Here is a 55303-nt window from a genome sequence, read left to right on the forward strand (position 1 = left end):
CCGGATGTGATGGCCATCTCTCGAAGAGCCGATTAATAATTTATCATAAATCAACCTAGCGAGTCAACACCTTTTTAAAAAAGTTCTTCTCTTTGTTTTTCGACCCCAAACGAAGCTTCCATGCCAAAAGCGGCCGGAAAACCTCCGACCGCTTTTGCGCGCTATATCGAGCCGATTTACGCCTTATCTTTCGCCGCTGTGGCGCTTATCGCGCACATACTTGGACAGCTCCTTAGGAGGCGCAACTCTCGCATACATTTGGAAAATTGTCTGGTATCGTTTAGAAATGGCCTGCCGCATATCTTTATCCAAGCGCTTGTCGCTGAGATCGAACAGCATCTCGTCCAGCTCTTTGCGCAGTACATAGGCAAATTCTTTGCACTCCATCTCATTGAACATCATGCCGAGCATTACAGTCCCTCCTTCCTTCCGGATCGGTATCAATGTTGAATTGCTATTTCAACTTTGATTTAACCCAAAACGAAGCAAGGGTAACCTTTCGATGCGTAAAAGTTTACAAAACCCGCATGTCAGGCACCTCATGGCTCTCTCCCTACTTTAACGCAGCAGGTGATAAGTCAGGGTACTTTCGATTATGGCCGCGACAAACAGGAGAATCACAATCCATACGGCAGCCCCGAGCATCTCCTTCATCCCCTGCTCCCAGCGCGCCGACAACCGCTCCCTTTTTCCTTCTCCAAGGTTAAACAAACTGCTCACTACAAGGCCGCCGAATTTCAGCCCATAGCCGCACACAATTACGATTGCCGGCAGTTCGATAATGCCGTGAGGCAGCAGCCCTTTGAAGATTAACACCGCCAGATCCTGTCCTTGTCTATGCGAAACCTCTACTACAAAGCCCAGTACCATACCGTTAAGAAGCAGGAAGCCCAGCGGAGCCAAACCGAAGAATGCACCTAAAAGCATGACTATTACCGCTTTGATCGCATTATTCAGGAAAATGAAAGTAAAAAAGCTAAGTTCTACGTTGTCCGACTCTTCAAGCGACTGGGATACCGCCTTAAGCCCGTCCAATTGGGAGAGCAGCAGCCGCTGCAGGTCATCTGCCCAGAGAGCTCCTGCGCCGATCCCGACGATAAACAGTAGAGCCGCGCTCAGCATATATCCTTTGTTTCGACCCAATCCCTTGATAAACTGTCTGAACGACAGGATCTTCATTATGCGCCTCCCTTTATTCCGTCTCTGAGCTCTTGCTTGTTTTTCTTACGATGGCCTGAGCCATCTCGTCGTACATGCCTCCGGTCGGCGTTTCCGCTTTATAAACGGAAGGCGAAAAGTCAGGTTCCGAAATATGATTATCCGGTACGCCAAGCGGGATCTGCGCAAGCAGCTCGGTGTGCAGCGTTTCAGCCAAACGACCGCCGCCTCCTCGGCCGAATACATAGTCGCGTTCTCCGTTCTTCTCGTAATACGCCATATTTTCGACTACCCCGAGAATCTCGTGCCCGGTCTGCAGCGCCATGGCGCCCGCTCTGGCCGCGACAAAGGCCGCCGTGCCGTGCGGGGTCGTTACGATCACCTGCTTGCTCTGGGGGAGCATCTGATGGACGTCCAGCGCGATATCGCCGGTTCCCGGAGGGAGATCGAGCAGCATGTAATCGATCTCTCCCCATTCCGTTTCCTCGAAAAACTGCCTCAGCATTCGGCCCAACAGCGGACCGCGCCATACGACAGGATTATTTTCCCGAATGAAGAAGCCCATCGACATCACTTTGACTCCGAAGCGCTCTACCGGTTGAAGCATTCCGTCTACGACTTCGGGACCTTCCTCGATTCCCATCATATCCGGCACGCTGAATCCGTAGATATCCGCGTCGATCAGTCCCACCTTCTTGCCCATACGAGCCAGAGCAACGGCCAGGTTGACCGCTACCGTCGACTTTCCGACCCCGCCTTTGCCGCTGGCCACGGAAATGAATACGGTCGGCGAATCGGGACTCAGAATGGGAAGGTTCTCGAGCCCGGCCGCATGTCCTTTAACCAAAACGGGATCTTCTTCCTCCGCCGTATCGTCACCGCGATCGATCCGACTGTCTTCGATGATCGCGCGGCTGCGTTCTTTTTCCAACTCCGTCGCTTCCTTGAAGCGGATATGCACGTCCTCTACCGCCAGCGACTGCAGAATGGAACGGATTTGCGTCTCCAGTCCCTGCCGGGTTTCCTCGCCGCTATCCAGGCATACGACGCTCATCGATACTTTGGCATCGCGGATCACGACGTCGCGGATCAGCCGCAGGTCGGATAAACGCACGCGATATACCGGATCCATTACCGCTTCAAGCGCTTCCACAACTTCCTCTCTCGTTACCATGCTGTTCATCCTCTCTCCCTCTGTAAGGGGGAATCTCCTCCTCATTATACATGAAACAAAAACACCGGGCCGCCTCCCTGAAGGAAAACGATCCGGTGCTCTATGGACTTGATGTTTCTGACGGTCGGCGTTCCGTTTATACCCGCTCGGCCGTACGATCCCGCATGCCTTCAATCAGCACTTCCGCCACTTCCGGTCGGGTAAACTCCGGCGGCGGGCATTCTCCGTTTCGAAGCAGCGCTCGTACTTTGGTTCCCGACAGGGTGAGATGCTTCTCTTTTCCGTGCGGGCATGTTTTGCTTGTCGCCATATTGCCGCAGTGCGTGCAGAAGAAGCTGTGCTCGAAAAAGAGCGGAGTGATCTCCAATTCTTCCGGTTCAAAGTTGGAGAAGATCTCCTGCGCTTCGTACGTGCCGTAATAATCGCCTACCCCCGCATGATCCCGTCCGACGATAAAATGGGTACAGCCGTAGTTTTTGCGCACGATGGCATGGAAAATCGCTTCTCTAGGCCCCGCATAACGCATAGCGGCCGGGAATACGCCCAAAAACGTCCGCGCGGCAGGATAATAGTTCTCCAGCAGGACCAGGTAGCTTCTCATGCGGATGTCCGCGGGCACGTCGTCCGACTTGGTCTCGCCTACGAGCGGATTGAGAAACAGGGCATCCACGGTCTCGAGCGCCGATTTCTGAATGTATTCGTGCGCACGGTGAACCGGGTTGCGGGTCTGGAAACCGACGACCGTTTTCCAGCCATTTTCCGCAAACTGCTTTCTTGTCTCCGACGGATCAAAGTAAAATTCGTTAAAGCGTTCCGGCTGCGGACGATTGAGCACCTGCACGGAACCGCCGATTCGCTCTACGGGACGCTCGAACAGCTTTTTCACGCCGGGATGCTCCGAATCGTCCGTTTTGAAGACGTTAACCGCTTCTTTGCCTCGGTCGACGGAATAGATGCTCTCGACTTGCAGAATCGCATAGACGACGCCGTCGCTTTCTCCCACTAAGGCTACGCGTTCGCCTTTTAAGGATTGATCCGCTCCTTCGAGCGGCAGCGTGATCGGAATGCTCCATACCGTACCGTCCGCCAAACGCATCCGTTCGACCACGCTGTTATAATCCTCTTCGTTCATGAATCCGGTCAGCGGGGAAAAGGCGCCTACGGCAATCAGGTCGAGGTCGGACAGCGTCCAGGCATTGATCGGGATGTGACGCAGCCCTTTCGCTTCTTCCAGAAGGCGTGTCCGTTCTTCGCCCTCGGCGAGACGGTTGATCAAAGTGCCGCCGTGCGGCTTGATGGAAGTCATAATCGGCAGTCGCTCCTTTATCGGGGTGTGATCGGTAGTTACGCTGATCTTATTTATGCAATCCGCATTCCGTCTTGTCGTTGCCCGACCAGCGTCCGGCACGGGGATCTTCGCCCGGCATGACTGCGCGGGTGCACTGTTCGCAGCCGATACTCGGGAAATTGCGGTCGTGCAGCGGATTGTAAATGACGTCGTTGTCGCGAATGTATTTCCATACGTCCTCACTCGTCCAATCGGCAAGCGGGTTGAACTTCATCAAGCCGAACTTGTAGTCGTATTCGACCTTCTTCGAATTGGCGCGGGTCGGCGCCTGATCGCGGCGAATGCCGGTGATCCAGGCGTCGTACCGCGACAGGTTGCGCGTCAGCGGCTCGACCTTGCGGATATTGCAGCACAGATTCGGATCGGAAGTCCAAAGCTGCGGCGCGTGCTGCTCGTCCTGCTCTTCCGGCGTGATCAGCGGGGATACGCGAACGAAATTCAGGTTATAGCGGTCGACCATTCGGTCGCGCGTCTCGTAGGTTTCTTTGAAATGAAAATCGGTATCGAGATAAAAAATATCCGTCTCCGGACTAATATGCTGAAGCATATCGACGATGACTACGTCTTCCGCTCCGAAGCTGCAAGCGAATGTAAGGCTCGAATACTGCTGTACTGCAAACCGAATGACTTCCTCTGCGCTCAAATGCTCCAATTCCTCGGCTTTAATACGGGCGAACTCTTCTTTTTCCAGCAAATTCATTGTTAAAAACCCTCCATCTCTGAATGGTGAATGGAATGAAATTCAAGTTCCCGTACGGCAGCTGCGAATAAAAGAGAGCCGACAGGGACGCGGTTATCGCTTCCTATAACGCTTTATTGAATTAAACCAACTATTCTAATCCGAATTATTATTAGTATAAAACTTCCCGCTTCAACAATCAATCTTTATTTCAAACTGAGAAAAACATTTTGAGCTTTCCGACTGTCTGTTGCAGAAACAAAAAACAGCCAGTCTCCGAATAAATCGGAAACAGGCTGTTTCGATATTCCAAAAGGAATTAACGCTTCGAGAACTGTGGAGCGCGACGTGCGGCTTTGAGGCCGTACTTTTTACGTTCTTTCATACGTGGATCACGAGTCAGGAAGCCCGCTTTTTTCAGCGAACCGCGCAGCTCAGGATCAGCTTTCAGCAGCGCGCGAGCGATGCCGTGACGGATGGCGCCGGCTTGGCCCGAAGTGCCGCCGCCGTGTGCCAGTACGATTACGTCGTACTTGCCAACCGTTTCAGTCAGGTTCAGCGGCTGGTTGACGATCAGTTTGAGCGTCTCCAGACCGAAGTATTCGTCGATTTCACGTTTGTTGATGACGATGCGTCCTTCACCCGGTACAAGGCGAACACGAGCTACCGAATGTTTACGACGACCAGTCCCATAGTATTGTACAGTTGCCATGAAAGGGTCCTCCTTTTATTTAGCCGCGAAGTTCGTAAACTTCCGGTTTTTGTGCTGCATGTGGATGCTCTGCTCCGGCATACGCTTTGAGTCTCAGTTTCATTCTGTCGCCCATACGAGTCTTAGGAAGCATGCCGGCTACGGCCAGTTCCAGAAGACGTTCAGGCTTGTTTTTGATCATTTCGCCGGCGCTTGTTACTTTCAGACCGCCCGGGTGCATCGAGTGACGATAGTATTTCTTGTCCTGCAGCTTGTTGCCTGTCAGGTGGATTTTCTCCGCGTTGATAACGATAACGAAGTCGCCGCCGTCAACGTGTGGAGTGAATTGTGGTTTGTGCTTGCCGCGGATGAGGGCAGCAGCTTCGCTGGCCAGACGGCCCAGCGTTTTGCCTTCGGCGTCGATGATGTGCCAGTTGCGCTCAACTTCGCTCGGCTTAGCCATGTAGGTAGTACGCATGAATAAGTTCCTCCTTCTAATCTTTGCAATAATAGTTCGTTTTCGGTGTCAGACGTTCCATGCCGCCGGGCTAAGATCCGGGGCTGCCGGAACGATTTATGTTTGCGATCATGGATAGTTAAAGTTAAATCAAATGATTCTATGCGTTATTCTTGATTGGGGGCCGTGGGAAGCCTTCAAGAAAACACAACTTTTATTCTACATGATCAACGGGTAAACCGCAATACATTTTCAAGCAATTCCGCAAAGAAGTTTTGGCTACTCGGGCAGCAGATCGCCGTAGTCGACGTTCCACAGCGCAAGGCCTTTCCCTACCGCGGTCGGTCCTGCCGCTGCACGGTCGCAGGCCAGCAGAATGGTCTTCATATCCTCCGGCTTGCGCTTGCCTTCCCCCACTTGGAGCAGCGTGCCGGTAATGATGCGGACCATATGCTGCAGGAACCCCGTGCCCGTCAAAAAGATATGAATGAATCCCTGATCGGCCGTCCCCGGCCGGCAGGTCGTTCGATCCACTTCGATTCGAGCTTCGAGCAGCGTACGTACGTGATTGGTTTTCTGGGAGTGTCTGGAGGCGAACGAAGTAAAGTCATAGGTTCCGACCAGATGCTGCAGGCCCTCACTCATCGCTTCCACATCAAGTGTCGGCGCCGGATGATGGAACTGCATATGCCGCTGAAACACGTCCGGATAGCGGTTAGCGTTGATCGTATAGCGATACGTCTTCCGTTTGGCCGCATGACGGGAGTTGAACTCCAGCGGTACGTCCCAGGAACGCGTCACGACGATATCCTGAGGCAGACGGGCATTAAGCGCCAGCGGCCAGCGATCCGCAGGGATCTGTGAAGGCGTATGGAAGTTGAACACCTGAGCGTAAGCATGCACGCCCGCGTCCGTGCGGCCCGAAGCAATGATCTTGGGTTTGTCGCCCGTCAGAGCCAGAATGGATGCTTCCAGCTCGTCCTGGACGGTCTTCCCCATCGGCTGCGTTTGGAAGCCGTTGTAATTCGTTCCGTCGTAAGCGACGGTCATGCACAGATTGCGCAAAGGGTCACCTCCATCTCTTCGCAGTTCAAAAAAAAAGAAACGGCTCTGCCGCCTTGGACAGGCGGCATACGTTTCTCGGGAATCCACTGGCGGGGTTACCCCCGGCCCGAACGGTTACGCCGGCAATTAAGCGCGGTCAACCAGTTCCAGGTAAACCATAGGTGCTGCGTCGCCGCGGCGAGGTCCCAGCTTCAGGATACGTGTGTATCCGCCCGGACGGTCCGCGTAGCGCGGTGCCAGATCGGCGAACAATTTTTGGATTGCATCCTGCTCACCGTCAACCGTTTCGCGACGAACGTATGCAGCCACTTGACGGCGTGCATGCAGGTCTCCGCGTTTGGAAAGGGTGATCAGTTTTTCAGCGATGGAGCGAGCTTCTTTCGCTTTCGCTTCCGTCGTTTCGATGCGCTCGTACAGGAACAGGTCGGTTACCAGGTCGCGAAGCAGAGCTTTACGCGCGCTGGCGTTACGTCCCAACTTTTGGTATGCCATCGTTTTCCCTCCTTCTACATCATGCTCTTCGTTCTTAGTCTTCCTGACGAAGACCGAGGCCAAGCTCTTCGAGCTTCTCTTGAACTTCTTCCAAAGACTTGCGGCCCAGATTGCGGACCTTCATCATGTCTTCTTCCGATTTCGTGGTCAGCTCTTGTACCGTGTTGATGCCGGCACGTTTCAGACAGTTATAGGAACGCACGGAAAGGTCGAGTTCTTCGATCGTCATTTCCAGCACTTTTTCCTTTTTGTCTTCTTCTTTTTCGACCATGATTTCCGCGTCGCGAGCTTCGTCGGTCAGACCTACGAAGAGCATGACGTGCTCGGTCAAAATTTTGGCGCCAAGACTTACCGCTTCTTCCGGACGGATGCTGCCATCGGTCCAGACTTCAAGCGTCAGCTTGTCGTAGTTGGTGACTTGACCCACCCGAGTGTTTTCCACGGCGTAGTTTACGCGGGAAATCGGAGTGTAGATCGAATCGATCGGAATGACGCCGATCGGCTGATCGTCACGTTTGTTTTTGACGGACTGTACATATCCGCGGCCGCGGCCGGCGAAAATACGCACATGCAGTCTCGATCCCGGTGCAAGAGTGGCGATATGCAGATCCGGGTTAAGGATCTCCACATCGCTATCGGCGCGGATGTCTCCAGCCGTTACAAGGCCTTCGCCTTCCGCGTCGATTTCCAGTACCTTTTCTTCATCGGAATGAATCTTCAGCGAAAGAGCCTTCAGATTCAGAATGATTTCCGTTACGTCTTCCGTAACGCCGGGGATCGTCGAGAATTCGTGCAGAACGCCGTCGATTTGGACCGAAGTGACCGCTGCGCCTGGAAGCGACGACAGCAGGATGCGGCGAAGCGAGTTTCCAAGCGTCGTACCGTATCCACGTTCCAAAGGCTCAACGACAAATTTACCGTACGTGCCTCCGTCGTTGATCTCTACGGTCTCGATTTTCGGCTTTTCGATTTCTATCACTACAATACCCCTCCTTCAAAACGTCGCTTCCGTGAAACCAAGCATACTGAATGCACAATGCTTATGAATACTATACGCGGCGACGCTTAGGAGGACGGCATCCGTTGTGAGGAACCGGTGTTACGTCCTTGATCAGGTTGATTTCCAGACCTGTTGCCTGCAGGGAGCGGATAGCCGCTTCACGGCCTGCACCAGGACCTTTAACCATAACTTCAACGGTTTTCAGACCGTGCTCCATTGCGGCTTTAGCTGCTGTTTCAGCGGCGAGCTGAGCGGCAAACGGAGTCGATTTACGGGAACCTCTGAAACCGAGACCGCCCGAGCTTGCCCAGGAGATCGCGTTTCCGTGCGGATCCGTAATGGTAACAATCGTATTGTTAAACGTGGAACGGATGTGTGCCACGCCGGATTCGATATTTTTACGGTCGCGACGTTTCGTACGTACGACTTTTTTCGGTTTAGCCATTGTCAGTTATCCCCCTTTCTTACTTCTTCTTGTTCGCTACAGTACGACGAGGACCTTTACGAGTACGAGCATTCGTTTTCGTACGTTGTCCGCGTACCGGCAATCCACGACGATGACGGATACCGCGATAAGATCCGATCTCGATCAGACGTTTGATGTTCAGAGACACTTCGCGACGCAGGTCGCCCTCTACCTTCACATTAGCGTCGATCGTTTCACGCAGCTTGCTTACCTCATCCTCAGTCAGATCGCGAACACGAGTGTCCGGGCTGATTCCTGTTTGGCTCAGGAGTTTTTGGGAAGTTGTTTTACCAATCCCGAAGATATAAGTCAAGGCGATCTCAACGCGTTTGTCACGTGGCAAATCCACACCAGCAATACGAGCCATTACGCTACACCCCCTTCTAATTTATCCTTGTTTTTGTTTGTGTTTCGGATTTTCGCAGATTACCATGACATTCCCTTTGCGACGAATGACTTTGCATTTTTCGCAGATTGGTTTGACCGACGGTCTAACCTTCATGATTATTACCTCCTCAAAAGCATTCGGTTTGATCGTGCATGAACATTCCGGCCGGACCGGAATCGTTCCAAGCACCAGAACGTTGTATATCCAAAAAGCGACGTATCCTTACTTGCGGTAAGTAATACGGCCGCGAGTCAGATCGTAAGGCGATAACTGTACGACCACTTTATCTCCCGTCAGAATACGGATAAAGTGCATGCGCAGCTTCCCGGAAACGTGAGCGAGAATTTGATGACCGTTCTCGAGTTCCACCTTGAACATCGCATTCGGCAGCGGTTCGATAACCACGCCTTCGATTTCAATGACATCTTCCTTGGCCACAATCATTCTCCTTTCTGCTTAGCATTCTGTGCGTCGGATTCCATAAATACGTTCACTGCATGACGCAGCTTCGCATTCGTAACCCTGCCGCTCTCCTGCAAACTGTTTACGACTTCGCTGCTGATCGTCGTCTGGGGCTCGAGGTGCAGCGGATTTTTTTTCTTCGGACGATCAAACTTGCGCTTGTGTCCGTCCGCGATCCAAATACCCTGATCCTCGTCAAGCCTTACGACCACCGCTGCCTGACCGGCATCGCGGCCTTTCCGGATCTTCACGAGTTGACCGATCTGCAGGGGATGTTCCTTTTTCAAGTGTATCACCTACGCGCCCAATTTTGTGAAAATTTCCAGTCCGTCTTTCGTCACCGCCACCGTATGCTCGAAGTGAGCGCACAGCGAACCGTCCACCGTAACGACGGTCCAGTTATCTTCCAGCGTCCGAACTTGTCTTCCGCCGAAGTTAACCATCGGTTCGATGGCCAGCACCATACCGGGTTTGAGCAGCGGACCGCGGTCTTCGATGCCGTAATTCGGTATGTTCGGTTCTTCATGCAGGTTCCGGCCGATGCCGTGACCGACGAATTCGCGAACGACCGACATTCCCGACTCTTCGATATATCGCTGAATCGCATGCGAAATGGTAAACAGACGCACATCCGGCTTTACATGTGCCAGTCCTGCGTACAGGGAGCCTTCCGTAACGTCCAGCAGCCGCTGGGCTTCATCGGAAATGCGCCCTACCGGGTACGTCCAAGCGGAATCGCCATGGTAACCGCGGTACTGCGCGCCGATATCGATTGAGACGATATCGCCTTCCCGAAGCTTGCGCTCGCTGGGGAATCCGTGAACCAGCTGGTCGTTGACCGACGCACATATGCTGGCCGGAAAACCATTATAGCCTTTGAAAGACGGCACCGCATCCTGGCTGCGGATGGTTGCGTCGGCAAGCCGGTCGAGTTCGGCCGTCGTAACGCCCGGCTCGATCGCTTTAGCCAACACACGGTGAGTCTCAGCCACAATCCGTCCCGCTTCTCTCATAAAGCCGAGCTCCGTTTCGGACTTGCAAATGATCATTACAGTTAACCTCGCAGTACGGACAGGATTCCTTCCGATACCGTACCGATCTCCTGGTCTCCGTCGATCTGCCGCAGCAAGCCTTTGTTTGCATAGTAATCGATCAGAGGCGCCGTTTTGCTTGCATATTCCTCAAGCCGCGTGCGTACGCTCTCTTCATTGTCGTCCGGACGTTGGTAAAGTTCACCGCCGTCTTTGTCACACACGCCTTCCTGCTTCGGCGGGTTGAAGATCACATGATAAGTCGTACCGCAGGTTTTGCAGATCCGACGACCCGTAATGCGGACAAGCAGCTTTTCCGGATCGACGTTCAGATTGATAACATGATCAAGCTTACGGCCAGACTCGAGCAAAAGTACATCCAATGCTTCGGCCTGCAGCAGAGTTCTCGGAAATCCGTCGAGCAAGAAACCTTTATCGCAATCCGGCTGGCTCAGCCGTTCGCGGACGATACCGTTCGTTACGTCATCCGGTACGAGCAGACCCTGGTCGATGTATTCTTTGGCTTTGACCCCGATCGGGGTTCCCTCTTTGATCGCCAGGCGAAATGCATCGCCCGTCGAAATATGAGGAATGCCGAACGCATCGACAATGACCTGCGCCTGTGTTCCTTTACCTGCCCCGGGAGGCCCCATGAATAGAATGTTCACGTCATGTCCACTCCTTACGTCTTACCCATGCCTAACAGCACAAAAGGCGCCGGGCGAGCGCATGGAGTCGGACCCGTCCGGAACCTGAGCTATTTATTGATAAAACCTTTATAGTGCCGTTTAATCAGCTGGCTTTCAATCGTCTTCATCGTATCCAGCGCAACCCCGACGACGATCAGCAGCGAAGTGCCGCCGATTTGAACCGACTGCGGAAGACCGGATAACGAACCGAATGCGATTGGAAGCAGAGAAATTACGGTGAGGAATAACGCGCCGGTAACGGTGAGACGCGACATCACGCGAGTGATGTACTTCTCGGTCGCCTTACCCGGGCGAACTCCAGGAATGTAACCGCCGTTTTTCTTCATGTTCTCCGCCATCTGCTGCGGATTGATCTGCACGAAGGTGTAGAAGAACGTGAAGCCGATAATCATGATCGCGTACAGGACCATGCCGAGCGGCTGACTGTAGTTCAGGTTTTGCTGCACCCATTCCGCCCACGCGTACGTCGACCAGAAGTTTGCAAGAATAACCGGGAACTGCAGCAGAGATACGGCAAAGATAACCGGGATGACACCCGCAGCGTTGACTTTCAACGGAATGTGAGTGTTTTGACCGCCGTACATTTTATTGCCGACGACCCGCTTCGCATATTGGACCGGAACTTTCCGGATCCCCTGCTGAATAAAGATAACACCGACAATGATCAGGATCAAGACAAGAACGATAATCACGGTTTTCATCACGTTCAGGAACGTTTGACCGTCCACGATGAAATCGGATTGAGCCGTTGTCGAGATATAGCCTGGAATGTTTGCGACGATCCCGGCAAAGATCAGAATCGAAATCCCGTTGCCGATGCCTTTTTCCGTGATCTGCTCGCCCATCCACATCAGGAGGGACGTACCGGCAGTCAGGACAATGGCAATCAGGATGTAGTCGACGGTCGTAGCGTTCGGGATCATTTCCGCATTATAAATGCGGTTGAAGCCGATCGCCGTGGCGAACGCCTGGATCAAACCCAGAACAATGGTGCCGTATCGAGTGACCTGCGCCAGCTTTTTCTTTCCGTGTTCGCCTTGTTTGGACCACTCGGTGAATTTCGGAATGACATCCATCGACAGCAGCTGTACGATGATCGATGCCGTTACGTACGGATAGATGCTGAGTGCGAAGATCGAGAACTGCATGAGCGCCCCTCCGGAGAAGGTGTTCAGCAGCCCCATCAACTGGCTGCCGGCCTCGTTGGCCGACTGGAGTACGTCCGTGTTGACTCCCGGAACCGGGATGAACGTACCGATACGGTAGATAACCAGAACCATCAACGTAAACAGAATCCGTTTACGGAGGTCTTCGACCCGCCATATATTCTTCAGGGTGTTGAACATTAGATCACCTCGGTTTTACCGCCGGCAGCCTCGATTTTCTCCACCGCAGATTGAGAGAACTTGCTTGCTTTAACAGTCAGTTTCACCGTCACGTTACCGTTGCCGAGGATTTTGATGCCGCTCTTCGTATCTTTTACGATACCTTGTTCCTTCAGCAGCTCAGGAGTAACTTCCGTGTTTTCTGCAAAGTTGTTCAGCTCTTCGATGTTCACGATGGCATATTCTTTACGGGTCGGATTAACAAATCCGCGTTTAGGCAAGCGACGATACAGCGGGTTCTGGCCGCCTTCGAAGCCTGGACGAACACCGCCGCCGGAACGAGCGTTTTGGCCTTTATGACCGCGTCCGGCTGTTTTACCCGTACCGCTACTCGTACCGCGACCGATGCGTTTGCGCTCTTTAGTCGAACCCGGAGCTGGAGAAAGCTCATGTAACTTCATCGTTCGTTGCACCTCCTTGATTCATTCTATTGATTCGCTTCTGACGAAGCGATTGGATTTAAGCTTCGATTTCTTTTACGGAAACCAGGTGCTTGACTTGGTTTACCATACCGCGGATCGCAGCGTTGTCGTTTTGTACAACGACCTGGTTCGTTTTACGCAGTCCCAGCGTGTTGACGGTCGTGCGTTGGTTTTTCGGACGTCCGATCAGGCTGCGTACGAGGGTGATTTCCAATTTAGCCATTGCTTTTCCCTCCTTAGCCTCTCAGTTCTTCGACGGATTTACCGCGAAGCTTCGCCACATCTTCGGCACGCTTCAAGCGGGACAATCCTTCCAAAGTCGCGTTGACCATGTTCATGGAGTTCGAAGAACCCAGGGATTTTGTCAAGATGTCGCCTACGCCTGCAAGCTCCAGTACTGCACGTACCGGACCGCCGGCGATAACGCCTGTACCTTCGGATGCCGGTTTCAGCAGTACGCTGCCCGCTCCGAATTTACCTGTAATCGGGTGAGTGATCGTCGTTCCGACGAGAGGAACGTGGATCATGTTTTTCTTGGCATCTTCGATACCTTTACGGATCGCGTCCGGAACTTCTCCGGCTTTACCGATTCCGGCTCCAACGTTGCCTTGACCGTCGCCCACGACAACCAGTGCGCTGAAGCTGAAACGGCGTCCGCCCTTTACAACCTTCGCTACGCGGTTGATGTGTACAACGCGTTCCGTCAGTTCTCCTACAGTGCTCATATCTACACGCAAGTCGTTAACCTCCTTTTGTCTCGGTTTAGAATTCCAGTCCGGCTTCGCGGGCTGCGTCGGCCAGTGCTTGAATCCGTCCATGGTAGAGGTATCCTCCGCGGTCGAAAACGACTACGGTGTGACCTTTTTCCTTAGCGCGGTTCGCGACCAGGGTGCCGACTTTACGGGCAGCTTCAACGTTGCCGCCGTTTGTGATTTCGCTTTTCAGCTCTTTGTCCATTGTCGAGGCGGAAACGATGGTTACACCGTTCACGTCATCGATCAGCTGGGCATAGATGTGTTTCTCCGAACGGTATACGTTCAGACGAGGACGCTCAACCGTACCTTGAATTTTCTTGCGCACGCGCAAGTGTCTTTTCAAGCGAGCTTTATTTTTATCACCTTTGGTAATCATGACTACTTTCACTCCTTCCCATCTGCTTATTAAGCAGCTTCACATGAGCAAGCTAAGGGTAATGCGAAGGAAAGCGGCTTATTTCTTCTTGCCGGCTTTACCTTCCTTACGGATAATGCGTTCGCCTTCGTACTTGATCCCTTTGCCTTTATACGGCTCAGGTTCACGTACCGAACGGATTTGAGCAGCATAAGCGCCTACGCGCTCTTTATCGATTCCGCGAACGATGATCTTCGTGTTCGAAGGAACTTCGAACTCGATGCCCGATTCCGGCGTGATTTCGACCGGATGGGAGTAACCTACGTTCAGGACGATTTTCTCTCCGGACTTGCTGGCACGGTATCCGACCCCGACCAGTTCAAGCGACTTCGAGAAGCCCTCCGTTACACCACTTACCATGTTGTTGACAACGCTGCGGGTCGTGCCGTGAAGGGAACGATGCTCTTTGTTGTCGGAAGGACGTTCTACCGTAATTGTGTTGCCTTCCACCGTTACTTTCATATCTCTATGAAGTTCACGAGTGAGGGTACCTTTAGGGCCTTTGACCGTAATCACCGTGTTGTTCAGTGTTACTTCAACGCCGCCCGGTACTTCGATTGGTTTGCGACCAATACGCGACATGTGTGTTGCACCTCCTTGTGTTCTGACGTAATTACCAAACGTAGCAGATTACTTCGCCGCCGGCTTTCGCCTGACGAGCTTCTTTATCGGTCATAACTCCCTTGGACGTGGAGATGATCGCGATACCCAGACCGCCCAGTACGCGAGGAACTTCGTTGCTCTTCGTGTACACGCGCAGACCCGGCTTACTGATTCTTTTCAGACCAGTGATAACGCGCTCGTTGTTTTGTCCGTATTTCAGGAAGATACGGATGATGCCCTGCTTGTTATCCTGTACGAATTCCGCGTCACGGATAAAACCTTCGCGTTTCAGGATCTCAGCAATTTGCTTTTTCATCGCGGAAGCCGGCATTTCGACTTTCTCGTGACGAACCACGTTCGCGTTGCGAATACGTGTAAGCATATCTGCAATCGGATCGGACATAGTCATAATGTGTGAACCTCCTTCCTTCTTATGCGGTAATTACCAGCTTGCTTTTTTCACGCCAGGGATCTGGCCTTTATAAGCCAATTCGCGGAAGCAAATACGGCAGATTTTGAACTTTTGCAATACCGAGTGTGGACGACCGCAACGCTCGCAGCGCGTGTATGCACGCACTTTGAATTTAGGTGTACGTTGCTGTTTAACTTTCATCGAAGTTTTTGCCACTTTAGCCTGACACCTCCTGGATAGTTTCGGAAGAACAGGGTCATGGATCATGGCCCTAGATACTGGCCGATATTATTTTGCGAAAGGCATTCCGAGACCGGCGAGAAGTTCGCGGCCCTCTTCGTCTGTTTTCGCAGTCGTAACGATAACGATATCCATACCGCGGACTTTGTCCACTTGATCGTATTGGATTTCTGGGAAGATAAGCTGTTCTTTCAGACCCAGTGTGTAGTTGCCGCGGCCGTCGAAGGCTTTGTTGGATACACCCTGGAAGTCACGTACGCGCGGAAGCGCAACGTTGAACAGTTTGTCGAGGAACTGGTACATGCGCTCGCCGCGCAGCGTTACCTTCGTTCCGATCGGCATGTTCTCACGCAGTTTAAAACCTGCGATCGATTTTTTAGCGCGAGTGATGACCGGTTTTTGGCCGGCGATTTGCTCGAGCTCGGCTACTGCGGTGTCGAGAACTTTGGAGTTGGATACGGCTTCGCCGACACCCATGTTGATGACAACCTTCTCCAGTTTCGGAACCTGCATTACCGTTGTATAGTTGAACTTCTGCATCAGAGCAGGAGTGCTTTCGTTCAAATAACGTTCTTTCAGTCTTGTTACCATGAAAGATGAACCTCCTTTCCAAAAAAATGATATTATTCGATGATTTCTCCGGAACGTTTCGCAACGCGCACTTTTTTGCCGTTGTCCAGCGTCTTGTAACCTACACGGGTTACTTTGCCGCCGTCTTTCGGGTCAACGTGCATTACGTTGGACACGTGGATCGAAGCTTCCTGCTCCACGATTCCGCCTTGCGGGTTCGCTTGGCTAGGCTTCTGGTGTTTTTTCACCATGTTCACGCCTTCGACCAGCACGCGGTTCTCACGCGGATAAGCTGCAATGACACGGCCTTTTTTGCCTTTGTCTTTACCGCTGATCACGATTACGACATCGTCTTTTTTCACGTGAAGTTTGTTGTTGTGGGATTCCAGAACTTTTTTCACTCTTGCCATTAGGTACACCTCCTATGACTTACCGGCCGGGCCGACAAGAAAATCGTGCATGTCTATTAGATAACTTCCGGTGCCAAGGAAACGATTTTCATGAAGTCCTTGTCGCGAAGTTCACGGGCAACTGGTCCGAAGATACGCGTACCGCGAGGGCCGCGATCGTCTCTTACTACAACCGCTGCGTTTTCGTCGAATGCGATGTAAGATCCGTCTTTACGACGTACCGAACGCTTCGTACGAACGACTACCGCTTTAACTACGTCGCCTTTTTTGACAACGCCCCCTGGTGTTGCTTGTTTTACCGAGCACACGATCAGGTCGCCGATGTTAGCTGTGCGACGTCCCGTACCACCGAGTACGCGGATGCACATCAGTTCCTTCGCACCGGAGTTATCGGCTACAGCCAAACGAGTAAATGGTTGAATCATTCTGAATGTCCTCCTTTCGGACGAGCTTTATCGTTCAATTAGATGATGATCGCTTTTTCAGTGACTGCTGCCAGTCTCCAGCGCTTGTCTTTGGACAGCGGGCGAGTTTCAACGATTCTTACCGTATCGCCGATTTTCGCTTCGTTGTTTTCGTCATGCGCTTTGAATTTCTTCGTCGACTTGATGCGTTTATGGTACAGATCATGTTTTTTGTAAGTTTCTACAGCAACAACGATCGTTTTGTCCATCTTATCGCTCACGACTTTACCTACCAGCACTTTACGCGAGTTGCGTTGTTCGGTCATGGTTAGCCTCCTTCCTAAATAACGGGTTCACAGACCCGGAGGGTTCAAAAGAATTACGAAGTAATTCCGAGTTCTCTTTGACGCAGAACCGTTTTGGCACGAGCGATTTCCTTGCGGACTACGCTGATGCGAGTCGGGTTATCGAGCTGACCGGTAGCGAGCTGAAAGCGCAGGTTAAAGAGTTCTTCTTTAAACCCGGAAACCTTCTGTTCGATCTCGGCAGTGGTCAGATCACGCAGTTCCTTAGCCTTCATTTGCTTCACCACCCAATTCTTCACGTTTCACAAACTTAGTTTTGACAGGCAGTTTGTGAGCAGCAAGGCGCATCGCTTCGCGAGCGATTTCTTCCGATACACCGGCAAGTTCAAACATGATCTTACCCGGTTTTACGACCGCTACCCATCTTTCAACGTTACCTTTACCGCTACCCATCCGGACCTCGAGAGGCTTTTGAGTGATCGGCTTGTCAGGGAAAATTTTGATCCAGACTTTACCGCCCCGTTTGATGTAACGGGTCATGGCGATACGTGCCGCTTCGATTTGACGGTTCGTGATCCACGAAGGTTCAGTCGCTTGCAGGCCGAATTCGCCGAAGTTCAGTTCAGTACCGCCTTTAGCACGACCGGCCATGCTGCCGCGTTGCTGTTTACGGTGTTTTACACGTTTAGGTACCAACATGATTAGTTGCCTCCTTCCTGAGCAGCTTGTTTCTTAGCTGGCGGAAGAATCTCTCCACGATAGATCCATACTTTAACGCCGATACGACCGTAAGTCGTGTGCGCTTCAGCAGTACCGTAGTCGATGTCGGCACGCAGGGTATGAAGTGGAACAGTTCCTTCGCTGTAGCCTTCAGAACGCGCGATTTCAGCGCCGCCGAGACGTCCGCTAACCGCAGTCTTGATTCCTTTAGCGCCTGCACGCATTGTTCTTTGGATCGATTGTTTCAGCGCACGACGGAACGATACACGACGTTCCAGCTGTTGTGCGATGCTTTCTGCGACCAGAACAGCGTCCAGTTCTTGGTTCTTGATTTCCGCGATGTTGATGTGTACTTTTTTGCCGCCCGAAATCTTCGTGATTTCACCGCGCAGTACCTCAACTTCAGCGCCGCCACGTCCGATTACCATACCCGGCTTAGCCGTATGGATCGTTACGTTAACGCGATTTGCCGCTCTTTCGATTTCAATCTTGGAGACAGCGGATTCTTTCAGCTTTGCTTTCAGGTATTCGCGAATTCTCACGTCTTCCATCAGCAGGGTGCCGAAATCTTTGCCAGCGTACCATTTGGATTCCCAGTCACGGATGATCCCTACGCGGAGTCCGACCGGATTTACTTTTTGTCCCACACGTGTCCCTCCTTACTTTTCAGATACAGCCACAGTGATATGGCTGGTGCGTTTGTTGATCCGGCTTGCGCGTCCCATAGCCCGAGGGCGGAAACGTTTAAGAGTCGGTCCTTGGTTTACGTAAACCTGCGAAATCACCAGTTTGTTTACGTCCATCGAATGATTGTGCTCTGCGTTAGCGATTGCCGAGTTCAGCAGTTTCTCCAGGATCGGGGATGCCGCTTTTGGCGTGTGACGCAGGATAGCGATTGCTTCGCCCACTTGTTTGCCGCGGATCAGATCAGCGACCAGCTGCGCTTTACGCGGAGCGATGCGGGAATATTTCAAATGCGCTTGTGCTTCCATTCTATCATAACCTCCCTTCGGACTTTACTTCGGTCCGTTTTAGCGTCTTGTTTTCTTGTCGTCGTCGGTGTGGCCTTTGTAAGTACGCGTCGGCGCGAACTCACCCAGTTTGTGTCCGACCATGTCTTCCGTTACGTATACCGGCACGTGTTTGCGACCGTCATAAACGGCGAAAGTGTGTCCGATGAATTGTGGGAAGATCGTGGAGCGTCTGGACCAAGTTTTGATAACGGCCTTTTTGCTGGCTTCGTTCATTACTTCTACCTTTTTGAGCAGGTATCCGTCAATGAAAGGGCCTTTTTTGAGACTGCGTGTCATCGATTGTAGTCCTCCCTTCAGCTGGCTTGTTCCATAACCCTAGCCGGCGAAGCAATGCGGGATAAGCGCATTACTTCGTGCGGCGACGGATGATGTATTGATCCGAAGATTTGTTTTTCTTGCGAGTTTTGTAGCCCAGTGTCGGTTTGCCCCAAGGAGACAGCGGGGACTTACGTCCGATCGGAGCACGGCCTTCACCACCACCGTGTGGGTGATCGTTCGGGTTCATGACTACGCCGCGGACTTCAGGGCGTTTGCCCAACCAGCGGTTACGTCCTGCTTTACCGATCTTCACGAGTTCGTGGTCCTGGTTGCCTACCGAACCGATTGTGGCGCGGCAAACTTTCAGTACGCGGCGAACTTCGCCCGAAGACAGGCGGATCGATACGTAACGCTCTTCTTTACCCAGCAGTTGAGCTTCTGTGCCGGCAGCGCGAACCATTTGTCCGCCTTTGCCCGGTTTCAACTCGATGTTGTGGATAACTGTACCTACCGGAATATTTTCCAGCGGCAGCGCGTTACCGATTTTGATGTCTGCATCAGGACCGGAGAAGATCGTGTCGCCAACTTTCAGACCTTTAGGCGCCAGGATGTAGCGCTTTTCGCCGTCCGCATAGTTGATCAATGCAATGTTCGAAGTCCGGTTCGGATCGTATTCGATCGTAGCAACGCGGCCTGGAATTCCATCCTTGGTCCGCTTGAAGTCGATAATCCGGTATTTACGTTTGTGTCCGCCGCCTTGGTGACGAACCGTAATTTTACCTTGGTTGTTGCGGCCCGCTTTGTTGTACAGCGGCGCCAGCAGCGATTTCTCCGGCTGGTTCGTGGTGATTTCTTCGAACGTCGACACGCTCATCGCGCGGCGGGCCGGGGATGTCGGTTTATACTTTTTGATTGGCACGTTGGTTTCCCTCCTTACTCTGCAGATTCAAAGAATTCGAGCGACTTGCTGTCTGGAGTCAGCGTTACGATCGCTTTCTTCCATTCGCTTGTGTAACCGGAGTGACGGCCGTAGCGCTTCGGCTTAGCCGGCACGCGCAGAACGTTAACTTTCAGCACTTTCACGCCGAAAATCGATTCTACCGCCTTTTTCACTTCCGTTTTGTTAGCGCTCATTTGCACTTCAAACACGTACTTCGATTGACTCATCGCTTCAGCCGTACGCTCCGTAATGATCGGACGTTTGATAAGGTCACGAGGATCTTTCATTATGCGAATACCTCCTCTACCTTCTGTACTGCGTCCTTCGTGATGATGAGCTTATCATGCACGAGAACGTCGAGAACATTAATGCCGTCAGCCTGGACGAATTTTACGCCCGGGATGTTGCGCGCGGACAGAGCAACGTTGTTATCGTATTCCGGAGCCACTACCAGGGCTTTACGATCTACGTTCAGTTTGCTCAGGATACCCGCGAATTCTTTAGTCTTCGGAGCGTTCAGGCTCAGTGCATCCAGAACGATAATTTCGTTCGCGATGACTTTCGAAGACAGTGCCGATTTGATCGCCAGACGACGAACTTTTTTAGGCAGTTTGTAGGAGTAGCTGCGCGGAGTCGGTCCGAAGACGATACCGCCGCCTCTCCACTGTGGAGAACGGATCGAACCTTGACGCGCGCGTCCCGTACCTTTTTGTTTCCAAGGTTTACGACCGCCGCCGCGAACTTCCGAACGTCCTTTGACTTTGTGCGTACCGGAGCGCAGGGATGCTTGCTGCATCACTACCGCCTGGTGAAGCACGTGTCCGTTAGGGTTGATTCCGAATACCGAATCGCTCAGTTCGATCTCGCCGACCTGGCTGCCTTCGATATTGTAGACTGCTACTTTAGGCATTTCATGTTCCTCCTTTCTTCTAAAGGTTTATTATTTCTTCACCGATGCACGGACTTTAACGAAGCCGTTTTTAGGGCCCGGAATGGAGCCTTTAACGAGCAGCACGTTGCGTTCCGCATCGACTCTTACGATTTCGAGGTTTTGAACAGTGATCGAGTCGTGGCCCATGTGTCCTGGCAGGCGCTTGCCTTTCGGTACGCGGTTAGCCTGGATGGAACCCATCGAACCCGGTCTGCGGTGGTAACGCGAGCCGTGCGCCATTGGTCCGCGGCTTTGTCCCCAACGTTTGATAACGCCGGCAAAACCTTTACCTTTGGAAACGCCGCTTACGTCAACGAATTCGCCTTCTGCGAATACGTCCGCTTTAAGCACTTGTCCAACCTCGAATGTTCCGAGGTCAACACCGCGAAGTTCGCGAATGTAGCGCTTAGGTGCAGTGTCCGCTTTTTTAGCGTGACCTGCCTCCGGTTTGTTGGAACGGCTGGCTTTCTTGTCCGCAAAACCGATTTGTACCGCTTCGTATCCATCGTTCTCCAGGTCTTTCTTCTGCAGCACCACGCAAGGGCCTGCTTCGATAACCGTTACCGGAACGACGTTACCTTCAGCGGTGAACACTTGGGTCATACCCAGTTTTTTCCCTAAGATACCTTTCATGTTGACACCTCTTTTCGTTTATGTCCTTATTCAGGAGTATTACAGTTTGATTTCGATATCTACACCGGACGGCAGGTCCAAACGCATCAACGCGTCCACAGTTTGTGGAGTCGGGTTAACGATGTCGATCAGACGCTTGTGCGTACGCATCTCGAACTGTTCGCGCGAGTCTTTGTACTTGTGCACCGCACGGAGAATGGTGATGATTTGCTTTTCGGTAGGCAGCGGGATCGGACCGGAAACACCAGCACCCGAACGTTTAGCTGTCTCAACGATTTTCTCAGCGGATTGATCCAGAACTCTGTGATCGTAAGCTTTCAAACGAATACGAATTTTTTGCTTTGCCATTATAATTCCCTCCTTCTATCGCCCAATTTGGTATCGGACATACTCCGCGAAAATTTTCCGCGCACGACCCACTATGGCAAAGGAGCCGGGTGTGTCGGTAACCTCTCGCATCATCGCAACGTCGCAGAACAACATTCATTATTATATAGAATGCGCAGCAACAATGCAATACTTTTTTGAAATTACACAAAAATAAAGCGAGGCCCCATCCCGACTCCGGGATAAAGGCCCCGCCTCGCGCTTTCGTTTACAGTACATTGTTACTCGTTCCAGTACACTGTTGCTTTATTTAACGGTTAAGAACCGTTATTATTTTTGGATTGTTGCTACGGCGCCGGCACCTACTGTACGTCCGCCTTCACGAATGGAGAACTTCGTTCCTTCTTCGATAGCGATCGGAGCGATCAGTTGAACGGTAACCGTGATGTTGTCGCCCGGCATTACCATTTCCGTACCTTCCGGCAGGTTGATGATGCCCGTTACGTCAGTTGTACGGAAGTAGAACTGAGGACGGTATCCTGTGAAGAAAGGCTTGTGACGGCCACCTTCTTCTTTAGTCAGGACGTAGATTTGAGCTGTGAACTCAGTGTGCGGCTTAACCGAACCTGGTTTCGACAGAACTTGTCCACGCTCGATTTGCTGACGGTCTACACCGCGCAGCAGGGCGCCGATGTTGTCGCCGGCTTGAGCGGAATCCATCAGTTTACGGAACATTTCTACGCCCGTAACGACGGATTTTTTGGACTCTTCAGCGATACCAACGATTTCGATTTCGTCGCCGATCTTAACCGTACCGCGCTCGATACGGCCAGTTGCTACCGTACCACGGCCAGTGATCGAGAATACGTCCTCGACTGGCATCAGGAAAGGCTTGTCCGTGTCGCGTTCCGGAGTCGGGATGTACTCGTCGATGATGTTGAACATTTCAACGATCTTCTGAGCCCACTCGCCCTCTGGGTTTTGCAGAGCTTCACGAGCCGAACCTTGGATGATCGGAGTGTCGTCGCCTGGGAAGTCGTATTCGCTCAGCAGGTCACGTACTTCCATTTCAACCAGTTCCAGCAGCTCAGCGTCTTCAACCATGTCGCATTTGTTCAGGAATACGACGATGTAAGGAACGCCTACCTGGCGGGAGAGCAGGATATGTTCGCGAGTTTGCGGCATTGGGCCGTCAGCTGCGGATACAACCAGGATAGCTCCGTCCATTTGGGCAGCGCCGGTGATCATGTTTTTAACATAGTCGGCGTGTCCTGGGCAGTCTACGTGTGCGTAGTGACGAGCAGGAGTCTCGTATTCTACGTGTGCAGTCGAGATTGTGATACCGCGTTCTCTTTCTTCAGGAGCTTTGTCGATTTGGTCGAATGCGATTGCAGCACCACCGTAAGTCTTCGACAGAACAGTTGTGATTGCGGCAGTCAGAGTCGTTTTACCATGGTCGACGTGACCGATCGTACCAATGTTAACGTGCGGCTTATTACGTTCGAATTTAGCTTTTGCCATTTGAAACAGTTCCTCCTTAATGTAGAAAGATTATAGGTTTGAATCAATCCAGGCAGACACTCTTCCTAAGATGAAGCGTCCGCCCGGCGGTGAAAACGAGGATTACTCCCCTGCTTTCGTCTTCGATACGATTTCTTCAGCGATGTTCTTCGGAACTTCTTCGTAGTGGGAGAGTTCCATCGAGAACACGCCGCGTCCTTGCGTACCCGAACGCAGAGTCGTCGAGTATCCGAACATTTCGGAGAGAGGTACTTTCGCACGGATGATTTGAGCACCGCTGCGGGAATCCATACCTTCGATACGGCCGCGGCGGGAGTTCAGCATACCCATAACGTCGCCCATGTACTCCTCAGGCACGGTTACTTCGACTTTCATGATTGGCTCGAGCAGGACAGGCTTACACTTGTCTTTAGCTGCTTTGAGAGCCATCGAGCCGGCGATTTTGAACGCCATTTCGTTGGAGTCGACATCGTGGTAGGATCCGTCGACGATCGTCGCCTTCACGTCTACCAGCGGGAAGCCCGCGATAACGCCGCTCTTCATTTGTTCTTCGATACCTGCAAGTGCCGGTTGAATGTATTCGCGCGGTACGGAACCGCCTACGACTTTACTTTCGAACTGGCTGCCTGTACCCGGCTCCAGCGGTTCGAATTCAACCCAGACGTGACCGTATTGACCACGGCCGCCGGACTGACGAACGAACTTGCCTTCTACGCGGGCCGGCTGACGGAAAGTTTCGCGGTAAGCAACCTGCGGTTTACCCACATTGGTTTCTACCTTAAATTCCCGACGCATCCGGTCGATAATGATATCAAGGTGGAGTTCGCCCATACCTGCCAGAATCGTCTGGCCGGTCTCTTCGTCCGTGTGGGCACGAAGGGTCGGATCTTCCTCGGTGAGCTTGCTCAGAGCCACGCCCATCTTGTCTTGGTCGGCCTTCGTTTTCGGCTCGACCGCGATTTCGATAACCGGGTCAGGGAAGTTCATCGATTCCAGAATAACCGGGTTCTTCTCATCACACAGTGTATCACCTGTACCCGTATCTTTCAAACCAACCGCTGCCGCGATATCGCCCGCGTACACGACGCTGATTTCTTGACGGCTGTTGGCATGCATTTGCAGGATACGGCCGATCCGTTCGCGTTTGCCTTTCGTTGCGTTCAGCACGTACGAACCGGATTGAAGCACGCCGGAGTACACGCGGAAGAACGTCAGCTTACCTACATAAGGGTCGGTCATGATTTTGAATGCCAGTGCGGAGAATGGTTCTTCGTCCGAAGAGTGACGAACCGTTTCCGTACCGTCATCCAGTTGACCCTGAATAGCAGGAACGTCGACCGGAGCAGGCAGGTAATCGATAACGGCGTCCAGCATGAGCTGAACCCCTTTGTTTTTATAGGAAGATCCGCAGATAACCGGGAAGATCTTAACGTCGATAACACCTTTACGCAGAGCCGCTTTGAGCTCTTCGATGGAGATTTCTTCTCCTTCAAGGTATTTCATCATCAATTCTTCGTCCAGTTCGGCAACCTTCTCTACCAGTTCTGCACGCAGTTCTTCAACCTGTGCTTTGAACTCTTCAGGCACGTCGACGACTTCGATGTTTTGACCGAGATCGTCTTTGTACATGTGAGCTTTTTGCTCAACCAGGTCGATGATACCGACGAAGTCATTCTCCGCGCCGATTGGCAGCTGGATCGCTACCGCATTGGCTTGAAGACGCTCGCCCATATCTTTAACTACGTTAAGGAAGTCCGCGCCGATGATGTCCATTTTGTTGACGTATGCGATCCGCGGTACGCCGTAACGGTCAGCCTGTCTCCATACGGTTTCCGACTGCGGCTCGACGCCTTCTTTGGCACTGAATACGCCTACTGCCCCGTCCAATACACGAAGGGAACGTTCGACTTCAACCGTGAAGTCGACGTGTCCCGGGGTATCGATGATATTGACGCGGTGACCTTTCCATTGAGCGGTCGTAGCGGCGGACGTGATCGTGATTCCGCGCTCCTGCTCCTGCTCCATCCAGTCCATCGTCGCAGCACCTTCGTGAACTTCACCGATTTTGTGCGTGATGCCTGTGTAGAACAGAATCCGTTCCGTGGTCGTGGTCTTACCGGCGTCAATATGCGCCATGATACCGATGTTACGTGTATTTTTCAAGGAGAACTCTCTTGCCATGAATGGGATTCTCCCTTCAAAATTCAGTATTGGTTGCTAAGCCGAAATCCTACCAGCGGTAGTGAGCGAACGCTTTGTTCGCTTCAGCCATTTTGTGCGTGTCTTCGCGTTTCTTCACGGATGCGCCGGTGTTGTTCGATGCATCGATGATTTCAGCCGCCAGACGCTCTTCCATCGTCTTCTCGCCGCGGTTGCGGGAGTAGTTGACGAGCCAACGGAGACCGAGAGCCGTCCGTCTTTCAGGCTTAACTTCGATCGGTACTTGATAGTTCGCACCACCTACACGGCGGGCTTTAACTTCGAGAACCGGCATGATGTTTTTGATTGCGGCTTCAAACACTTCCATCGGGTCGTTGCCCGTACGTTCCTGAATCAATTTGAACGAGTTGTAAAGGATGTTTTGAGCTACACCGCGTTTACCGTCGATCATGATGCGGTTGATCAGACGAGTAACCAGTTTGCTGTTGTACACCGGATCCGGCAGTACGTCTCTTTTGGTAACTGGACCTTTGCGTGGCATGGATATCCCCCTTTCTCCGATAGTTGAACGCCCTTAGGCGCTCAAATTAAATTAGTTTTTCTTTTCTTTCGGACGCTTAGCGCCGTATTTCGAACGGGCTTGCATACGTCCGTTTACGCCTGCAGTATCAAGAGCACCGCGAACGATATGGTAACGTACACCCGCCAAGTCCTTTACGCGACCTCCGCGAACCAGCACGACGCTGTGTTCTTGCAGGTTGTGCCCGATACCCGGAATGTAAGCAGTCACCTCGATACGGTTCGTCAGACGAACACGGGCATACTTACGAAGCGCGGAGTTCGGTTTACGTGGAGTCATCGTACCTACACGAGTGCAGACACCGCGTTTTTGCGGGGCGCTCAGGTTCGTTTCTTCACGCTTCAGTGCGTTGAAACCCTTTTGCAGAGCTGGGGATTTCGACTTCACGACTTTCGCTTGACGTCCTTTGCGGACGAGTTGGTTAATAGTTGGCATTTTCATTGCCACCCCCTTCCCATATTGGTGAACATCCTTGTTACAAACCGTTTCCCCCAAGTCCACAGACCCAGGTGGTTCATAAAAGAACAAATGAAAGTTTTTGCCCCAGCCGCTTAACGCTTCTGAAACAAAAACGTTCTTACACAGTTATGACTTTCTCACTTCAGAACCGCAGCCATCGCCGCTCCGACTTCGATCCCGCAGGCTTTGCCGAGCTCTCGCATCGTCTCTACCTCGGTAACCTTCACGCCGGACTTGCCGCACAGCGATGTAATCTTGGCGATCATCCGCTGGTCTGCATCCATGGCTACATAAACTTCGGAAGCTTGTCCAAGTTCGACCGCTCGCACGGTCTGCTTGGTACCGATTTTGACATGAGCGTCCTGGAGTCCTTTATCATTAGACATTCGGCATATCCTCCAAAAGACAGGATCAATACATGCTGCTCACGCACCTTTGCTATATTAGCACTGGGGAGAGCGGTATGTCAAGCAAAGAATTTCGGGGCTTCAAGGGAATTCCCGTCCCTTTCCGCCCCGATTCCTCCGAACCGCAGCGGCCTTATTCGGTCGTTACGGTCTCGAGCGATTCTTCTCCGCTTTCCAAGCCTTCCGGTTCTTCAAAACGCACGTTGCGATAACGGCTCATGCCGGTGCCGGCAGGAATCAGCTTACCGATCAGCACGTTTTCTTTCAGGCCGAGCAGTTGGTCGACCTTGCCTTTGATCGCCGCGTCGGTAAGGACGCGAGTCGTCTCCTGGAACGATGCGGCCGACAAGAAGGAGTCGGTCTCCAGGGACGCTTTCGTGATCCCGAGCAGAACCGGTTTGGCAACAGCCGGATCCTTGCCGTTCAGCATGGCTTCCTTGTTTGCCTTTTCGTATTCGTGCAGATCCACGAACGATCCCGGCAGCAGCGTCGTTTCGCCTGCATCCACGATGCGGATCTTGCGCAGCATCTGACGGATCATGACTTCGACGTGCTTGTCGTTGATTTCTACGCCCTGGTTCCGGTATACGCGCTGAACTTCCTGAAGGATATAGTTCTGCACGCCGCGGATGCCTTTGATGCGCAGCATTTCTTTCGGGTCGATCGAACCGTCCGTCAGCTCGTCCCCCGCTTCGATCGCCATGCCTTCGCGAACGCGCAGACGGGAACCGTAAGTGACGGAGTACGTTTTGCTTTCGGCTTCGCCCTGAACTTCGATCTCGCGGCGGTCTTTCGCTTCGCGGATCTCTTTCACGACGCCGTCGATTTCGCTGATCGTAGCCTGACCTTTAGGGTTACGGGCTTCGAACAACTCCTGGATACGCGGCAGACCCTGCGTGATATCGTCTCCGGCTACGCCGCCGGTGTGGAACGTACGCATGGTGAGCTGGGTTCCCGGTTCGCCGATCGATTGGGCGGCGATGATGCCGACCGCTTCGCCGATCTCGACGTGTTTACCTGTCGCCAGATTTCGTCCGTAGCACTTTTTGCAGACGCCGTGACGGGCGCGGCAGCTGAGTACGGAACGGATTTGCAGTTTTTCCACGCCGGCTTTGACGATTTCTTCCGCTTTGTCGGAAGTGATCAGTTCGTTGCGGCGGGCGATGATTTCGTTCGTCTCCGGATGGCGGACGGTCTCGAAGCAGTAACGGCCTTCGATACGGTCGTACAGATCTTCGATGACTTCCTTGCCGTCCTGGATGCGGCCGACCATGAAGCCTTTATCCGTACCGCAGTCGTCTTCGCGTACGATAACGTCCTGGGCCACGTCGACCAGACGACGGGTCAGGTAACCCGAGTCGGCGGTACGCAGCGCGGTATCGGCCAGACCTTTACGCGCTCCGTGCGTAGACAGGAAGTATTCGAGGACCGTCAGGCCTTCGCGGAAGTTCGACTTGATCGGGAGTTCGATAATGCGACCCGACGGGTTGGCCATCAGGCCGCGCATGCCGCCCAGCTGGGTGATCTGCGATTTGTTACCGCGGGCTTTGGAGTCGACCATGAGCATGATGGAATTGTAACGGTCCATGGATTTCATCAGAATGTCACTGATTTGATCCTTGGCGTGCGACCAGATTTCGATAACCCGGTCATACCGCTCTTCGTTGGTAATCAGGCCGCGGCGGTATTGGTTCGTGATGACCGAGACCTTCTTATCCGATTCTTCCATCAGGTCTTTCTTCTCCGGCGGCACGACGACGTCGGAAACGGCTACGGTTACGCCCGAACGGGTCGAGTACGTGAAACCGAGCTGTTTGATTTCGTCGAGGATCATCGAAGTTTGAGTCGTCTGGTAAACCTCGAAGCAGCGTCCGATGATTTCGCCCAGATACTCTTTGCCGATGCCTTTCGTCTGAGGCGCGTTCATGATGCGCTCCGTGACGTTTTCGCCTTTTTCGTAGATGAAGAAATCTTCCGCTACGCCTTCGAAAAGGTTGGCGCGGGTCGCGTCGTTGATATACGGGAAGCTTGCCGGGAAAATCTCGTTGAAGATAATCCGGCCGATCGTCGTAATCAGCATGGCGTCCTGCTGTTTGTCGGTAAAGCTCGTTTTGTTGAGAGCTTTGACCGGAATCGCTACGCGAGCATGAAGCTCGGCTGTGCCGCGCTGATAAGCGGACACCGCTTCGTTAATGTTGCGTAGGATCATGCCTGCGCCCATGGCTTGGTTGTTGTCCATCGTCAGGTAGTATGTTCCGAGGACCATATCCTGCGAAGGCGTAACGACCGGTTTACCGTCTTTCGGGTTCAGGATGTTGCCGGATGCCAGCATCAGAATGCGCGCTTCCGCCTGCGCTTCTGCGGACAGCGGAACGTGCACGGCCATCTGGTCGCCGTCGAAGTCGGCATTGTATGCCGTACATACGAGCGGGTGAAGGCGAATCGCTTTACCTTCGACCAGGATCGGTTCGAATGCCTGGATACCGAGACGGTGAAGCGTAGGGGCACGGTTCAGAAGAACCGGGTGCTCCTTGATGACTTCTTCCAGCACGTCCCACACTTCGGCGCTGACGCGCTCGACTTTGCGTTTGGCGCTCTTGATGTTATGAGCCAGTCCTTTGTTGACCAGTTCTTTCATCACGAAAGGCTTGAACAGTTCCAGCGCCATTTCCTTCGGAAGACCGCACTGGTACATCTTCAGGTTCGGACCTACGACGATAACGGAACGGCCGGAGTAGTCGACCCGTTTACCGAGAAGGTTCTGACGGAAACGTCCTTGTTTACCTTTAAGCATATGGCTGAGGGATTTGAGCGGACGGTTGCCCGGGCCCGTAACCGGACGGCCGCGGCGGCCGTTATCGATCAGGGCGTCTACCGCTTCCTGCAGCATGCGTTTTTCGTTCTGCACGATAATGTCCGGAGCGCCCAGATCGAGCAGTCTTTTCAGACGGTTGTTCCGGTTGATGACGCGGCGATACAGATCGTTCAAGTCGGAAGTCGCGAAACGTCCGCCGTCGAGCTGTACCATCGGACGCAGTTCCGGCGGAATAACCGGAAGCACGTCGAGGATCATCCAGTCCGGGTTGTTGCCCGAACTTTTGAACGCTTCGATGACTTCCAGACGTTTGATCGCCCGGCTTCTGCGCTGTCCCTGCGTCGTACGGAGTTCCTCTTTGAGGAACTCCAGTTCTTTGTCGACGTCCATATCCTGAAGGAGTTTTTTCACCGCTTCGGCGCCCATGCCGGCCTGGAAACCGTAGCCGTATTTTTCACGGTAGCTGCGGTATTCCTTCTCGGACAGAAGCTGCTTTTTCTCCAGCGGAGTCTCGCCCGGATCGGTGACGACATAAGAAGCGAAGTAAATGACTTCTTCGAGCGAGCGCGGAGACATGTCCAGCGCCAGACCCATACGGCTCGGAATCCCTTTGAAGTACCAGATGTGGGAAACCGGAGCGGCGAGCTCGATATGGCCCATCCGCTCGCGGCGTACTTTTGCACGGGTGACTTCGACGCCGCAGCGATCGCAGACAACGCCTTTATAGCGAACCCGTTTGTACTTGCCGCAATGGCATTCCCAGTCTTTGGTCGGTCCGAAGATCTTTTCGCAGAAAAGACCTTCTTTCTCCGGTTTGAGCGTACGATAGTTGATCGTTTCCGGCTTCTTCACTTCGCCGCGGGACCAAGAACGAATCTTGTCCGGCGAAGCGAGCCCGATCTTGATAAACTCGAAGTTGTTTACATCCAACAAGGAGCAACCCTCCCTATATGCGGTTCCTGATTTTTAAAACTTATTGCTCTACGCCGACTTCCGAACCTTCCAAGTTGAGGCCCAGCTTGTCGCCGCCGGTCGGTTCATCCTCGTCGTCCAGTTCTTTCATTTCGATCTCTTCTTCGTCTTCGCTCAGGATCTTCACGTCCATACCCAAGCTCTGCAGTTCCTTGATCAGGACCTTGAACGCTTCCGGTACGCCCGGTTCCGGCACGTTTTCGCCTTTGACGATGGATTCGTACGTTTTCACGCGTCCTACCACGTCATCGGATTTGACGGTCAGAATTTCCTGCAGCGTGTATGCCGCGCCGTAGGCTTCCAGCGCCCATACTTCCATTTCCCCGAAACGCTGTCCGCCGAACTGAGCTTTACCGCCCAGAGGCTGCTGCGTAACGAGCGAGTAAGGACCTGTGGAACGGGCGTGGATTTTGTCGTCGACCATGTGCGCCAGCTTGATCATGTGCATGACGCCGACCGTGACTTCGCGCTCGAAGCGTTCGCCGGTACGTCCGTCGTACAAGACCGTTTTGCCGTTGCGCTGCATGCCGGCTTCTTCCATCGTATCGAATACGTCGTATTCGTTCGCTCCGTCGAATACCGGAGTCGCGACGTGGATGCCGAGACGCTGCGCCGCCATGCCGAGGTGGACTTCCAAGATCTGTCCGATGTTCATCCGCGAAGGTACGCCCAGCGGGTTCAGCACGATCTGAACCGGCGTGCCGTCCGGCAGGAACGGCATATCTTCTTCAGGCATGATGCGCGATACGACACCCTTGTTACCGTGACGTCCGGCCATCTTGTCGCCTTGGGAGATTTTCCGTTTCTGCGCGATGTACACGCGAACGAGTTGGTTGACGCCCGGAGGCAGCTCGTCGCCGTTTTCGCGGGTAAAGACTTTGACGTCCACGACGATCCCGTCCGTACCGTGAGGCACTCTCAGGGAAGTGTCGCGCACTTCGCGGGCTTTCTCGCCGAAGATCGCGTGCAGCAGCCGTTCTTCCGCTGTCAGTTCCGTTACGCCTTTAGGCGTGACTTTGCCGACCAGGATATCGCCGGCGGCGATCTCCGCGCCGATGCGGATGATTCCGCGATCGTCGAGGTTTTTCAGCGCTTCTTCGCCGACGTTCGGGATGTCGCGCGTGATCTCTTCCGGTCCGAGCTTGGTGTCGCGCGCGTCGGATTCGTATTCTTCGATATGAATCGAAGTATATACGTCTTCCTTAACGAGCTTCTCGCTCAGCAGGATGGCATCCTCGTAGTTGTAACCTTCCCAAGTCATGAAGGCTACGACGACGTTGCGGCCCAAAGCCAATTCGCCCATTTCGGTCGAAGGACCGTCCGCCAGGATATCCCCTTTTTTCACGATGTCGCCAGCACGAACGATCGGACGCTGGTTGATGCACGTCCCTTGGTTCGAACGCATGAATTTGTGTAATTTATAAGTGACCAAGTCGCCTTTGACTTCCTGGCCGTCGATCGTTTCGACGCGGCGCAGCGTAATTTCGCTAGCTGTCGAACGTTCGATGTAACCGTCGTGTTTGGCTACGATACATACGCCGGAGTCCTTGGCCGCTTTGTGTTCCATGCCGGTTCCGACGAGCGGAGCCTTAGGAATAAGCAGAGGAACGGCCTGACGCTGCATGTTCGATCCCATCAGCGCGCGGTTGGAGTCATCGTTCTCCAGGAACGGAATGAGCGCCGTCGCGACGGATACGACCTGTTTCGGCGAAACGTCCATATAGTCGACGCGATCGCTCGGCATCGGCAGGATGTTGTCGGCCTGTTTGTTGTAACGGACGATGACCATGTCTTCCGCGAAAGAGTCGTCTTCGTTCAGCTTGGCGTTCGCCTGCGCTACCACGTAGTTATCTTCTTCGTCGGCCGTCAGATAGTCGATGTGCTCCGTGACTTTGTTGGTCTTCGGATCGACTCTGCGGTAAGGCGCTTCGATGAAGCCGTACTCGTTGATCCGCGCGAACGTGGACAAGGAGTTGATCAGACCGATGTTCGGTCCTTCCGGCGTCTCGATCGGACACATCCGGCCGTAGTGGCTGGCGTGAACGTCTCGAACTTCGAAGCCCGCGCGTTCGCGCGTCAGACCGCCGGGTCCGAGTGCGGACAGACGGCGTTTGTGCGTGAGTTCCGCCAGCGGGTTCGTCTGGTCCATGAACTGGGACAGCTGCGAGCTGCCGAAGAACTCCTTGATCGACGCGATGACCGGACGTATGTTGATCAGTGCCTGAGGCGTGATCACGTTGGCGTCCTGGATCGACATGCGCTCGCGCACGACGCGTTCCATACGGGAAAGGCCGATACGGAACTGGTTCTGGAGCAGTTCGCCTACGGAACGCAGACGACGGTTGCCCAGGTGGTCGATATCGTCGGTATCGCCGATGCCGTGCAGCAGGTCGATGAAGTAGCTGATCGAAGCCACGATGTCGGCAGGCGTGATGTGTTTGACCGTTTTGTCGATCAGACCGTTCGCGATAACCTTGACGACTTTGCCGTCTTCGATCGGAGAGAACACGTCGATGGACTGCATCGGAATGTCGTTGGCGTCGAGTACGCCGCCCGCGACGTGATACGTCTTCACGCTGTGTTCGCTCTCCAGGTACGGCAGAATTTCGTCGAGGAGACGACGATCCACCATTTGGCCCGCTTCCGCGATGATTTCGCCCGTTACGGTGTCGATCAGCGTTTCGGCCAGGCGCTGGTTAAAGAGACGGTTTTTGATGTGGAGTTTTTTGTTGATTTTATAGCGGCCCACATTGGCGAGATCGTATCTCTTTGGATCGAAGAAGCGAGCGATCAGCAGGCTTTTCGCGTTGTCCAATGTCGGCGGTTCGCCCGGACGCAGACGCTCGTAGATCTCGATCAGCGCTTTCTCCGTCGAGTCCGTATTGTCTTTGTCCAGCGTATTGCGGATATACTCGTCGTTGCCGAGCAGATCCAGGATTTCGGCGTCGCTGCCGAAACCGAGCGCACGAAGCAGTACCGTAACCGGAATCTTCCGGGTACGATCGATCCGGACATAGATGATGTCCTTGGCGTCCGTCTCGAGCTCGAGCCATGCGCCGCGGTTCGGGATGACAGTCGCGCTGTATGTTTTCTTTCCGTTTTTGTCCACTTTAGTATTGAAGTAGACGCTTGGAGAGCGAACCAACTGACTGACAATAACCCGTTCCGCACCGTTTATGATAAACGTACCGGTTTCGGTCATCAGCGGGAAGTCACCCATGAACACTTCCTGCTCCTTGACTTCGCCCGTTTCCTTGTTAATCAAGCGGACTTTCACGCGCAGCGGCGCCGCGTACGTTACGTCACGCTCTTTGGCATCGTCTGTCGTGTATTTCGGTTCTCCGAGGCTGTAATCGATAAATTCCAGAATCAGATTTCCGGTAAAGTCCTGGATCGGCGAAATGTCGTGAAACATCTCCCGAAGGCCTTCCTCGAGAAACCACTCGTACGATTTCTGCTGAATCTCGATCAGATTCGGAACTTCGAGCACCTCATGAATTCGCGAATAACTCCGCCGAGTGCGTCGACCATATTGAACAAGATGTCCCGTCAACTATACTCACCCCTCAATGTCTACTCAACTTTAGGCACTTTTTGGATGAAAATGCCGAGTTTAAAAATTCCATTGCGACCCTTACTTTGAATCACGTATAATGAGACAAAGACGGGCGCGACCCTTACATGCAGAAAAGCCCTTATCGAGTATGATTCGAAAAAAGAGCGTCGCATGGCCGGATCAATAATGAATCGAAGCATGTAATGAAACGTCGCTGCATATCTTTCAAAGTGCCGTCAAAAATGCCCGCACATCCGCCTTCGCGCATCAAAATATTAAGCCCCAAACAAAACCGCGCTTCCTTTGCTGTTTTGCGGAGCCTCTTGACATTTTAATATGCTAAAGCCACGTAGGGCATTCTATACTGACATTTTACAACTATAACACGGCCTCACAGGTCGGTCAACCCTTTCTCCGGACTTCTCCGAAAAAATTCTTCTTTTCCTCCCTATCAGCCTTTTATCGCTTGATAGATTCGATACCCTTTGTCTTTCGTCACTTCTTCCACCCGATCGAACAGCGACTCCAGTTTTGCTTTTGCCGACGGCGCACCCTGCTTTTTCTGGATGACGATCCACAGCGAGCCTCCCGGATTCAGTCGATCGCTCGCCTGTTCGAACAGACGATGCACGGTTTCCTTGCCGGCGCGAATCGGCGGATTGGTAATAATGACATCGAAGCTCTCTTCCGAGACCGCTTCGAGCAGATCGCTCTGCATCGCCTTTGCCTGCAAAATGCCGTTGGCCGCCGCGTTTTCGCGCGCCAGTTCGACCGCCCGTTCGTTGACATCCAGCATCGTAACGCTCGAAGCCCCCATTAGACCGGCCGCAATGCCGATCGGACCGTAGCCGCAGCCTACATCCAGCACGGAAGCTCCCTCCGGAATTTCGAGCGCCTCAATCAGCACCCGGCTTCCGTAATCGAGTCCGCTTTTGGAAAAAACGCCGGCATCGGTAACCAGACGCACTTTTTTGCCGCGCAGTTCGACGTCAATCGTCTTCCGGTCATGCGCAGCGGAAGGACGGTTGGAATAATAATGATCCGACATCCGATTCAACCCCTTTATCGTTGATCGAAGGCTTAATCGCCAACCTCGCAAAAAGCGTCCGTTTGGAAATTGGCGCAAATACGAGAACAGACCCCCGAAGCAGGATAACTTCGAGGGTCTGCCCTGTGTAGCGCTTATTTAAAAAGCGATTACTTTACTTCTACGGAAGCGCCAGCTTCTTCGAGCTTTGCTTTGATCGCTTCTGCGTCTTCTTTGGAAGTTTTTTCTTTGATTGCTTTTGGAGCGTTGTCTACAACTTCTTTCGCTTCTTTCAGGCCCAGGCCTGTGATTTCGCGAACGACTTTGATAACGTTGATCTTCGAAGCGCCAGCGCTTGTCAGGATAACGTCGAATTCAGTTTGCTCAGCTTCAGCTGCTGCTGCGCCGCCGCCTACCATTGCCATAGGAGCTGCTGCAGTTACGCCGAATTCTTCTTCGATTGCTTTAACCAGGTCGTTCAGTTCCAGTACAGTCATGCCTTTGATGGCTTCAAGGATTTGCTCGTTGCTCATGATTGAACCTCCATTTGGGTATGTGGGATCAGCCGGCTAAGGCTGTCGATTTTGTGAAACGGGATAAAACGTTTTGCGCAAGGCCGCTAAGCGGTCTTATGCAGTCTGCTGCTCGTCTTTTTCCGCAACGGCTTTGACTGCCAGCGCGAAGTTGCGCATAGGAGCCTGGAGCACGCTGAGGAGCATGGACAGCAAACCTTCGCGGGAAGGCAGGGAAGCCAGTGCTTTCAGTTCGTCCGCACTTACTACGCGTCCTTCTACCACGCCGCCTTTCAGTTCCAGAGCGTCATTCGCTTTCGCGAAGTCGTTCAGGATTTTGGCAGGCGCTACAGCGTCTTCCGTACCGAATGCGATAGCGGTCGGTCCTGTGAGAACCGCGTCGAGATCGGTCAGTTCGGAAGCTGCAGTCGCACGGCGAACCAGCGAGTTTTTCAGAACTTGGAACTCGATGCCCGCTTCGCGCAGTTGCTTACGCAGCTCGGTAACTTGAGCTACGTTCAGACCGCGATAGTCGACAACGACGGTCGTTACGCTGTCGCGCAGTTTACCGGCGATTACGTCTACCGCTTCTTGTTTAGCTTGAACTACTTTTGCGTTAGCCAAATCGTACACCTCCTGTTGAATTCGAGTGAAACAGAGGACCGCCGCGCCGGGCGGTTCCGCTCGTTCCCACTTGTTGCTGGCATGTCCGAACCGAAGTCCGGACATGCACCGTAGGCAATAAGAAAAGCCTCCGCAGAAGACGAAGGCTTGACGAATCAGCAAAGCTGAAATTCTATCACGACACCTCGGTAGGAAATTAAGCTCGAAAGCACCTACTGTCTACGGTAAGCATATTCAAATTTAGTCAACCGTTCAAAAGAACGGAATCGAACAACTATCACAGTATAAGTGAAAGGTCGACCGAAGTCAACACTTTATTATCTGTAAGAAGTTGTGTTTACGCGAATGCTCGGTCCCATCGTTGCGGACACCGCTACGCCTTTCAGGTAAACGCCCTTGGCAGCAGCCGGTTTAGCGCGGTTCAGCGCGTCCATCAGTGCTTTCAGGTTATCGTTCAACTGCTCCTCACTGAACGACGCTTTGCCGATCGGTGCATGGATTTGGCCCGCTTTGTCCAGACGGTATTCGATTTTACCGGCTTTGATTTCTTGAACAGCCTTGGTAACGTCGAATGTAACTGTGCCTGCTTTAGGGTTAGGCATGAGGCCTTTACCGCCGAGCAGACGACCCAGTTTACCGACTTCGCTCATCATGTCAGGCGTTGCTACGCAGACGTCGAACTCGAACCAACCTTGTTGGATCTTGTTGATCATGTCCTGATCGCCTACGAAGTCCGCTCCGGCAGCTTCCGCTTCCTTCGCTTTATCGCCTTTTGCAAATACCAGTACGCGCTGCGTTTTGCCTGTGCCGTGTGGCAGGACAACGACGCCGCGGACGGCTTGGTCTTGTTTACGCGGGTCTACGCCCAGACGTACTGCCGCTTCGACGGTTTCGTCGAATTTAGCCGTTGCGGTCTTTTTGACGAGACCTACGGCTTCGGCCGGTTCGTAAGCTGCTTCGATGTCGATCAGCTTGGCAGCTTCGAGATACTTCTTACCGTGTTTAGCCATTGTGTATTCCTCCTTTGTGGTGTTAGCGGGTAACCCTCCCACGTATGCCGCACTGCCTTGAGGCTCGGCTTTGGACGATACTCAAGAATCAATTAGTCTTGGATCGTGATGCCCATGCTGCGGGCTGTACCTTCGACCATGCGCATTGCGGACTCGACGTTCGCAGCGTTGAGGTCAGGCATTTTTTGCTCGGCGATTTGGCGAACGGTGTCGCGGTTAACCGTAGCAACTTTTTTCTTGTTCGGTTCGCCCGAGCCTTTCTCGATCTTCGCAGCGACGCGCAGAAGGACTGCTGCCGGCGGAGTTTTCGTGATGAAAGTGAACGAACGGTCTTCAAATACGGAGATCTCGACCGGAATGATCAGACCTGCCTGGTCGGCTGTGCGAGCATTGAATTCTTTACAGAATGCCATGATGTTCACACCCGCTTGACCCAGTGCCGGACCTACCGGAGGCGCAGGGTTCGCTTTGCCTGCAGGAATTTGAAGTTTCACCATTTTAATGACTTTCTTTGCCATTGAGAAACACCTCCTTGCGTTAATTAAATCTTCTCGACTTGCGTGTAATCCAGCTCAAGCGGTGTCTCGCGCCCGAACATGTTGACGTGAACCTTCAGCTTGCTTTTCTCGAGCAGAATTTCTTCCACTGTTCCGACAAAGTTCGCAAAAGGTCCCACTTTGATACGCACGGATTCCTTCAGATCGAATTCGATCTTCGGTTTCGGTTCGTCCATGCCCATATGCTTCAGAATTTGTTCTACCTCTTCCGGAAGCAGGGCTGTCGGCTTGGAACCGGAACCCGTCGAACCTACGAACCCGGTGACGCCCGGCGTGTTGCGGACAACATACCAAGAATCATCGGTTTGGATCATTTCCACCAAGACATAACCGGGATACACTTTACGCATGACGGTTTTTTTCTTGCCGTCTTTGTCGACCAGTTCTTCTTCCATCGGAACAAGAACCCGGAAAATCTTGTCTTCCATGCCCATAGATTCTACGCGTCTTTCCAAATTGGCTTTGACTTTGTTCTCATACCCGGAATAGGTATGAACGACGTACCATCTTTTTTCCATATCAAGCCACCTACAGGCCCTTCCTTAAATTATCGCTTCAATCGCATAGGAGAGTCCGATGTCGATTACCCAAAAGAATACAGCCATCACAACAATCGTTCCCAAAACAACAAGCGTGTAATTGGTCAGTTCTTTGCGATTGGGCCAGCGAACCTTTTTAAGTTCAGCCCAGCTTTCGGAGAAAAAGGAAAACATAGACTTGAAGCTCTTTTTCACGCCGACGACACCTCCAACTAACTATCTGGTTTCACGATGAGGAGTTTGCGAGTTGCAATACTTGCAATACTTCTTCATCTCCATGCGGTCAGGGTGATTACGTTTGTTCTTCATCGTTGTATAATTGCGCTGCTTGCACTGCGTGCATGCCAACGTGATAATAACCCGCATAGATGTACACCTCCCGAAGATATCCTTCAATCAAGAAGAACTCGTATTGAGCCTAAAATCATGATTTTAGGCCTACCTAAAACACTTTAGCATAGCCGGTATATGCTGTCAACGAAAAACGTTGATCGGACGCGGTTTTTTCGCATTATGCAGAAAAAGACTCCCTGAAGGGAGTCTTTCTCCTCGCCCTTGCCTCGCGGGCGGCTTGTTGTATATGTAACCGGCCTGACGCAGCCCATTCACACTTGATCCCGTACTTCCAAATACTTCTCCAACTTGCGCTTCACCCGCTGAAGCGCGTTATCGATCGATTTGACGTGCCTGCGGAGATCGACGGCGATTTCCTGGTAGGAACGCCCGTCCAGGTAAAGCATAAGCACCTGACGTTCGAGTTCGCTCAAAATTTCCGACATCTTGTCTTCCAGCCCGTTGAATTCTTCGCGGTTAATGATCAACTCTTCCGGATCGCAGACCTGGGATACGCAAATGATATCCAGCAGCGTTCGGTCCGAATCTTCTTCGTAAATCGGTTTGTCCAACGACACATACGAATTGAGAGGAATATGCTTCTGCCTCGTCGCCGTCTTGATCGCCGTAATGATCTGCCGCGTGATGCACAGTTCGGCGAACGCCTTGAACGAAGCCAGCTTGTCTCCGCGAAAATCGCGAATCGACTTGTACAGTCCGATCATGCCTTCCTGGATGATGTCTTCCCGGTCGGCTCCGATCAGGAAATACGAACGCGCCTTGGCGCGCACGAAATTCCGGTACTTGTTGATCAGATATTCCAGCGCCTCGCTGTCGCCGAGATGAACCGCTTCCACGACTTCTTCGTCGCTCTGGAAATCGTAAGGTGACACTATGACGTCTTTGAGATCTACACTCACCAGCAATCCCTCCGGCCGCGGCGCAAGTTTCGAGCCTGTCGTAAAAGTTAGCCTCAGTATATATTATGTCACCTTACACCGTCAACCGCAGAACGACCAAAAGAGGGGCCTGATGGCGGATAATTCCTTTTTGTACACCGAGTTGTAATAAAACGCTTACTTTTGTTCCGCGAAAAAGCGGCGCCTATTGGCGCCGCCAGCGTTCAAAAAGTTTAAGCTGTTCGGGCGTGAGCTTGCCGTCGAGCGTGTTCCGGCTTCCCAGCCGGGCCTGCTCGGCGATTCTTTTTCCGATCTCGCGCTCGCTCTGCTCGACATCGACCAACAACTCGAGCGCCGGTACCCGAAGCGCTCCCTGCGCGAAGGCGACGCTCTGCTCGACGAAGTCGTTCGTCGCCACATACACGAGCCGGCGCTTTCCGCCGAGCTGGCCGGCGAAGCGTTCGATCGCTTCGTCCGCGGTCTCTTTCTCTTTGGTGAAGTAGACCTCGACCTTGCCCTGCTTGAAGGACTTCCCCTTTCCGGGTACGCGGTAAGCGTCGAAGACGGCGATCACCCGCCGTCCCGTAAACGCCTGGTAATCGGCCAGCCGCTCGAGCAGGCGATCGCGGGCTTCGTCCATATCGATTTGCGACAGCGAAGCCAGGTCGGGCCAGGCTCCGATCATGTTGTAGCCGTCCACCAGAAGCACATCCCGCAAATCGGCCATCGTCCTACGCTACTTTCTGCCGCTGCGCTGGCGCAGCACTTCGTACATGACGACGCCCGCGGCGACGGAAGCGTTCAGCGAATTGATCCGGCCCTGCATCGGCAGCTTGATCAGCACGTCGCATTTCTCGCGCACGAGACGTCCCATGCCTTCGCCTTCGTTGCCGATCACAAGCGCGACCGGACCTTTGAAGACATCCGTTTCGTAAATTTCGCCCTCGGCCCGCACGTCGGTGCCCGCGATCCAGACGCCCGATTCCTTCAGCTTCTCCATCGTCTGCGCCAGGTTCGTCACGCGCGCGACCGGCACGTATTCCGCCGCGCCCGCGCTCGTCTTCGACACCGTCGCGTTGACCTGAGCCGAACGGCGCTTCGGAATGATGACGCCGTGCACGCCCGTACAGTCGGCCGTACGCAGGATGGAACCGAGATTATGCGGGTCTTCGATTTCGTCCAAAATCAGCAGGAACGGATCTTCGTCCTTCGCGGCCGCCGCCGCGAGCAGGTCTTCGACCTCCGCGTAGACGTAAGGAGCCGCCTGGGCGACCACGCCCTGGTGCTGGATGCCCGGCACGAGCGTGTCCAGCTTGCGCTTGTCGGCGGTCTGGACGACGACGCCGCGGTTTTTCGCTTCCGTCAGAATCGGCTGCATCTGCTTCTGCTGGGTTCCTTCGGCGATCCAAATTTTATTGATGCTTCTTCCGGCTCTCAGCGCCTCGGCGACCGAGTGCTTGCCGGCAATCAATTCTTCTTCCATGCTGATACTCCCCTTCTGCCGGCGGCGCTTCGCCGCCGCTCTCGTATGTGATCCATCAGGTCCGTCCGGGAACGTCCGCGTCCGGAGAAGCCAATCCCAACCGAATCAGCTCTTCCAGCCGCTCGGCCCGCCCGGCGTAATACAGATAGCCGGCCAGACATTCCAGCGCCGTGGCATGCCGATACTCGAGCACGTCGGCGTTTTTGGGCACGGAGCCCGACTTGGCGTTTCGTCCGCGGCGAACGATATCGGCTTCCTCTTCGCTCAGCGCGTCTTCGATCCGGAACAGCAGCCGCGCCTGGGCGCCGGCCGAGACAAGCTTGGTCGCCTCGCGGTGCAGATGATGCGGCCGCAGGTTGGCATGTCCGATCAGGTACTGCCGGATCGCCACTTCGAACACCGCGTCGCCGATATAGGCCAGCACGAGCGGCGGGAGCAGTCCCGGCGGCTTGGACGGCGGGTAGCCGAACAGCAGCCCGTCCGCTCCGTTTCTCCGTTCGGTCTCCGCCGCTTCGCGGAGGTCCCCGCCTGCCTCTCCGTCCCTTTTATCGTGTTCGGTCATCTTATTTTCTCCGCCATCTCATGCCCTGCGGCGTATCTTCCAGCAAAATGCCGCGCTCGGCGAGCAGGTCGCGGATTTCGTCGGAACGACTCCAATTTTTCGCTTTGCGCGCTTCGGCGCGTTCGGCGATCAGGGATTCCACTTCTTCGTCCAGCAGTTCCGCGCTCGGCTCGGCCGCAATGCGCAGCACGCCGTTCATTTTGCGGAAAGCTTCGAGCAGCGCTTCGAGATCGGCTTTGCGGGCCACTTCTTCGCGCAGCGCGCGGTTGGCCTCGTTCACCCATTCGAAAATCGCGGTCACGGCATCCGGCGTATTGAAGTCGTCGTCCATTTTCGCGTAAAAATCGTTCAAAATCGCATCCAGCTTCCCGCGAAGCGCGTCCGTCACGGCTTCCGTTCCCGCCGTTGCCGCTCCCAGGCGATGATGCACCGCTCCGACGGCATTCTCGATCCGCTCCACGCTGTTCAGCGACTGCTGCATATTGTCCGCGCTGAAGTTAAGCGGGTTGCGGTAGTGCGTCGACAGGACGAAATAGCGCAGCGCTTCTTTTTTATACTGCTTGCGCAGGTCCTGCACCGTGATGCCGTTGCCGAGCGACTTGGACATTTTCTCGTTGTCGATATTGACGTAGCCGTTATGCATCCAATAATTGGACAGCGCGTGGCCGCTCAAGCACTCCGATTGCGCGATCTCGCATTCGTGATGCGGGAACTGCAGATCCTGTCCGCCGCCGTGAATGTCGAGCGTGTCGCCGAGATAGCGGCGCGCCATCGCCGAGCATTCGATATGCCAACCCGGCCGCCCCGGTCCCCATGGACTTTCCCAGGAAATCTCGCCCGGCTTCGCCCCTTTCCAGAGCACGAAGTCTTCCTGATTTTCCTTGCGCGCGTCGACTTCGATCCGGATGCCGAACTGCAGCTGCTCCAGGTTCTGCCGCGACAGCTTGCCGTACTGCTCGAAGCTCGACGTACGGAAATACACGTCGCCGCCGCTCGGGTAGGCGTGCCCCGTTTTGACCAGCTCGTCGATGAACGCGATGATGTCGTCCATGTTCTCCGTCACGCGCGGGTTCAAGGTCGCCTTTTCCACGCCGAGTCCTTCCAGATCCTCGTAGTAAGCCGCGATAAACTTCTCCGCCACCTCCGGCACCGTCGTGTTCATCGCTTCCGCCTTGCGGATCAGCTTGTCGTCGACGTCGGTAAAGTTCACCACGTAGTTGACGTCATATCCCCGGTCTTCCAGGTACGCTCTGACCACGTCGAAAAAGATGACCGGACGCGCGTTCCCGATATGGATATAATCGTAAACGGTCGGGCCGCATACATACATATTGACCTTATCCGGATTTACCGGCACGAATTTCTCTTTTTCCCTCGTCATCGTATTGTAAATTTGCAGGGCCATTTCTCCACATTCCTCTCTCGTTCTCGTCGCTTACTTCTGACCGTCTCCGCTTCCCGCCGCGCGCGGCGGCTCGCCGTACGTTTCGCGGCGAACCGCTTCCAGCTCCCGCTGAAGCTCGCCGATTTGGCGCCGCAGCTCGCAGATCGCATCGTGCGAAGGGTCGGGCATCTGATGGCTGAGCCGGTCGACCTTACGGCCGTGCTGCCGGACGATCTGGCCGGGGATGCCCACCACCGTACTGTTCGGCGGCACTTCCTTGAGCACGACGGAATTCGATCCGATGCTGCTCTGATCCCCCACCGTAATGGAGCCCAGCACCTTGGCTCCGGAGCCGATGACCACGTTGTTGCCGATCGTCGGATGCCTCTTCCCTTTTTCTTTACCCGTGCCTCCCAGCGTGACGCCCTGATAGATGACGACGTCGTCGCCGATCTCGCACGTCTCGCCGATCACTACGCCCATTCCGTGGTCGATGAACAGGCGATCGCCGATCGTCGCGCCCGGATGAATCTCGATTCCGGTAAAAAAGCGTCCGATCTGCGATACTGTCCTCGCCATCGTGAAGCGCCGCCACTTATACAGCTTGTGCGCGATCCGGTGAGCCCAAATCGCGTGCAGCCCCGAATAGGTGAAGACGACTTCGAACATGCTTCTCGCGGCCGGATCGTTATCGAAAACGGCGCGTATATCGGACCTCATCGATTTGAACATCACGCTTCCTCGCTTCCATTGCCCCAAAATAAAAACGCCTCTGCAGCATCATGCTGCAGAGGCGTTCGACCGCGGTTCCACTCTGCTTGGATCATCCGGGCGCCCGGCCGATCCGTCTCGTTCAAGTCCGTAACGGGGACCGGCCGGCGGACTCTAGCCCGGCGCCGTCGGCGTCCGGGTTCGAACCCGCAGCTCCCAGGCGCATTTCCGTCTGCCGGCTCCGGACGGCTCCCAGCCCGCGCCTGCGGCCCTTAAGGGCTTCGGCGTCCGGCCGTCCTCTCTGGGGATTCGGCGTACGACGTACTTCTCCTGTTCTTCGCTATCAAAATATTCGATTAATGACGGTATGGGATAGATCTTGTTTAGCCATTATAAACGAATCGAAGCGGTCTGACAATCCGTCCTCGATCCGCAATTCGATTCATCCCGGCAAGCGCCGCGGCGACGTCCCGAGAAGCCCAGCGGCCGTTCTGTCCGGGAACCTTCGGCCTCCGGCTTAAACGCTTTGCGCCTTCAGGCGTTCGATCACGGTCTCTTTGCCGAGCAGATAGATCGTCTGATTGAGGTCGCGGCCGTGCATTTGACCGGTCAGCGCGACTCGGATCGGCATGAACAGCTGTTTGCCCTTGATCCCGTTCTCCTTCTGCACTTCCTTGATGAGAGCGGCCATTCGTTCCGGCGAGAACTCGTCCGAGGCTTCGACTTTTTCGAGGAACGCGCCCAGCGCCACCGGGGCTTTTTCGTCGGCCAGCACTTCGCGCTCTTCTTCGCCGAACTCCACGTCCTTGCGGAAAAACATCTCCGACAGATTCACGATATCCGACGCGGCGTTCATCTGCTCCTGATACAGCGCGACGAGGCGCTCCGCCCAATCCTGCCGCGCGGCATCCAGCGTCTCCGGCAGGAGGCCCGCTTTTTGCAGATGAGGAATGGCCAGGTCCGCGATTCGTTTCGGATCGGCGTTTTTGATGTAGTGATTGTTGATATGCGCCAGCTTGTGCGGATCGAACACGGCCGGGCTCTTCGACAATCGGTTCGCATTGAAGATCGAAATCAGTTCCTCGCGGCCGAAAATCTCTTCTTCGCCTTCCGGCGACCAGCCGAGCAGGGCGATGAAATTGAACAGCGCTTCCGGCAGATAGCCGAGTTCTTCGTACTGCGAGATGAATTGAATGATCGATTCGTTGCGCTTGCTGAGCTTCTTGTGGTCTTCGCCCACGATCAGCGTCATGTGCGCGAAACGCGGCGCTTCCCAGCCGAGCGCTTCGTAAATCATCAGCTGGCGCGGCGTGTTGGAGATATGATCTTCCCCGCGCAGCACATGCGAGATCTTCATCAGGTAGTCGTCGATGACGACGGCGAAGTTGTACGTCGGAATGCCGTCGCGCTTCACGATAACGAAGTCTCCCATATCCTCCGTAGTGAAGGAAATCTCGCCTTTGACCATGTCGTCGAACGTGTACGTTTTGTTCTCGGGCACGCGGAAACGCACGCTCGGCACCCGGCCTTCGGCTTCGAACGCCTGCCGCTGTTCAAGGGTCAGATCTCGATGTTTGCCCGAGTAACGCGGCGTCTGTCCGGCCGCCATCTGTTCTTCGCGCTCTTTTTCGAGTTCTTCCTCCGTGCAGTAGCACAGGTAAGCCAAGCCTTTATCCAGCAGCTCCTGCCAATATGTTTTGTAGATGTCGAGACGTTCCGTTTGGCGGTAAGGTCCGTAGTCTCCGCCGATATCGATGCTTTCGTCCCATTCGATCCCCAGCCATTTCATATATTTCAGTTGGCTTTCTTCGCCGCCCGCCACGTTCCGTTTCACGTCGGTGTCCTCGATGCGCACGATGAACTTGCCGCCCTGGTTGCGGGCATACAGATAGTTGAACAGCGCCGTTCTGGCATTGCCGATATGCAAATGGCCCGTAGGGCTCGGCGCATAGCGCACGCGTACTTCCTTGGTCATGATTGTCTTCCTCCCGTATCGTTTCTAAAACTCTTTCAAGATGATAGCATACCCTTCGTCAGGCAGACAACGGCCTGCGCCGCAATACCTTCGCCCCGCCCGGTAAAGCCGAGCCACTCGGTCGTCGTCGCTTTGACGTTCACCTGCGACTCGTCCGCTCCCAGCGCTCCGGCTATGACCGTTACCATCTGCGGGATATAAGGCGCCATTTTCGGCTTCTGCGCGATGATCGTCGCATCCACGTTGCCGAGCGCGTAACCTCGCTCCGCCGCCATTTTCCAGACATGCTCGAGCAGCTTCAGACTGTCCGCGTCCTTGAATGCCGGGTCCGTATCCGGGAAATGCCGGCCGATGTCGCCCAACGCCAGCGCGCCCAAAATGGCGTCGCTGATCGTATGCAGCAGCACGTCGGCATCGGAATGCCCGAGCAGCCCTTTTTCGTACGGAATCGTGACGCCGCCGATGATGCAGGGCCGTCCTTCCACCAGCTGATGCACGTCGAATCCTTGTCCTACTCTGATCATGACTCTGTCTCCTTTTGCTCCGCCCGAAGCAGAAATTCCCCGTACACCAAATCTTCCGGCGTCGTAATCTTGATATTCGTATAGTCGCCCCGGGCAATGCCGACCTGAACGCCCAGCCGTTCGGCCAGCATCGCATCGTCGGTACCGACGAACCCTTCCGCATCCGCCCGTTCATGCGCCTGCAGCAGCTGCTGCCTGCGGAAGCCCTGAGGCGTCTGTATGGCCCACAGCAGACTGCGGTCAGGCGTGTCGACAATGACCCCTTCGGCATCCACGGTCTTGATCGTGTCCTTGACCGGCACGGCAAGCACCGCCGCCCCGCGGCGAAGCATCTCTTCGTAGCAGGAGGCGATGTCTTCCGTCCGGATAAAAGGCCTTACGCCGTCGTGCACCATAACCCATGGCGACGAGGCGAGCTTCAATCCTTCGTACACGGAATGCTGGCGCTCCGCTCCGCCGGCCACGACCGTCTTCACGAGCGGACATCCCGCTTCGCCGATGTAGCGAGAGCAGCGTTCGACGTCGGACTCGCCGGTTACGACGATGATTTCGGCGGTTCTCTCGAACCTTCCGAACGTTTCGATCGCCCGCAGGAACAGCGGTCGCCCTCCGAGCTCGAGAAACTGCTTGCTTTCCTTGGTTCCCATGCGAGAACCGCGGCCGGCCGCGACCACGATCACGCTCAAATTCCGTTCCATTCGTCCAGTCCCGCCTTTATGACCATTTCGCTTTTTTCGCGTCTCTTTAGTATACCCTCGGCGGACGGCGAAAACTACAAGCTCGGGCGAAAACTTAAGAGTGCCCGAACGAAAAAGAAGCCTTCCCGAAGGGAAGGCTTCTTCGCGCACTTGCCGGGACTCGGTCATACCTGCCGATCGATAAACACCTGATCCTGCAGCCGCCGCAGCCCTTCCTTGATCGTCCGGGCACGGGCGCCGCCGATCCCGTCGACCTCGTCCAAGTGCTCCAGCTCGGCGCGCATCACGTGACCCAACTGGCCGAAATGCTCGGTCAAATTGTTCACGATGACGTTCGGCAGGCGCGGAATCTTGCTCAGCACCCGGTAACCGCGAGGGGTCAGCAGCTCTTCGGTCACGGACACCTGTGCCGGATAACCGAGCAGACGTACGATATGCGCCGTATCGAGCAGTTCTTCGTCCGTGGAGCGCCGGAGCGCGAACAGCACTTCTTTGACTTTGTCTTCGCCCGTATGCGCGGTATAGTCCTTGATCAGCAGCAGCACTTCGCGCTCGGTATTGCCGACCAGCTCTTCCATCTGCATGGCGATCAGCCGGCCTTCGTTGCCCAATTCGCTTACGTAGCGCTGGATCTCCGTCTTGATGCGCAGCACCATTTCGACCCGCCGGATAACGCCTACCACTTCGGCCAGCGTAACCAGTTCCTCGAATTCGGAGGCGGTCAGGTTGGTCAGCGCCTGCGTCAGGACGACTTTGTACTTCTCCAGCGTCTGGATCGCCTGATTGGCCTTGGTCAAGATGACCCCGACCTCTTTCAGCGCGTAGCGCAGATTACCGAGATACAGCGTAATGATATTGCGGCGCTGCGAGATGGATACGACCAATTTCCCGGTCTGCTTGGCTACGCGCTCGGCGGTCCGGTGGCGGATTCCCGTTTCCGAAGACGAAATCGCCGGGTCGGGAATCAGCTGGGTATTGGCGTACAGAATGCGCTTGAGATCCTCGCTGAGAATGATCGCGCCGTCCATCTTCGCCAGCTCGTACAAATAGTTCGGTGAAAAATCGCAGTTGATGGAAAAACCCCCGTCGACGACTTCCATCACTTCCGGGCTGTAGCCGACGACGATCAAGGCGCCGGTCTTGGCCCGCAGCACATTCTCAAGCCCGTCGCGGAAAGGCGCTCCCGGGGCGACGAGTTTGAGCAGCTCGTTCATTTTTACGGATTCCGATTCTTTCATTGCCTGCCTCCTACTGCATCGACCGCCTGAAAGGTTTCGATCGATGCCCTACTCTAGCGCCGCTTTGAGCGCCTGCGAAACGGTCTCGACCCCGATCAGCTCGATTCCTTTCGGATGCTTCCATCCCTTTAAACTTTTCTCTGGCAAAATGACCCGTTTGAACCCCAACTTCAATGCTTCCTTTACCCGCTGCTCGGCCCGTGCCACGGCGCGTACCTCTCCGGTCAGGCCGATCTCGCCGAACACGGCATCGTAAGGCCGGGTCGGCTTGTCCTGCACGCTCGAAGCGATACTGACGGCAATCGCCAGGTCGACGGCCGGCTCGTCCAATCTGACGCCGCCGGCCACGTTGACGTAGGCGTCCTGCGTCTGCATATACAGCCCCATCCGCTTTTCCAGCACGGCGATGATCAGGTTCAATCGGTTGTAATCGATGCCGGTGCCCATACGCCGCGGCGACGGGAAATGCGTGGTCGCGACCAGCGCCTGGATCTCGACCAGCACGGGCCTCGTTCCTTCCATGCTGGCGACGACGGTCGTCCCCGATACGCCCATCGCCCGCTCGGACAGGAACAGCTCCGACGGGTTGGTCACCTCGTCGAGTCCTTCTTCCCGCATTTCGAAAATGCCCATCTCGTTCGTCGATCCGAAACGATTTTTCACCGCGCGCAAAATCCGGTACGTATGATGGCGCTCTCCTTCGAAATAAAGCACGCAGTCCACCATATGTTCCAGCATGCGCGGACCGGCGATAGCGCCTTCTTTCGTCACATGTCCGACCAAGACGATGGCGATTCCGCCGTTTTTGGCCAGCCGCATAAAGCGCGCCGTGCATTCGCGGACCTGCGAAACGCTGCCCGGTGCGCTGGTAACATCCGGCTGGTACACCGTCTGGATCGAGTCGATGACGAGAAAATCGGGCGCGATCTGCTCGATCGACTGCTCGATCTGCTCCATATTGCTCTCGCAAAGCACGTACAGCTGCGCGGACAGCGCGCCCAGACGCTCGGCTCGCAGTTTGGTCTGCTTGACCGATTCCTCGCCGGAAATATACAACACTTTAAGTCCCGACGCCGCCAGCGAGTGCGAAGTCTGCAGCAGCAGCGTCGACTTCCCGATTCCGGGATCGCCGCCGACGAGAATAAGCGAACCGGGCACGACTCCCCCGCCGAGCACGCGGTTCAATTCTCCGATCTTCGTATCCACCCGCGGCTCCTGCCCGCCTTCGATGTCGACGATGGACTGCGGCTTCGTCGTCCCTTGAAACAGGGAAGAATTCATGCCGCTCATGCCCTGCGTTTTCACGCCGCTGCTGACCGTCTCCTCCACCATCGAGTTCCAGGATTGGCAGCCGGGACATTTTCCGTACCATTTAGGCGACTCGTAGCCGCAATCGGTGCAATAAAACTTGGTTTTCGTTTTGGCCATGGATCTCCTCTCTTACCGGTCCCCCGGCAGTCCGAACCCGTCCGTTCGCCTCCGGCATACGGAAAGCTCTTCCTTAAAAGTTTATCATTTATTGTTTATAAAAGGTAGGGCCCATACAGCCTTTCAGCCGCCTGTCAAGCAAAAAAAGCCGGACCGCGAACCCGAAGTTCCGCGGTCTGGCTATGAACGGCCTGCAGACCGGATGAGCGCGAAGCTTCGCCCGGCCCGGGCTTTAAAATCTCCGGCGCATTTCCGAACAAGCTGCGCCTATTAAGATTCGGACTTCTCAACCGATACGGTCGGTTGTTCTTCCGCTTTTTCGACCGTAAGGGCGCCTTCCTTCTCGTCGATCAGCAGGAAGTCTCCTTTGGCTACGCGGCCCGTCAGCAGTTCTTCGGACAAGCGGTCCTCGATATGCTTCTGGATCGCCCGGCGCAGCGGACGCGCGCCGTAAGCGGGATCGTAGCCTTCTTTTGCCAGGAAAGCTTTGGCTTCGTCCGTGAGCTTGAAGTTCACGCCGTATTCGTTCAGACGTTTACGCAGCTCTTCGGACATCAACGTCACGATCTCGGCGATATGCTTCTCTTCCAACGAGTGGAAGACGATGACTTCGTCGATCCGGTTCAAGAACTCCGGACGGAAGCTCTTCTTCAGCTCGTCCATGACTTTGCCTTTCATGTTGCTGTATTCCGCTCCGCTGTCCGCGGCCGCCGTGAATCCGAGCGTCGAATTGCGGCGGATCGCATCCGCGCCGACGTTCGACGTCAGGATGATCAGCGTGTTGCGGAAGTCGACGACGCGTCCTTTGGAATCGGTCAGGCGTCCGTCTTCCAGCACCTGCAGCAGAATGTTGAACACTTCAGGGTGAGCTTTTTCGATCTCGTCCAGCAGAACGACGGAGTAAGGCTTGCGGCGGACCTTCTCGGTCAGCTGGCCGCCTTCTTCGTAACCGACATAGCCCGGAGGCGCGCCGACGAGACGGGAAGTGGAGTGCTTCTCCATATACTCGGACATGTCGATCCGGATGACGGCATTTTCGTCTCCGAACATCGCTTCGGCCAGCGCGCGCGCCAGCTCCGTTTTACCGACGCCCGTAGGTCCGAGGAAGATGAAGGAGCCCATCGGGCGCTTCGGATCTTTCAGACCGGCGCGCGCCCGGCGGATCGCCCGGCTGACGGCAACGACGGCCTCGTCCTGACCGATTACGCGGTCATGCAGCAGCTGCTCCATGTTCAGCAGACGCTCCGTTTCCTCTTCTTTCAGCTTGCTGACCGGAATCCCCGTCCAGCTGCCGACAACGTCCGCGATATCTTCCGGCGTGACTTCCGAGTCGGTGCGGCCCTGTTTTTCTTTCCACTGGTTGCGGGTCATTTCCAGTTCTTCGCGGATCTTCTGCTCGGTATCGCGGAGAGCCGCCGCTTTCTCGAATTCCTGGCTTTGAACGGCCGAATCTTTTTCTTTGCGGATATCGTCCAGACGATTCTCCAACTGCTTCAGATTCGGCGGTACCGTGTAAGAGTTCAGCCTTACTTTGGAACCCGCTTCGTCGATCAGGTCGATCGCTTTGTCCGGCAGGAAGCGGTCCGTGATATAGCGGTCCGACAGCTTTACGGCCTGCTCGATCGCTTCGTCCGTAATTTTCACCCGGTGATGCGCTTCGTAGCGGTCGCGCAGTCCCATCAGGATCTGAATCGCTTCGTCGACCGAAGGCTGATCCACCGTGATCGGCTGGAAGCGGCGCTCCAGGGCCGCATCCTTCTCGATATATTTGCGATATTCGTCCAGCGTCGTCGCCCCGATGCACTGCAGCTCGCCGCGTGCCAGAGCCGGCTTAAGGATGTTCGACGCGTCGATCGCGCCTTCCGCGCCGCCCGCTCCGATCAGCGTATGCAGCTCATCGATGAACAGAATCACGTTGCCCGCCTGACGAATCTCGTCCATGATTTTTTTGAGACGGTCTTCGAATTCGCCGCGGTATTTGGTACCTGCCACGACGGAACCCATATCGAGCGTCATGACACGCTTTTCGCGCAGCGTTTCCGGAATTTCGTTGTTGATGATTTTCTGTGCGAGACCTTCGGCGATCGCCGTCTTACCGACACCGGGTTCGCCGATCAATACCGGATTGTTCTTCGTCCGGCGGCTGAGCACCTGGATGACACGGTCGATTTCTTTGCTGCGGCCGATAACCGGGTCGATGTTGCCGTCTTTCGCATAGGCCGTCAAGTCGCGCGCCAGGCTGTCCAGCGTAGGCGTGCTGACGTTGGCCGGCGTGCCGTGATGGCTCGATACGGCTTCGCTGCTGCCGAGCAGCTGCAGCACCTGCTGGCGCGCTTTGTTCAAGCTGATGCCGAGGTTGTTCAGCACCCGTGCCGCCACGCCTTCGCCTTCGCGGATCAGCCCGAGCAGGATATGTTCCGTGCCCACATAGGTGTGACCGAGCTTACGCGCTTCGTCCATCGACAGCTCGATGACCTTTTTCGCACGCGGCGTATATGCGATATTCGTCGGCTGCTCCTGCCCGCGTCCGATCAAAGTTTCGACTTCGTTTTGAATTTGTTCCAGTCCCAGACCGAGCCCGATCAGCGCTTTGGCCGCTATTCCTTCGCCTTCGCGAATCAGGCCAAGCAAAATATGTTCGGTGCCAATGTTGTTATGTCCGAGTCTCACCGCTTCTTCCTGGGCGAGAGCCAGAACTTTTTGCGCGCGTTCCGTAAATCTGCCAAACATCATATGCAAAGCACCTCCACAAAGTAGTCAGCTCCGGGCCGGATACAGATCCGGCCGCCGAACCGGGTGTTATTCTTTACTTTTAACCAGTTTGTCCCGGATGAGCTGCGCCCGGTACATATCCTTCTCCGATGTGTTCATTGTAGCACCGAACGTTTTCTGAAGGAAATTCGGCTGGGTCAAAATGGTCAATTCGTTCAGCAGCGTCATCGGCAGCCCGTCGATCCAGCCCAGGTCGACGCCGAGACGTACGTCCGACAGCCGCTGGGCGGCTTCTTTGCCGTCCATGATCGCCGCATGGGTTAATATCCCGTAGGATCGCATGACCCGGTCGTATAAGCGAATCTTGGATTCGCTGACGAGCCGGCTTCGCGCCTGACGTTCATATTCGATAATCTGCCCGACAATTCCTTCCAGATTGTCCACGATCTCTTTTTCGCTCTGGCCGAGGGTAATCTGATTGGAAATTTGGAACAGATTGCCCTGCGCTTCGCTGCCTTCCCCGTAAATGCCGCGCACCGTAAGCCCCACCTGGGACACGGCATTGAGGACGCGGCCGATCTGGTGCGTCATGACGAGGGCCGGAAGATGGATCATGACCGAAGCCCGCAGTCCGGTTCCCACGTTGGTCGGACAGCTTGTGAGATAGCCGCGCCGATCGTCAAACGCGTAATCGATGTAGGCTTCCAGCACATCGTCTACCGACGTTGCCCGCTCCCATGCCTCTTTAACCTGAAAACCGGGATAAAGACACTGGATGCGGAGATGGTCTTCCTCATTTACCATGATGCTGAGCGATTCGTCGGCACTCAAGACCACTGCCGCTTCTTGAGACTCGTTGGCCAGCGCCGGGCTGACCAAATGCTTTTCGACCAGCACCTGCCGATCGACTTCGCTAAGCTCGTCGAGCCGGACCGGTTGGAGCGGTCCGAGCGCTTCCGAGGCTTGTTCGGCCGCGCCGATGACCGTCTGCCGCACCTGTTCCGCCTGCTCCTCGCTCGCGACAAGCGGAAAAGGAAGCGACCGCAGGTTGCGGGCAATCCGTACCCGGCTGCTGATGACGATATCGGAATCCCGGCCTTCTCCCCGCATCCAGGTGCTGAGCGCATTTTCCGTAAACGCAAAATCCGACATGGATCGGTTCCTCCTTTAGCGCTGGGACCGCTGCAGTTCAAGTTCGCGAATGCGGTCCCTGAGCTGCGCGGCCGTTTCGAATTCCTGCTTCTCGATCCGTTCCTGCAGTTCCTGCTTGAGCTTGTCGATTTCCCTTTGAATCTGAAGATCGGCGCCGCCCCGCTTCGGTACTTTGCCGACATGCACGGTTCCTCCGTGCACCCGTTTGAGCAGCGGATCGATTTTGCCGTCAAAGTATTTGTAGCAGGAGCTGCAGCCGAAACGTCCTATTTTCCGAAACTGCGCATAAGTCATGCCGCATTCCTCGCAGTGCAGCTGCTGAGACTGCGCCGCTCCTCCCGACTGCGTTTTGCCCGACATATCGAAATCCAAAAAGCCCGAGAGCAAGTTATGAATCGAGAAGCCTCCCGAGGTTCCCGGAATCATCTCGCCTTTCTCCCTTGCGCAGTGTTCGCAAATATGAAATTCGTTTTTTTCGCCGTTAATGATTTTTGTGAAATGCAGGGTTGCGGGCCGCTGCTGACATTCCTGACAAAGCATTCGCCCCACCTCCTTCGCCTAATAAACGTTCGTCTTCGCATCCGTAGCGCTTTACTCCTGCTGCCCCATCAACGCGATCAGCATCGCCTTCATGATGCGAGCGCGCATTTCATCCCGATACGGCAGCTTGAGCAGCAGCGTGTTGCGCAGGATGGCCGAACGCATCAAAGCGGCTTCGCGTCCCGTAATGAGATTCGCGCCTTCCAGCCTGTAGATCAACCCTTCCGCCGCCGACTGGCTCATTTCGCTCCCGATCGTTTCGTGCACGTGGGCATGCAGCTCGGAGTGAGCGGGCAGTTCAATGCGCTGAATGCGAATATAGCCGCCGCCCCCGCGCTTGCTTTCGACCAGGTAACCTTTTTCCAAAGTAAATCGGGTGCTGATCACATAATTGATCTGCGAAGGCACGCAGGAAAACCGATCGGCCAGATCATTGCGCTGAATCTCGATCATGCCTCCCTGACTTTCCTGCAAAACCGTTTTTAAATAATGTTCGATGATATCGGATATATTACGCATCGATTCACCCTCCACGATCTGCCTGAGCCGCCGCCCGGCCTTATGTTCCGGATGTGGAGCCTACTCTTAAAATAACCCTTCCGCAAAAAGGAAGAAACGTCTGGTTGTTTCGAGGCACCGTCCGTTTGCGGCGTGTCGCAGGGCAAAGATAGAACTGCAAGTTCGTTGACTTTGACTTTCTTTGACTTTGTATCTATTATATCATATTTTTTCTGATTGCCAAGCGTTCGGGAAAACCCGCATGCAAAAAGAAGGCCGCGGTATCCCGCAGCCTTTTTTTTCCTTGCAACCTCTCTTGGGCGCTGCTTAGAATCCGCTGTTTCCCTCTTTATGAATGTTGCCCTTTTTGAAGGTCGCTGCGCCTTCTCCCGAATTCGACACCTGGTTGGACGTAAAATAAATATTGCCGATATCCCCGTCCCCCCAGACTCCGATTCCTGCATTGACCGAATTCGAAATGACATTGTTAGAGAAGCGCACTTCGTCGATTTTGCCCGTATCCGCAAAAACCAGAATATTGG

The 55303-nt window shown here is 54.4% G+C and carries 70 protein-coding genes and 1 other annotated feature (1 of these 71 cut by a window edge); all 70 genes read right to left on the minus strand.

What is annotated here, in order from left to right; translation table 11 throughout:
- Positions 1 to 183 precede the first annotated feature (183 nt).
- Positions 184 to 411 carry a hypothetical protein gene (locus tag GYN08_RS22405; protein ID WP_166279624.1) on the minus strand — a complete coding sequence of 76 codons (228 nt, stop codon included), beginning with the start codon at positions 409 to 411 and terminating at the stop codon, positions 184 to 186.
- Positions 412 to 558: 147 nt separating this feature from the next.
- Positions 559 to 1179: a stage II sporulation protein M gene (locus tag GYN08_RS22410; protein ID WP_166279627.1), complete on the minus strand. Its 621-nt coding sequence runs from the start codon at positions 1177 to 1179 to the stop codon at positions 559 to 561.
- 13 nt (positions 1180 to 1192) lie between these two features.
- Positions 1193 to 2332 carry an Mrp/NBP35 family ATP-binding protein gene (locus GYN08_RS22415; protein WP_166279768.1) on the minus strand — a complete coding sequence of 380 codons (1140 nt, stop codon included), beginning with the start codon at positions 2330 to 2332 and terminating at the stop codon, positions 1193 to 1195.
- A 136-nt stretch (positions 2333 to 2468) separates the two neighbouring features.
- Positions 2469 to 3638 carry a sulfate adenylyltransferase gene (sat, locus tag GYN08_RS22420; protein WP_166279630.1) on the minus strand — a complete coding sequence of 390 codons (1170 nt, stop codon included), beginning with the start codon at positions 3636 to 3638 and terminating at the stop codon, positions 2469 to 2471.
- A gap of 49 nt (positions 3639 to 3687) precedes the next feature.
- On the minus strand, positions 3688 to 4380 hold the full coding sequence (locus tag GYN08_RS22425; RefSeq protein ID WP_166279633.1) for a phosphoadenylyl-sulfate reductase: 693 nt from the start codon (positions 4378 to 4380) through the stop codon (positions 3688 to 3690).
- Between the two features lie 298 nt (positions 4381 to 4678).
- Positions 4679 to 5071: a 30S ribosomal protein S9 gene (gene rpsI / locus GYN08_RS22430; RefSeq protein WP_087801903.1), complete on the minus strand. Its 393-nt coding sequence runs from the start codon at positions 5069 to 5071 to the stop codon at positions 4679 to 4681.
- 19 nt (positions 5072 to 5090) lie between these two features.
- Positions 5091 to 5528, minus strand: a complete 438-nt coding sequence (gene rplM / locus GYN08_RS22435; RefSeq protein WP_166279636.1) for a 50S ribosomal protein L13 — start codon at positions 5526 to 5528, stop codon at positions 5091 to 5093.
- A gap of 258 nt (positions 5529 to 5786) precedes the next feature.
- Positions 5787 to 6572 (minus strand): tRNA pseudouridine(38-40) synthase TruA, encoded by a 786-nt coding sequence (gene truA, locus GYN08_RS22440; protein WP_166279639.1) that lies wholly within the window; start codon positions 6570 to 6572, stop codon positions 5787 to 5789.
- Positions 6573 to 6698: 126 nt separating this feature from the next.
- The gene (rplQ, locus tag GYN08_RS22445) at positions 6699 to 7064 is read right to left on the minus strand and encodes a 50S ribosomal protein L17 (RefSeq protein WP_166279642.1); all 366 of its coding nucleotides are present in this window, start codon (positions 7062 to 7064) and stop codon (positions 6699 to 6701) included.
- A 34-nt stretch (positions 7065 to 7098) separates the two neighbouring features.
- Positions 7099 to 8043, minus strand: coding sequence for a DNA-directed RNA polymerase subunit alpha (locus tag GYN08_RS22450; RefSeq protein ID WP_166279645.1), 945 nt, complete (start codon positions 8041 to 8043; stop codon positions 7099 to 7101).
- 70 nt (positions 8044 to 8113) lie between these two features.
- Complete coding sequence (gene rpsK / locus GYN08_RS22455) at positions 8114 to 8509, minus strand: 30S ribosomal protein S11 (RefSeq protein ID WP_037291530.1); 396 nt, start codon at positions 8507 to 8509, stop codon at positions 8114 to 8116.
- Positions 8510 to 8528: 19 nt separating this feature from the next.
- Positions 8529 to 8897 (minus strand): 30S ribosomal protein S13, encoded by a 369-nt coding sequence (rpsM, locus tag GYN08_RS22460; protein WP_018978344.1) that lies wholly within the window; start codon positions 8895 to 8897, stop codon positions 8529 to 8531.
- A 21-nt stretch (positions 8898 to 8918) separates the two neighbouring features.
- Complete coding sequence (rpmJ, locus tag GYN08_RS22465) at positions 8919 to 9032, minus strand: 50S ribosomal protein L36 (RefSeq protein ID WP_003333770.1); 114 nt, start codon at positions 9030 to 9032, stop codon at positions 8919 to 8921.
- Positions 9033 to 9140: 108 nt separating this feature from the next.
- Entirely contained in the window at positions 9141 to 9356 is a 216-nt protein-coding gene (gene infA, locus GYN08_RS22470) for a translation initiation factor IF-1 (RefSeq protein WP_018978345.1), read from the minus strand.
- Between the two features lie 2 nt (positions 9357 to 9358).
- Positions 9359 to 9667 (minus strand): KOW domain-containing RNA-binding protein, encoded by a 309-nt coding sequence (locus GYN08_RS22475; RefSeq protein ID WP_206023893.1) that lies wholly within the window; start codon positions 9665 to 9667, stop codon positions 9359 to 9361.
- A gap of 9 nt (positions 9668 to 9676) precedes the next feature.
- Complete coding sequence (gene map / locus GYN08_RS22480; RefSeq protein ID WP_166279648.1) at positions 9677 to 10429, minus strand: type I methionyl aminopeptidase; 753 nt, start codon at positions 10427 to 10429, stop codon at positions 9677 to 9679.
- A 5-nt stretch (positions 10430 to 10434) separates the two neighbouring features.
- Positions 10435 to 11079 carry an adenylate kinase gene (locus GYN08_RS22485; protein WP_166279651.1) on the minus strand — a complete coding sequence of 215 codons (645 nt, stop codon included), beginning with the start codon at positions 11077 to 11079 and terminating at the stop codon, positions 10435 to 10437.
- Positions 11080 to 11168: 89 nt separating this feature from the next.
- On the minus strand, positions 11169 to 12467 hold the full coding sequence (secY, locus tag GYN08_RS22490) for a preprotein translocase subunit SecY (protein ID WP_166279654.1): 1299 nt from the start codon (positions 12465 to 12467) through the stop codon (positions 11169 to 11171).
- Positions 12467 to 12907, minus strand: a complete 441-nt coding sequence (gene rplO, locus GYN08_RS22495) for a 50S ribosomal protein L15 (RefSeq protein ID WP_166279657.1) — start codon at positions 12905 to 12907, stop codon at positions 12467 to 12469. Before rplO ends, secY begins: the two co-directional genes overlap by 1 nt.
- 58 nt (positions 12908 to 12965) lie before the next feature.
- Positions 12966 to 13151: a 50S ribosomal protein L30 gene (gene rpmD, locus GYN08_RS22500; RefSeq protein ID WP_037291550.1), complete on the minus strand. Its 186-nt coding sequence runs from the start codon at positions 13149 to 13151 to the stop codon at positions 12966 to 12968.
- Positions 13152 to 13164: 13 nt separating this feature from the next.
- A complete protein-coding gene (gene rpsE, locus GYN08_RS22505) occupies positions 13165 to 13665 on the minus strand; it encodes a 30S ribosomal protein S5 (protein WP_087801923.1) in 501 nt (166 codons plus the stop codon).
- A gap of 25 nt (positions 13666 to 13690) precedes the next feature.
- Positions 13691 to 14059, minus strand: a complete 369-nt coding sequence (gene rplR / locus GYN08_RS22510; protein ID WP_166279660.1) for a 50S ribosomal protein L18 — start codon at positions 14057 to 14059, stop codon at positions 13691 to 13693.
- Positions 14060 to 14137: 78 nt separating this feature from the next.
- Positions 14138 to 14680, minus strand: a complete 543-nt coding sequence (gene rplF / locus GYN08_RS22515; protein ID WP_166279663.1) for a 50S ribosomal protein L6 — start codon at positions 14678 to 14680, stop codon at positions 14138 to 14140.
- Positions 14681 to 14711: 31 nt separating this feature from the next.
- Positions 14712 to 15110, minus strand: a complete 399-nt coding sequence (gene rpsH, locus GYN08_RS22520; protein WP_037291559.1) for a 30S ribosomal protein S8 — start codon at positions 15108 to 15110, stop codon at positions 14712 to 14714.
- 33 nt (positions 15111 to 15143) lie between these two features.
- Entirely contained in the window at positions 15144 to 15329 is a 186-nt protein-coding gene (locus tag GYN08_RS22525) for a type Z 30S ribosomal protein S14 (RefSeq protein WP_013312154.1), read from the minus strand.
- 72 nt (positions 15330 to 15401) lie between these two features.
- Positions 15402 to 15944 carry a 50S ribosomal protein L5 gene (gene rplE, locus GYN08_RS22530; RefSeq protein WP_018978356.1) on the minus strand — a complete coding sequence of 181 codons (543 nt, stop codon included), beginning with the start codon at positions 15942 to 15944 and terminating at the stop codon, positions 15402 to 15404.
- Positions 15945 to 15976: 32 nt separating this feature from the next.
- Positions 15977 to 16333: a 50S ribosomal protein L24 gene (rplX, locus tag GYN08_RS22535; RefSeq protein ID WP_166279666.1), complete on the minus strand. Its 357-nt coding sequence runs from the start codon at positions 16331 to 16333 to the stop codon at positions 15977 to 15979.
- A gap of 56 nt (positions 16334 to 16389) precedes the next feature.
- Positions 16390 to 16758: a 50S ribosomal protein L14 gene (rplN, locus tag GYN08_RS22540; protein ID WP_166279669.1), complete on the minus strand. Its 369-nt coding sequence runs from the start codon at positions 16756 to 16758 to the stop codon at positions 16390 to 16392.
- A 38-nt stretch (positions 16759 to 16796) separates the two neighbouring features.
- Positions 16797 to 17063 carry a 30S ribosomal protein S17 gene (rpsQ, locus tag GYN08_RS22545; protein ID WP_166279672.1) on the minus strand — a complete coding sequence of 89 codons (267 nt, stop codon included), beginning with the start codon at positions 17061 to 17063 and terminating at the stop codon, positions 16797 to 16799.
- A gap of 53 nt (positions 17064 to 17116) precedes the next feature.
- Complete coding sequence (gene rpmC / locus GYN08_RS22550) at positions 17117 to 17317, minus strand: 50S ribosomal protein L29 (RefSeq protein ID WP_018978360.1); 201 nt, start codon at positions 17315 to 17317, stop codon at positions 17117 to 17119.
- Positions 17307 to 17741, minus strand: a complete 435-nt coding sequence (rplP, locus tag GYN08_RS22555; RefSeq protein WP_166279675.1) for a 50S ribosomal protein L16 — start codon at positions 17739 to 17741, stop codon at positions 17307 to 17309. Before rplP ends, rpmC begins: the two co-directional genes overlap by 11 nt.
- Positions 17742 to 17743: 2 nt before the next feature.
- Positions 17744 to 18409: a 30S ribosomal protein S3 gene (gene rpsC / locus GYN08_RS22560; RefSeq protein WP_166279678.1), complete on the minus strand. Its 666-nt coding sequence runs from the start codon at positions 18407 to 18409 to the stop codon at positions 17744 to 17746.
- Between the two features lie 12 nt (positions 18410 to 18421).
- Positions 18422 to 18754, minus strand: coding sequence for a 50S ribosomal protein L22 (rplV, locus tag GYN08_RS22565; RefSeq protein ID WP_166279682.1), 333 nt, complete (start codon positions 18752 to 18754; stop codon positions 18422 to 18424).
- Between the two features lie 39 nt (positions 18755 to 18793).
- Positions 18794 to 19072 carry a 30S ribosomal protein S19 gene (rpsS, locus tag GYN08_RS22570; protein ID WP_018978364.1) on the minus strand — a complete coding sequence of 93 codons (279 nt, stop codon included), beginning with the start codon at positions 19070 to 19072 and terminating at the stop codon, positions 18794 to 18796.
- A 70-nt stretch (positions 19073 to 19142) separates the two neighbouring features.
- Complete coding sequence (rplB, locus tag GYN08_RS22575; RefSeq protein ID WP_087801942.1) at positions 19143 to 19973, minus strand: 50S ribosomal protein L2; 831 nt, start codon at positions 19971 to 19973, stop codon at positions 19143 to 19145.
- Positions 19974 to 19987: 14 nt separating this feature from the next.
- Positions 19988 to 20281, minus strand: a complete 294-nt coding sequence (gene rplW, locus GYN08_RS22580; protein WP_018978366.1) for a 50S ribosomal protein L23 — start codon at positions 20279 to 20281, stop codon at positions 19988 to 19990.
- The gene (rplD, locus tag GYN08_RS22585) at positions 20281 to 20904 is read right to left on the minus strand and encodes a 50S ribosomal protein L4 (protein ID WP_166279685.1); all 624 of its coding nucleotides are present in this window, start codon (positions 20902 to 20904) and stop codon (positions 20281 to 20283) included. Before rplD ends, rplW begins: the two co-directional genes overlap by 1 nt.
- Before the next feature lie 30 nt (positions 20905 to 20934).
- On the minus strand, positions 20935 to 21558 hold the full coding sequence (rplC, locus tag GYN08_RS22590; protein WP_166279688.1) for a 50S ribosomal protein L3: 624 nt from the start codon (positions 21556 to 21558) through the stop codon (positions 20935 to 20937).
- 39 nt (positions 21559 to 21597) lie between these two features.
- Positions 21598 to 21906 (minus strand): 30S ribosomal protein S10, encoded by a 309-nt coding sequence (gene rpsJ / locus GYN08_RS22595; protein ID WP_006212922.1) that lies wholly within the window; start codon positions 21904 to 21906, stop codon positions 21598 to 21600.
- Positions 21907 to 22215: 309 nt separating this feature from the next.
- A complete protein-coding gene (gene tuf / locus GYN08_RS22600) occupies positions 22216 to 23406 on the minus strand; it encodes an elongation factor Tu (protein WP_166279691.1) in 1191 nt (396 codons plus the stop codon).
- 102 nt (positions 23407 to 23508) lie between these two features.
- Complete coding sequence (gene fusA, locus GYN08_RS22605) at positions 23509 to 25587, minus strand: elongation factor G (protein ID WP_166279694.1); 2079 nt, start codon at positions 25585 to 25587, stop codon at positions 23509 to 23511.
- A 49-nt stretch (positions 25588 to 25636) separates the two neighbouring features.
- On the minus strand, positions 25637 to 26107 hold the full coding sequence (rpsG, locus tag GYN08_RS22610; protein WP_018978372.1) for a 30S ribosomal protein S7: 471 nt from the start codon (positions 26105 to 26107) through the stop codon (positions 25637 to 25639).
- A gap of 51 nt (positions 26108 to 26158) precedes the next feature.
- Positions 26159 to 26581: a 30S ribosomal protein S12 gene (gene rpsL / locus GYN08_RS22615; RefSeq protein WP_026293957.1), complete on the minus strand. Its 423-nt coding sequence runs from the start codon at positions 26579 to 26581 to the stop codon at positions 26159 to 26161.
- Between the two features lie 161 nt (positions 26582 to 26742).
- Positions 26743 to 26991 (minus strand): ribosomal L7Ae/L30e/S12e/Gadd45 family protein, encoded by a 249-nt coding sequence (locus GYN08_RS22620; RefSeq protein ID WP_166279697.1) that lies wholly within the window; start codon positions 26989 to 26991, stop codon positions 26743 to 26745.
- 154 nt (positions 26992 to 27145) lie between these two features.
- Positions 27146 to 30760, minus strand: coding sequence for a DNA-directed RNA polymerase subunit beta' (gene rpoC, locus GYN08_RS22625; RefSeq protein WP_166279700.1), 3615 nt, complete (start codon positions 30758 to 30760; stop codon positions 27146 to 27148).
- Positions 30761 to 30800: 40 nt separating this feature from the next.
- Entirely contained in the window at positions 30801 to 34352 is a 3552-nt protein-coding gene (gene rpoB / locus GYN08_RS22630) for a DNA-directed RNA polymerase subunit beta (RefSeq protein ID WP_166279703.1), read from the minus strand.
- A gap of 454 nt (positions 34353 to 34806) precedes the next feature.
- Positions 34807 to 35403 (minus strand): class I SAM-dependent methyltransferase, encoded by a 597-nt coding sequence (locus tag GYN08_RS22635; protein ID WP_166279706.1) that lies wholly within the window; start codon positions 35401 to 35403, stop codon positions 34807 to 34809.
- Positions 35404 to 35552: 149 nt separating this feature from the next.
- Complete coding sequence (gene rplL, locus GYN08_RS22640) at positions 35553 to 35915, minus strand: 50S ribosomal protein L7/L12 (RefSeq protein WP_166279709.1); 363 nt, start codon at positions 35913 to 35915, stop codon at positions 35553 to 35555.
- A gap of 96 nt (positions 35916 to 36011) precedes the next feature.
- Complete coding sequence (rplJ, locus tag GYN08_RS22645; protein ID WP_166279712.1) at positions 36012 to 36518, minus strand: 50S ribosomal protein L10; 507 nt, start codon at positions 36516 to 36518, stop codon at positions 36012 to 36014.
- Between the two features lie 111 nt (positions 36519 to 36629).
- Positions 36630 to 36761: a sequence feature (ribosomal protein L10 leader region), on the minus strand.
- A 74-nt stretch (positions 36762 to 36835) separates the two neighbouring features.
- The gene (rplA, locus tag GYN08_RS22650) at positions 36836 to 37528 is read right to left on the minus strand and encodes a 50S ribosomal protein L1 (RefSeq protein WP_166279715.1); all 693 of its coding nucleotides are present in this window, start codon (positions 37526 to 37528) and stop codon (positions 36836 to 36838) included.
- Positions 37529 to 37620: 92 nt separating this feature from the next.
- Positions 37621 to 38046 carry a 50S ribosomal protein L11 gene (rplK, locus tag GYN08_RS22655; protein ID WP_037291610.1) on the minus strand — a complete coding sequence of 142 codons (426 nt, stop codon included), beginning with the start codon at positions 38044 to 38046 and terminating at the stop codon, positions 37621 to 37623.
- A gap of 23 nt (positions 38047 to 38069) precedes the next feature.
- On the minus strand, positions 38070 to 38603 hold the full coding sequence (gene nusG, locus GYN08_RS22660) for a transcription termination/antitermination protein NusG (RefSeq protein WP_166279718.1): 534 nt from the start codon (positions 38601 to 38603) through the stop codon (positions 38070 to 38072).
- A gap of 24 nt (positions 38604 to 38627) precedes the next feature.
- Positions 38628 to 38819 (minus strand): preprotein translocase subunit SecE, encoded by a 192-nt coding sequence (secE, locus tag GYN08_RS22665; RefSeq protein ID WP_026293958.1) that lies wholly within the window; start codon positions 38817 to 38819, stop codon positions 38628 to 38630.
- A gap of 21 nt (positions 38820 to 38840) precedes the next feature.
- The gene (rpmG, locus tag GYN08_RS22670; RefSeq protein ID WP_087801972.1) at positions 38841 to 38990 is read right to left on the minus strand and encodes a 50S ribosomal protein L33; all 150 of its coding nucleotides are present in this window, start codon (positions 38988 to 38990) and stop codon (positions 38841 to 38843) included.
- A gap of 239 nt (positions 38991 to 39229) precedes the next feature.
- On the minus strand, positions 39230 to 39877 hold the full coding sequence (sigH, locus tag GYN08_RS22675; protein ID WP_166279721.1) for an RNA polymerase sporulation sigma factor SigH: 648 nt from the start codon (positions 39875 to 39877) through the stop codon (positions 39230 to 39232).
- Between the two features lie 184 nt (positions 39878 to 40061).
- The gene (locus GYN08_RS22680) at positions 40062 to 40583 is read right to left on the minus strand and encodes an NYN domain-containing protein (protein WP_166279724.1); all 522 of its coding nucleotides are present in this window, start codon (positions 40581 to 40583) and stop codon (positions 40062 to 40064) included.
- 9 nt (positions 40584 to 40592) lie between these two features.
- Positions 40593 to 41339 carry a 23S rRNA (guanosine(2251)-2'-O)-methyltransferase RlmB gene (gene rlmB / locus GYN08_RS22685; protein WP_166279727.1) on the minus strand — a complete coding sequence of 249 codons (747 nt, stop codon included), beginning with the start codon at positions 41337 to 41339 and terminating at the stop codon, positions 40593 to 40595.
- A gap of 55 nt (positions 41340 to 41394) precedes the next feature.
- Positions 41395 to 41901 (minus strand): Mini-ribonuclease 3, encoded by a 507-nt coding sequence (locus GYN08_RS22690; protein ID WP_166279730.1) that lies wholly within the window; start codon positions 41899 to 41901, stop codon positions 41395 to 41397.
- Between the two features lies 1 nt (position 41902).
- Entirely contained in the window at positions 41903 to 43306 is a 1404-nt protein-coding gene (gene cysS / locus GYN08_RS22695) for a cysteine--tRNA ligase (protein WP_166279732.1), read from the minus strand.
- Positions 43307 to 43336: 30 nt separating this feature from the next.
- Complete coding sequence (cysE, locus tag GYN08_RS22700) at positions 43337 to 44017, minus strand: serine O-acetyltransferase (protein WP_166279735.1); 681 nt, start codon at positions 44015 to 44017, stop codon at positions 43337 to 43339.
- A 496-nt stretch (positions 44018 to 44513) separates the two neighbouring features.
- Positions 44514 to 45971 (minus strand): glutamate--tRNA ligase, encoded by a 1458-nt coding sequence (gene gltX / locus GYN08_RS22705; protein ID WP_166279738.1) that lies wholly within the window; start codon positions 45969 to 45971, stop codon positions 44514 to 44516.
- 35 nt (positions 45972 to 46006) lie between these two features.
- Positions 46007 to 46495 (minus strand): 2-C-methyl-D-erythritol 2,4-cyclodiphosphate synthase, encoded by a 489-nt coding sequence (gene ispF / locus GYN08_RS22710; RefSeq protein ID WP_166279741.1) that lies wholly within the window; start codon positions 46493 to 46495, stop codon positions 46007 to 46009.
- Positions 46492 to 47193 carry a 2-C-methyl-D-erythritol 4-phosphate cytidylyltransferase gene (gene ispD / locus GYN08_RS22715; RefSeq protein ID WP_166279744.1) on the minus strand — a complete coding sequence of 234 codons (702 nt, stop codon included), beginning with the start codon at positions 47191 to 47193 and terminating at the stop codon, positions 46492 to 46494. Before ispD ends, ispF begins: the two co-directional genes overlap by 4 nt.
- Positions 47194 to 47357: 164 nt before the next feature.
- Positions 47358 to 48431, minus strand: coding sequence for a DNA integrity scanning diadenylate cyclase DisA (gene disA, locus GYN08_RS22720; RefSeq protein WP_166279747.1), 1074 nt, complete (start codon positions 48429 to 48431; stop codon positions 47358 to 47360).
- A gap of 48 nt (positions 48432 to 48479) precedes the next feature.
- Positions 48480 to 49859, minus strand: coding sequence for a DNA repair protein RadA (gene radA / locus GYN08_RS22725; RefSeq protein WP_166279750.1), 1380 nt, complete (start codon positions 49857 to 49859; stop codon positions 48480 to 48482).
- A 270-nt stretch (positions 49860 to 50129) separates the two neighbouring features.
- Positions 50130 to 52592 carry an ATP-dependent protease ATP-binding subunit ClpC gene (clpC, locus tag GYN08_RS22730; protein WP_166279753.1) on the minus strand — a complete coding sequence of 821 codons (2463 nt, stop codon included), beginning with the start codon at positions 52590 to 52592 and terminating at the stop codon, positions 50130 to 50132.
- 66 nt (positions 52593 to 52658) lie between these two features.
- Positions 52659 to 53723 carry a protein arginine kinase gene (locus tag GYN08_RS22735; RefSeq protein ID WP_166279756.1) on the minus strand — a complete coding sequence of 355 codons (1065 nt, stop codon included), beginning with the start codon at positions 53721 to 53723 and terminating at the stop codon, positions 52659 to 52661.
- 15 nt (positions 53724 to 53738) lie between these two features.
- Positions 53739 to 54263 (minus strand): UvrB/UvrC motif-containing protein, encoded by a 525-nt coding sequence (locus tag GYN08_RS22740; RefSeq protein WP_166279759.1) that lies wholly within the window; start codon positions 54261 to 54263, stop codon positions 53739 to 53741.
- A gap of 51 nt (positions 54264 to 54314) precedes the next feature.
- Positions 54315 to 54782, minus strand: a complete 468-nt coding sequence (locus GYN08_RS22745; RefSeq protein WP_166279762.1) for a CtsR family transcriptional regulator — start codon at positions 54780 to 54782, stop codon at positions 54315 to 54317.
- Between the two features lie 306 nt (positions 54783 to 55088).
- On the minus strand, positions 55089 to 55303 hold the end of the coding sequence (locus tag GYN08_RS22750; protein WP_166279765.1) for a right-handed parallel beta-helix repeat-containing protein. Its footprint extends 913 nt past the window's final position; the window shows 215 of its 1128 coding nt (coding positions 914-1128); its start codon lies off the right edge, out of view — the gene reads right to left on this strand; its stop codon occupies positions 55089 to 55091.

Origin of the sequence: Saccharibacillus alkalitolerans, assembly GCF_011090185.1 — a bacterium.
Taxonomy (GTDB): Bacteria; Bacillota; Bacilli; order Paenibacillales; family Paenibacillaceae; genus Saccharibacillus; species Saccharibacillus alkalitolerans.

Excerpts from the sequence above, each read along its gene's own strand:
- GYN08_RS22405 (WP_166279624.1), bottom strand. The coding sequence starts at position 411 with ATGCTCGGCATGATGTTCAATGAGATGGAGTGCAAAGAATTTGCCTAT.
- GYN08_RS22410 (WP_166279627.1), bottom strand. The coding sequence starts at position 1,179 with ATGAAGATCCTGTCGTTCAGACAGTTTATCAAGGGATTGGGTCGAAAC.
- GYN08_RS22415 (WP_166279768.1), bottom strand. The coding sequence starts at position 2,332 with ATGGTAACGAGAGAGGAAGTTGTGGAAGCGCTTGAAGCGGTAATGGAT.
- sat (WP_166279630.1), bottom strand. The coding sequence starts at position 3,638 with ATGACTTCCATCAAGCCGCACGGCGGCACTTTGATCAACCGTCTCGCC.
- GYN08_RS22425 (WP_166279633.1), bottom strand. The coding sequence starts at position 4,380 with ATGAATTTGCTGGAAAAAGAAGAGTTCGCCCGTATTAAAGCCGAGGAA.
- rpsI (WP_087801903.1), bottom strand. The coding sequence starts at position 5,071 with ATGGCAACTGTACAATACTATGGGACTGGTCGTCGTAAACATTCGGTA.
- rplM (WP_166279636.1), bottom strand. The coding sequence starts at position 5,528 with ATGCGTACTACCTACATGGCTAAGCCGAGCGAAGTTGAGCGCAACTGG.
- rplQ (WP_166279642.1), bottom strand. The coding sequence starts at position 7,064 with ATGGCATACCAAAAGTTGGGACGTAACGCCAGCGCGCGTAAAGCTCTG.
- rpsK (WP_037291530.1), bottom strand. The coding sequence starts at position 8,509 with ATGGCTAAACCGAAAAAAGTCGTACGTACGAAACGTCGCGACCGTAAA.
- rpsM (WP_018978344.1), bottom strand. The coding sequence starts at position 8,897 with ATGGCTCGTATTGCTGGTGTGGATTTGCCACGTGACAAACGCGTTGAG.
- rpmJ (WP_003333770.1), bottom strand. The coding sequence starts at position 9,032 with ATGAAGGTTAGACCGTCGGTCAAACCAATCTGCGAAAAATGCAAAGTC.
- map (WP_166279648.1), bottom strand. The coding sequence starts at position 10,429 with ATGATCATTTGCAAGTCCGAAACGGAGCTCGGCTTTATGAGAGAAGCG.
- secY (WP_166279654.1), bottom strand. The coding sequence starts at position 12,467 with ATGTTCAACACCCTGAAGAATATATGGCGGGTCGAAGACCTCCGTAAA.
- rplO (WP_166279657.1), bottom strand. The coding sequence starts at position 12,907 with ATGAAGTTACATGAGCTTTCTCCAGCTCCGGGTTCGACTAAAGAGCGC.
- rpmD (WP_037291550.1), bottom strand. The coding sequence starts at position 13,151 with ATGGCTAAATTGGAAATCACCCTCGTACGCAGCCTGATCGGACGTCCG.
- rplR (WP_166279660.1), bottom strand. The coding sequence starts at position 14,059 with ATGATTACCAAAGGTGATAAAAATAAAGCTCGCTTGAAAAGACACTTG.
- rplF (WP_166279663.1), bottom strand. The coding sequence starts at position 14,680 with ATGTCGCGTATTGGTCGCAAACCAATCGAAGTACCGGGCGGCGTTGAA.
- rpsH (WP_037291559.1), bottom strand. The coding sequence starts at position 15,110 with ATGACTATGTCCGATCCGATTGCAGATATGCTTACACGTATTCGCAAC.
- rplE (WP_018978356.1), bottom strand. The coding sequence starts at position 15,944 with ATGGTAACAAGACTGAAAGAACGTTATTTGAACGAAAGCACTCCTGCT.
- rplX (WP_166279666.1), bottom strand. The coding sequence starts at position 16,333 with ATGGCAAGAGTGAAAAAAGTTCTGGAATCCCACAACAACAAACTTCAC.
- rplN (WP_166279669.1), bottom strand. The coding sequence starts at position 16,758 with ATGATTCAACCATTTACTCGTTTGGCTGTAGCCGATAACTCCGGTGCG.
- rpsQ (WP_166279672.1), bottom strand. The coding sequence starts at position 17,063 with ATGACCGAACAACGCAACTCGCGTAAAGTGCTGGTAGGTAAAGTCGTG.
- rpmC (WP_018978360.1), bottom strand. The coding sequence starts at position 17,317 with ATGAAGGCTAAGGAACTGCGTGATCTGACCACTGCCGAGATCGAACAG.
- rplP (WP_166279675.1), bottom strand. The coding sequence starts at position 17,741 with ATGTTGGTACCTAAACGTGTAAAACACCGTAAACAGCAACGCGGCAGC.
- rplV (WP_166279682.1), bottom strand. The coding sequence starts at position 18,754 with ATGGAAGCACAAGCGCATTTGAAATATTCCCGCATCGCTCCGCGTAAA.
- rpsS (WP_018978364.1), bottom strand. The coding sequence starts at position 19,072 with ATGACACGCAGTCTCAAAAAAGGCCCTTTCATTGACGGATACCTGCTC.
- rplW (WP_018978366.1), bottom strand. The coding sequence starts at position 20,281 with ATGAAAGATCCTCGTGACCTTATCAAACGTCCGATCATTACGGAGCGT.
- rplD (WP_166279685.1), bottom strand. The coding sequence starts at position 20,904 with ATGCCTAAAGTAGCAGTCTACAATATCGAAGGCAGCCAGGTCGGCGAG.
- rplC (WP_166279688.1), bottom strand. The coding sequence starts at position 21,558 with ATGAAAGGTATCTTAGGGAAAAAACTGGGTATGACCCAAGTGTTCACC.
- rpsJ (WP_006212922.1), bottom strand. The coding sequence starts at position 21,906 with ATGGCAAAGCAAAAAATTCGTATTCGTTTGAAAGCTTACGATCACAGA.
- tuf (WP_166279691.1), bottom strand. The coding sequence starts at position 23,406 with ATGGCAAAAGCTAAATTCGAACGTAATAAGCCGCACGTTAACATTGGT.
- fusA (WP_166279694.1), bottom strand. The coding sequence starts at position 25,587 with ATGGCAAGAGAGTTCTCCTTGAAAAATACACGTAACATCGGTATCATG.
- rpsG (WP_018978372.1), bottom strand. The coding sequence starts at position 26,107 with ATGCCACGCAAAGGTCCAGTTACCAAAAGAGACGTACTGCCGGATCCG.
- rpsL (WP_026293957.1), bottom strand. The coding sequence starts at position 26,581 with ATGCCAACTATTAACCAACTCGTCCGCAAAGGACGTCAAGCGAAAGTC.
- GYN08_RS22620 (WP_166279697.1), bottom strand. The coding sequence starts at position 26,991 with ATGTCTAATGATAAAGGACTCCAGGACGCTCATGTCAAAATCGGTACC.
- GYN08_RS22635 (WP_166279706.1), bottom strand. The coding sequence starts at position 35,403 with ATGTCGGATCATTATTATTCCAACCGTCCTTCCGCTGCGCATGACCGG.
- rplL (WP_166279709.1), bottom strand. The coding sequence starts at position 35,915 with ATGAGCAACGAGCAAATCCTTGAAGCCATCAAAGGCATGACTGTACTG.
- rplA (WP_166279715.1), bottom strand. The coding sequence starts at position 37,528 with ATGGCTAAACACGGTAAGAAGTATCTCGAAGCTGCCAAGCTGATCGAC.
- rplK (WP_037291610.1), bottom strand. The coding sequence starts at position 38,046 with ATGGCAAAGAAAGTCATTAAAATGGTGAAACTTCAAATTCCTGCAGGC.
- nusG (WP_166279718.1), bottom strand. The coding sequence starts at position 38,603 with ATGGAAAAAAGATGGTACGTCGTTCATACCTATTCCGGGTATGAGAAC.
- rpmG (WP_087801972.1), bottom strand. The coding sequence starts at position 38,990 with ATGCGGGTTATTATCACGTTGGCATGCACGCAGTGCAAGCAGCGCAAT.
- GYN08_RS22680 (WP_166279724.1), bottom strand. The coding sequence starts at position 40,583 with ATGGCCGATTTGCGGGATGTGCTTCTGGTGGACGGCTACAACATGATC.
- rlmB (WP_166279727.1), bottom strand. The coding sequence starts at position 41,339 with ATGGAAGAAGAATTGATTGCCGGCAAGCACTCGGTCGCCGAGGCGCTG.
- GYN08_RS22690 (WP_166279730.1), bottom strand. The coding sequence starts at position 41,901 with ATGACCGAACACGATAAAAGGGACGGAGAGGCAGGCGGGGACCTCCGC.
- cysS (WP_166279732.1), bottom strand. The coding sequence starts at position 43,306 with ATGGCCCTGCAAATTTACAATACGATGACGAGGGAAAAAGAGAAATTC.
- cysE (WP_166279735.1), bottom strand. The coding sequence starts at position 44,017 with ATGTTCAAATCGATGAGGTCCGATATACGCGCCGTTTTCGATAACGAT.
- gltX (WP_166279738.1), bottom strand. The coding sequence starts at position 45,971 with ATGACCAAGGAAGTACGCGTGCGCTATGCGCCGAGCCCTACGGGCCAT.
- ispF (WP_166279741.1), bottom strand. The coding sequence starts at position 46,495 with ATGATCAGAGTAGGACAAGGATTCGACGTGCATCAGCTGGTGGAAGGA.
- ispD (WP_166279744.1), bottom strand. The coding sequence starts at position 47,193 with ATGGAACGGAATTTGAGCGTGATCGTGGTCGCGGCCGGCCGCGGTTCT.
- disA (WP_166279747.1), bottom strand. The coding sequence starts at position 48,431 with ATGAAAGAATCGGAATCCGTAAAAATGAACGAGCTGCTCAAACTCGTC.
- radA (WP_166279750.1), bottom strand. The coding sequence starts at position 49,859 with ATGGCCAAAACGAAAACCAAGTTTTATTGCACCGATTGCGGCTACGAG.
- clpC (WP_166279753.1), bottom strand. The coding sequence starts at position 52,592 with ATGATGTTTGGCAGATTTACGGAACGCGCGCAAAAAGTTCTGGCTCTC.
- GYN08_RS22735 (WP_166279756.1), bottom strand. The coding sequence starts at position 53,723 with ATGTCGGATTTTGCGTTTACGGAAAATGCGCTCAGCACCTGGATGCGG.
- GYN08_RS22740 (WP_166279759.1), bottom strand. The coding sequence starts at position 54,263 with ATGCTTTGTCAGGAATGTCAGCAGCGGCCCGCAACCCTGCATTTCACA.
- GYN08_RS22745 (WP_166279762.1), bottom strand. The coding sequence starts at position 54,782 with ATGCGTAATATATCCGATATCATCGAACATTATTTAAAAACGGTTTTG.